General features: G+C 52.6%; 50 protein-coding genes (2 of these 50 running past the window's edge). 29 read left to right on the top strand and 21 right to left on the bottom strand.

The window, feature by feature from the left end:
• The 4 genes from V7028_RS02735 to V7028_RS02720 form a co-directional block, all read right to left on the bottom strand.
• On the bottom strand, window positions 1-80 hold the beginning of the coding sequence (locus tag V7028_RS02735) for a YegP family protein (protein WP_334118601.1). Its footprint begins 256 nt before the window's first position; the window shows 80 of its 336 coding nt (coding positions 1-80); its start codon is at window positions 78-80; its stop codon lies off the left edge, out of view.
• A 95-nt stretch (window positions 81-175) separates the two neighbouring features.
• Entirely contained in the window at window positions 176-1,621 is a 1,446-nt protein-coding gene (locus V7028_RS02730; RefSeq protein WP_334118571.1) for an efflux transporter outer membrane subunit, read from the bottom strand.
• A complete protein-coding gene (locus V7028_RS02725) occupies window positions 1,614-4,778 on the bottom strand; it encodes an efflux RND transporter permease subunit (RefSeq protein ID WP_334118570.1) in 3,165 nt (1,054 codons plus the stop codon). The genes V7028_RS02730 and V7028_RS02725 overlap by 8 nt, the downstream gene beginning before the upstream one ends.
• 13 nt (window positions 4,779-4,791) lie before the next feature.
• The gene (locus tag V7028_RS02720) at window positions 4,792-6,012 is read right to left on the bottom strand and encodes an efflux RND transporter periplasmic adaptor subunit (RefSeq protein ID WP_334118569.1); all 1,221 of its coding nucleotides are present in this window, start codon (window positions 6,010-6,012) and stop codon (window positions 4,792-4,794) included.
• Between the two features lie 123 nt (window positions 6,013-6,135).
• Between V7028_RS02720 and V7028_RS02715 the strand changes: the two genes are divergently transcribed.
• Window positions 6,136-6,753, top strand: coding sequence for a TetR family transcriptional regulator (locus V7028_RS02715; protein WP_334118568.1), 618 nt, complete (start codon window positions 6,136-6,138; stop codon window positions 6,751-6,753).
• Window positions 6,754-6,757: 4 nt separating this feature from the next.
• Here the strand turns inward: V7028_RS02715 and V7028_RS02710 are convergent, their stop codons facing one another.
• Window positions 6,758-7,444 (bottom strand): SDR family NAD(P)-dependent oxidoreductase, encoded by a 687-nt coding sequence (locus V7028_RS02710; RefSeq protein ID WP_334118567.1) that lies wholly within the window; start codon window positions 7,442-7,444, stop codon window positions 6,758-6,760.
• Window positions 7,445-7,618: 174 nt separating this feature from the next.
• Here V7028_RS02710 and V7028_RS02705 point away from each other — a divergent pair, with 174 nt between their 5' ends.
• From V7028_RS02705 to V7028_RS02590, 24 genes are all read left to right on the top strand, one after another.
• Window positions 7,619-8,248, top strand: a complete 630-nt coding sequence (locus V7028_RS02705) for a hypothetical protein (protein ID WP_334118566.1) — start codon at window positions 7,619-7,621, stop codon at window positions 8,246-8,248.
• 110 nt (window positions 8,249-8,358) lie between these two features.
• Complete coding sequence (locus V7028_RS02700) at window positions 8,359-9,522, top strand: acyl-CoA dehydrogenase family protein (RefSeq protein WP_334118565.1); 1,164 nt, start codon at window positions 8,359-8,361, stop codon at window positions 9,520-9,522.
• The gene (locus V7028_RS02695; protein ID WP_334118564.1) at window positions 9,515-11,515 is read left to right on the top strand and encodes an acetyl/propionyl/methylcrotonyl-CoA carboxylase subunit alpha; all 2,001 of its coding nucleotides are present in this window, start codon (window positions 9,515-9,517) and stop codon (window positions 11,513-11,515) included. Before V7028_RS02700 ends, V7028_RS02695 begins: the two co-directional genes overlap by 8 nt.
• Window positions 11,516-11,549: 34 nt before the next feature.
• Complete coding sequence (locus tag V7028_RS02690; protein WP_334118563.1) at window positions 11,550-12,680, top strand: acyl-CoA dehydrogenase family protein; 1,131 nt, start codon at window positions 11,550-11,552, stop codon at window positions 12,678-12,680.
• A gap of 268 nt (window positions 12,681-12,948) precedes the next feature.
• Complete coding sequence (locus V7028_RS02685) at window positions 12,949-14,412, top strand: hypothetical protein (RefSeq protein WP_334118562.1); 1,464 nt, start codon at window positions 12,949-12,951, stop codon at window positions 14,410-14,412.
• A gap of 193 nt (window positions 14,413-14,605) precedes the next feature.
• Window positions 14,606-15,631: a hypothetical protein gene (locus V7028_RS02680; RefSeq protein WP_334118561.1), complete on the top strand. Its 1,026-nt coding sequence runs from the start codon at window positions 14,606-14,608 to the stop codon at window positions 15,629-15,631.
• Window positions 15,632-15,636: 5 nt separating this feature from the next.
• Window positions 15,637-16,425: a flagellar motor protein MotB gene (locus tag V7028_RS02675; RefSeq protein WP_334118560.1), complete on the top strand. Its 789-nt coding sequence runs from the start codon at window positions 15,637-15,639 to the stop codon at window positions 16,423-16,425.
• Window positions 16,426-16,511: 86 nt separating this feature from the next.
• Entirely contained in the window at window positions 16,512-16,937 is a 426-nt protein-coding gene (locus tag V7028_RS02670) for a hypothetical protein (RefSeq protein WP_334118559.1), read from the top strand.
• Between the two features lies 1 nt (window position 16,938).
• Window positions 16,939-17,736 (top strand): type III secretion system inner membrane ring lipoprotein SctJ, encoded by a 798-nt coding sequence (gene sctJ / locus V7028_RS02665; RefSeq protein ID WP_334118558.1) that lies wholly within the window; start codon window positions 16,939-16,941, stop codon window positions 17,734-17,736.
• Entirely contained in the window at window positions 17,733-18,485 is a 753-nt protein-coding gene (locus V7028_RS02660; RefSeq protein WP_334118557.1) for a hypothetical protein, read from the top strand. Before sctJ ends, V7028_RS02660 begins: the two co-directional genes overlap by 4 nt.
• Window positions 18,478-19,146, top strand: coding sequence for an HrpE/YscL family type III secretion apparatus protein (locus V7028_RS02655; RefSeq protein WP_334118556.1), 669 nt, complete (start codon window positions 18,478-18,480; stop codon window positions 19,144-19,146). Before V7028_RS02660 ends, V7028_RS02655 begins: the two co-directional genes overlap by 8 nt.
• A complete protein-coding gene (sctC, locus tag V7028_RS02650) occupies window positions 19,130-20,869 on the top strand; it encodes a type III secretion system outer membrane ring subunit SctC (RefSeq protein WP_334118555.1) in 1,740 nt (579 codons plus the stop codon). Before V7028_RS02655 ends, sctC begins: the two co-directional genes overlap by 17 nt.
• A 2-nt stretch (window positions 20,870-20,871) precedes the next feature.
• Window positions 20,872-22,086: a hypothetical protein gene (locus V7028_RS02645; RefSeq protein WP_334118554.1), complete on the top strand. Its 1,215-nt coding sequence runs from the start codon at window positions 20,872-20,874 to the stop codon at window positions 22,084-22,086.
• Complete coding sequence (locus tag V7028_RS02640; RefSeq protein ID WP_334118553.1) at window positions 22,083-22,436, top strand: hypothetical protein; 354 nt, start codon at window positions 22,083-22,085, stop codon at window positions 22,434-22,436. Before V7028_RS02645 ends, V7028_RS02640 begins: the two co-directional genes overlap by 4 nt.
• A 41-nt stretch (window positions 22,437-22,477) precedes the next feature.
• A complete protein-coding gene (locus tag V7028_RS02635; protein WP_334118552.1) occupies window positions 22,478-23,005 on the top strand; it encodes a hypothetical protein in 528 nt (175 codons plus the stop codon).
• Window positions 22,998-23,336 carry a hypothetical protein gene (locus V7028_RS02630; protein ID WP_334118551.1) on the top strand — a complete coding sequence of 113 codons (339 nt, stop codon included), beginning with the start codon at window positions 22,998-23,000 and terminating at the stop codon, window positions 23,334-23,336. The genes V7028_RS02635 and V7028_RS02630 overlap by 8 nt, the downstream gene beginning before the upstream one ends.
• Before the next feature lie 19 nt (window positions 23,337-23,355).
• On the top strand, window positions 23,356-23,571 hold the full coding sequence (locus tag V7028_RS02625) for a hypothetical protein (RefSeq protein ID WP_334118550.1): 216 nt from the start codon (window positions 23,356-23,358) through the stop codon (window positions 23,569-23,571).
• 10 nt (window positions 23,572-23,581) lie between these two features.
• On the top strand, window positions 23,582-23,746 hold the full coding sequence (locus V7028_RS02620; RefSeq protein ID WP_334118549.1) for a hypothetical protein: 165 nt from the start codon (window positions 23,582-23,584) through the stop codon (window positions 23,744-23,746).
• Between the two features lie 53 nt (window positions 23,747-23,799).
• Window positions 23,800-24,057 (top strand): hypothetical protein, encoded by a 258-nt coding sequence (locus V7028_RS02615; protein ID WP_334118548.1) that lies wholly within the window; start codon window positions 23,800-23,802, stop codon window positions 24,055-24,057.
• A 32-nt stretch (window positions 24,058-24,089) separates the two neighbouring features.
• Window positions 24,090-24,653, top strand: a complete 564-nt coding sequence (locus V7028_RS02610; RefSeq protein ID WP_334118547.1) for a hypothetical protein — start codon at window positions 24,090-24,092, stop codon at window positions 24,651-24,653.
• Window positions 24,654-24,702: 49 nt separating this feature from the next.
• A complete protein-coding gene (locus V7028_RS02605; RefSeq protein ID WP_334118546.1) occupies window positions 24,703-25,875 on the top strand; it encodes a hypothetical protein in 1,173 nt (390 codons plus the stop codon).
• Between the two features lie 21 nt (window positions 25,876-25,896).
• Window positions 25,897-26,799 (top strand): type III secretion system translocon subunit SctE, encoded by a 903-nt coding sequence (sctE, locus tag V7028_RS02600; RefSeq protein ID WP_334118545.1) that lies wholly within the window; start codon window positions 25,897-25,899, stop codon window positions 26,797-26,799.
• A 31-nt stretch (window positions 26,800-26,830) separates the two neighbouring features.
• Window positions 26,831-27,586 (top strand): hypothetical protein, encoded by a 756-nt coding sequence (locus V7028_RS02595; RefSeq protein WP_334118544.1) that lies wholly within the window; start codon window positions 26,831-26,833, stop codon window positions 27,584-27,586.
• Window positions 27,587-27,631: 45 nt separating this feature from the next.
• Window positions 27,632-29,620, top strand: a complete 1,989-nt coding sequence (locus tag V7028_RS02590; RefSeq protein ID WP_334118543.1) for a hypothetical protein — start codon at window positions 27,632-27,634, stop codon at window positions 29,618-29,620.
• Window positions 29,621-29,756: 136 nt separating this feature from the next.
• Here the strand turns inward: V7028_RS02590 and V7028_RS02585 are convergent, their stop codons facing one another.
• The 12 genes from V7028_RS02585 to V7028_RS02530 form a co-directional block, all read right to left on the bottom strand.
• A complete protein-coding gene (locus V7028_RS02585; protein ID WP_334118542.1) occupies window positions 29,757-30,848 on the bottom strand; it encodes an EscU/YscU/HrcU family type III secretion system export apparatus switch protein in 1,092 nt (363 codons plus the stop codon).
• Window positions 30,845-31,645 (bottom strand): EscT/YscT/HrcT family type III secretion system export apparatus protein, encoded by an 801-nt coding sequence (locus tag V7028_RS02580; protein ID WP_334118541.1) that lies wholly within the window; start codon window positions 31,643-31,645, stop codon window positions 30,845-30,847. Before V7028_RS02580 ends, V7028_RS02585 begins: the two co-directional genes overlap by 4 nt.
• 1 nt (window position 31,646) lies before the next feature.
• Window positions 31,647-31,904, bottom strand: coding sequence for a type III secretion system export apparatus subunit SctS (gene sctS, locus V7028_RS02575; protein WP_334118540.1), 258 nt, complete (start codon window positions 31,902-31,904; stop codon window positions 31,647-31,649).
• 2 nt (window positions 31,905-31,906) lie between these two features.
• Window positions 31,907-32,560, bottom strand: coding sequence for a type III secretion system export apparatus subunit SctR (gene sctR / locus V7028_RS02570; RefSeq protein ID WP_334118539.1), 654 nt, complete (start codon window positions 32,558-32,560; stop codon window positions 31,907-31,909).
• Window positions 32,561-32,566: 6 nt separating this feature from the next.
• Window positions 32,567-33,649: a FliM/FliN family flagellar motor switch protein gene (locus V7028_RS02565; protein ID WP_334118538.1), complete on the bottom strand. Its 1,083-nt coding sequence runs from the start codon at window positions 33,647-33,649 to the stop codon at window positions 32,567-32,569.
• Window positions 33,646-34,062, bottom strand: a complete 417-nt coding sequence (locus V7028_RS02560; RefSeq protein WP_334118537.1) for a hypothetical protein — start codon at window positions 34,060-34,062, stop codon at window positions 33,646-33,648. The genes V7028_RS02565 and V7028_RS02560 overlap by 4 nt, the downstream gene beginning before the upstream one ends.
• Window positions 34,062-35,447 (bottom strand): FliI/YscN family ATPase, encoded by a 1,386-nt coding sequence (locus V7028_RS02555; RefSeq protein WP_334118536.1) that lies wholly within the window; start codon window positions 35,445-35,447, stop codon window positions 34,062-34,064. Before V7028_RS02555 ends, V7028_RS02560 begins: the two co-directional genes overlap by 1 nt.
• Window positions 35,447-36,379, bottom strand: coding sequence for a hypothetical protein (locus V7028_RS02550; RefSeq protein ID WP_334118535.1), 933 nt, complete (start codon window positions 36,377-36,379; stop codon window positions 35,447-35,449). Before V7028_RS02550 ends, V7028_RS02555 begins: the two co-directional genes overlap by 1 nt.
• A gap of 18 nt (window positions 36,380-36,397) precedes the next feature.
• Window positions 36,398-38,491 carry a flagellar biosynthesis protein FlhA gene (locus tag V7028_RS02545; protein ID WP_334118534.1) on the bottom strand — a complete coding sequence of 698 codons (2,094 nt, stop codon included), beginning with the start codon at window positions 38,489-38,491 and terminating at the stop codon, window positions 36,398-36,400.
• 112 nt (window positions 38,492-38,603) lie between these two features.
• The gene (locus tag V7028_RS02540) at window positions 38,604-39,098 is read right to left on the bottom strand and encodes a GNAT family N-acetyltransferase (protein ID WP_334118533.1); all 495 of its coding nucleotides are present in this window, start codon (window positions 39,096-39,098) and stop codon (window positions 38,604-38,606) included.
• A 101-nt stretch (window positions 39,099-39,199) separates the two neighbouring features.
• Window positions 39,200-42,997, bottom strand: coding sequence for a methionine synthase (gene metH / locus V7028_RS02535; RefSeq protein ID WP_334118532.1), 3,798 nt, complete (start codon window positions 42,995-42,997; stop codon window positions 39,200-39,202).
• Window positions 42,998-43,106: 109 nt separating this feature from the next.
• The gene (locus V7028_RS02530; protein WP_334118531.1) at window positions 43,107-43,631 is read right to left on the bottom strand and encodes a YgjV family protein; all 525 of its coding nucleotides are present in this window, start codon (window positions 43,629-43,631) and stop codon (window positions 43,107-43,109) included.
• Window positions 43,632-43,854: 223 nt separating this feature from the next.
• On the opposite strand from V7028_RS02530, the gene V7028_RS02525 reads away from it, so the two are divergent.
• Together V7028_RS02525 and V7028_RS02520 are read left to right on the top strand one after the other, a co-directional pair.
• Window positions 43,855-46,917, top strand: a complete 3,063-nt coding sequence (locus tag V7028_RS02525) for an ATP-binding protein (protein WP_334118530.1) — start codon at window positions 43,855-43,857, stop codon at window positions 46,915-46,917.
• A gap of 98 nt (window positions 46,918-47,015) precedes the next feature.
• Complete coding sequence (locus V7028_RS02520; RefSeq protein ID WP_334118529.1) at window positions 47,016-47,762, top strand: TerC family protein; 747 nt, start codon at window positions 47,016-47,018, stop codon at window positions 47,760-47,762.
• A gap of 90 nt (window positions 47,763-47,852) precedes the next feature.
• Here V7028_RS02520 and V7028_RS02515 read toward each other — a convergent pair whose 3' ends face one another.
• Entirely contained in the window at window positions 47,853-48,728 is an 876-nt protein-coding gene (locus V7028_RS02515) for a DMT family transporter (protein WP_334118528.1), read from the bottom strand.
• Window positions 48,729-48,802: 74 nt separating this feature from the next.
• On the opposite strand from V7028_RS02515, the gene V7028_RS02510 reads away from it, so the two are divergent.
• A complete protein-coding gene (locus V7028_RS02510) occupies window positions 48,803-52,573 on the top strand; it encodes an ATP-binding protein (RefSeq protein WP_334118527.1) in 3,771 nt (1,256 codons plus the stop codon).
• Window positions 52,574-52,595: 22 nt separating this feature from the next.
• Here V7028_RS02510 and V7028_RS02505 read toward each other — a convergent pair whose 3' ends face one another.
• The gene (locus V7028_RS02505) at window positions 52,596-53,111 is read right to left on the bottom strand and encodes a hypothetical protein (RefSeq protein ID WP_334118526.1); all 516 of its coding nucleotides are present in this window, start codon (window positions 53,109-53,111) and stop codon (window positions 52,596-52,598) included.
• An 84-nt stretch (window positions 53,112-53,195) separates the two neighbouring features.
• On the opposite strand from V7028_RS02505, the gene V7028_RS02500 reads away from it, so the two are divergent.
• Window positions 53,196-53,381: a hypothetical protein gene (locus V7028_RS02500; RefSeq protein ID WP_334118525.1), complete on the top strand. Its 186-nt coding sequence runs from the start codon at window positions 53,196-53,198 to the stop codon at window positions 53,379-53,381.
• Here the strand turns inward: V7028_RS02500 and V7028_RS02495 are convergent.
• Both V7028_RS02495 and V7028_RS02490 read right to left on the bottom strand, forming a co-directional pair.
• Window positions 53,378-56,512, bottom strand: a complete 3,135-nt coding sequence (locus V7028_RS02495) for an efflux RND transporter permease subunit (protein ID WP_334118524.1) — start codon at window positions 56,510-56,512, stop codon at window positions 53,378-53,380. The two genes, V7028_RS02500 and V7028_RS02495, sit on opposite strands and share 4 nt — an antisense overlap.
• A protein-coding gene (locus tag V7028_RS02490) for an efflux RND transporter periplasmic adaptor subunit (RefSeq protein ID WP_334118523.1) crosses the window boundary here: on the bottom strand, window positions 56,509-57,671 show its 3' portion. 496 nt of this gene lie beyond the right edge of the window; 1,163 of the gene's 1,659 nt are visible here — the last part of the coding sequence; its start codon lies off the right edge, out of view; it ends in the stop codon at window positions 56,509-56,511. Before V7028_RS02490 ends, V7028_RS02495 begins: the two co-directional genes overlap by 4 nt.

Genomic DNA, 57,671 nt, shown 5'->3' with positions numbered 1-57,671 from the left:
ATGGTTTCATGGTTACCGGCTTTCAATGCAAACCGGAACTGACCATCGCTGCTTTTCATCAACTCGAAATAACCTGCCATTTCCAGCTCCTTCGTCATGAATATGAATGCATGCTGTGGGCTAACCCGTCTTGGTTATATCGCACAGCACTTCAACAGGTCAATCAATTCGCAGCTTACTCTTTCAGTGCCACTTCCTCGGCATCGAAGCCGCCGCCCAAAGCGCGCACCATCGCCAGCGTGGCGCCCTGCTGGGTTTGCCAAGCCGAGGCCCAACTAAGCTGTGCATTCAACAAATTGCGCTGGGCATCCAGCAATTCAAGCTGGTTGGCCACGCCATTGTCCACACGAAGTTGTGCAAGGCGAACCACCTGGGTCAGGGTTTGAACCTGCTCCTGGCGGGCCTGCAAACGTTCGCGCGCTTCACGCTGGGCCACTATGGCATCGTAAACTTCTTGAAAGGCGGTGCGAATGCTGGCCTCGTACTGCAACACGGCCTGATTGCGCCTTGCCACGGCGGCATCGCGTTCGTCAAACAAACGGCCTGCCTGAAAAATGGGCTGGGTAATTTGCGTCTGAAAGCTCCAGATGCGGGCTGGCCCAGTGAACAAATCGCTTAAATCGGCACTTTCCCGACCACCAAAGGCACTCAAACCAATCGACGGGAAAAATGCTTTGCGGGCGGCTTCAAGGTTGGCCTCACCAGCCAGCAACTGCTGCTCGGCCGCAGCCAGGTCGGGGCGGCGCAACAGCAATTCTGAAGGCGTGTCTTCCGGCAAAATGAACAAACGGGTCAGTTCAAGATTTTCCACTGCCAAATCCGGCAACGCCGGGGTATTGCCACCCACAATCACCGCCAATGCGTTTTGTGCACGGGCCAGTTGTTCGCGGGTGTCGGGCAACTGGGCGCGCACGGCCAGCAATTCGGCCTCGGTTTGGCGCAATTGAAGTTCATTGCTCAAGCCCACGTCATAACGCTGTTTGCCCAGCTTGTACGCAGCATCACGGCTTTCAAGGGTTTGTTCCAGCACTTTCACTTGCAGGCCCAACACGCGCACCTGCGTGTACAGCGATGCTGCGGTTGCAGCCACGCTCAAGCGCACACCACGCACGTTGTAACCCTGTTGCATGAAGCCCGCACGGGCTGCGTCTTCCAGCGCACCAATTCGACCCCACAAGTCGAGCTCCCAGGTGGCACCAATCCCAAGCCTGTTGTTCTCATACACATTTCGGCCGCCAAACACCGGCACGTTTCCGGCCTGGGAAGGGCGGTTGCGCCCGTTGGTGAACTGGCCAAAAACCGAGGGCCATTTCTGCGACTTCGCAATGCCCAGCACAGCGCCGGCTTCGTTCAGGCGTTCATTGGCCAAACGCACATCTGTGTTGTTGTTCAAGGCCTGTAAAACCACCGCGGTCAAGGTGGGGTCGCCCAACAGCAACCACCAGGCCTCGTTCTGAACATCCTTCATGCCCATGCCCCTGGCGTTCTCGGGCACCACAACCTCAGTGGGCTGCTCTGGCTTGCCACTGAACCTTTCCAGCAGGGGAATGTTGGAAGCACAACCTGTCATGGCCAAAACAAGGCCCAATGCAATTGCAGTTTTTGGAAGGGCTTTAAACATGATCACCCCCTTTGTTCGTTGTTTGTTGATTGGATGAATCATTTGCTTCCTCTTCATCACCATGGTGTCGTCCACCTTTTTCACCTCTGTCGATCAGGCGGTAAAACAGGGGCACAAAGAAAATAGCCAGCAGGGTGGCGGCAGTCATGCCACCCATCACACCGGTTCCTACCGCAGTTCGCGCGCCGGCACCGGCACCGCTGGAAAACGCCAGCGGAACAACCCCCAGAATAAACGCAAACGAGGTCATCAAGATCGGCCGAAACCGCAAACGAGCCGCTTCCAGCGACGCTTGCAGGGCGCTCATGCCTTCCTCACGCTTTAACACAGCGAATTCAACAATCAAAATTGCGTTCTTCGCAGCCAGGCCCAGCAAGGTCACCAAGCCAATCTGGAAATACACGTCGTTGGTCATATCGCGCATCCACACAGCCAGCAAGGCACCAAACAAGCCAAACGGCATGGCCAGCAGTACAGAAAACGGCAGCGTCCACTTTTCATACTGTGCAGCCAGAATCAGGAACACCATCAATGCCCCCAAAATCAGTGCAAAGCTGGATGAGCCTTCGGACCGCTTTTCCTGAAAAGACGCACCAGAGAAGTCGTAACTGAAATCATCGGGCAACACATCGGCTGCAATGTCTTCAATCGCCTGAATGGCTTCACCAGAACTGACACCTGGCGCACCGCTGCCCAACAGTTTCACTGCAGGTAGATTGTTAAAACGCTCCAAAGTTTCCGGACCCTGCGAAAACTCCACTTTTGCAAAGGCTGAAATGGGAATCATCTCGCCCTTGTTGGAACGCACATACATGTTGCCAATGTCAGTCGGGCTTTTGCGGTACTGCGCATCGGCCGACATCAACACCTGCCAGGTACGGCCAAACTTATTGAAGTCGTTCACATAGTAAGTACCCAGGCTTGCGGACAAGGTGTCAAACACCTCGTTCACATTCACGCCCATCGCACGGGCGCGTTCGCGGTCTACATCCACATACAACTGCGGCGTGCCGGGGCGCCACAAGGTTTGCACACCCGCCAGGCGCGGGTCTGCATTGGCCTTGGCCATGAAGTCGTTCATCACTTTGGCCAGTTCAGCCGGGCCGCCTTCGCCACGGTTTTGAATGTAAAACTCAAAGCCTCCAGCATTGCCCAAACCAAAGATGGGGGGCGGCGCAAAGGCCAGCACCAAACCTTCCTGAATGCCTGCCGTGCGGCCAAACAATTCACCCACCAGGTCTTTGGTCACAGCCTCGCGTTCATCCCAGTGGCGCTGGGTTACAAACATGGTGGCAGCATTGTTTTTAAAGCTGCCACCCAGAAAGTCAAAGCCCGTGAATGCGACGGAATACTCGTTGGCCGGGTTGGCAGCAACAGCATCCACCACTTTAGCCACCACCTTGTCGGTGCGTTGTAATGTGGCGCCATCGGGCAGGAATACTGCGGCAATGAAATATCCCTGGTCTTCATCAGGAACCAGTGAACCCGGTGTGGCATTGAACAAACCGGCAGTTACCAACAGCATCACCAGGAACAGGCCAATACCAATGGCCGGGCGCATGCTGATGAACTTCACCCCACCCACATAACGGGTGGTTACGCGTGCAAACCAGTTGTTGAATGCCGTAAAAAACCGACCTGGTTTTTTGTGTTCGTGCTTCAACATCAACACACACAATGCCGGGGTCAGTGTCAACGCGACCACACCGGAAACAATCACCGCAATGGAAATCGTGATGGCAAACTGACGGTACAGCTCGCCGGTCAAACCACCCAGAAAACCAATCGGAATGAACACGGCCGACAGCACCAACACAATTGCAATCACAGGCCCGGTTACTTCCTGCATGGCCTTGATCGCAGCTTTGCGGGCACTTAAACCTTCTTCGTGCATAATGCGCTCGACGTTCTCAAGCACCACGATCGCATCGTCGACCACAATACCAATGGCCAGCACCATGCCAAACAATGTCAAGGTATTGATTGAATACCCCAGCACATACAAACCGGCAAACGCACCCAGCAGCGAAACCGGCACCGCCATAATGGGGATCAAGGTGGCACGCCAGTTTTGCAGAAACACATACACCACGATGAACACGAGGATCATCGCTTCAGCCAGCGTCTTCACCACCTCGCGAATCGACACTTCCACAAAACGTGTGGTGTCGTAGGGCACCGCATAATCAAGCCCCTCGGGGAAATCCGCTGCCAACTCGTCCACGGTGTTGGTCACGGTTTTTGCAACATCCAGGGCATTGGCGCCTGGTTGCAGGAACACACCCACCAGCGTGGCGGGCTTGCCGTTAATACGGCCGGTGAAGTCGTAGTCTTTAGAGCCCAGTTCAACTCGCGCAACGTCTTTCAAACGCAGTGAAGAACCATCTGCGTTCACGCGGATCAACACGTTCTCAAATTCTTCCACTTCTTGAAGTCGGCCTTGCGCCGTGATGGTGTACACCAATTCCTGACCATTGTTGTTCGGGGCCTGGCCCACCTTGCCCGCCGCAAACTGCGCGTTTTGTTCGTTCAATGCCGCTGCAATGTCGCCCGCCGTCAACTTCAACTGGGCCATGCGGTCAGGCTTGATCCAGATGCGCATTGCATAGTCTTTCGCACCAAAAATTTGAACGTTTGTGGTGCCGGGAATTCGCTTGATGCGGTCCAGCACGTTCAAGGTGACGTAGTTCGAGGTGTAGAAGTCGTCGAAACGTCCATCTTCGGAATAAAACGCCAACACCTGCAAGAAGGAGGATGAACCCTTGTTTACCGTCACGCCCTGTCTACGCACTTCCTGCGGCAAAATGTTTTCCACCTGCTTCACGCGGTTGTTCACGTTCAGCGCAGCCTGGTCCGGGTCAGTGCCAATTTCAAACGTCACCATGATTTCAACAACGCCACTGCTGGCCGAAGTCGAGCTCATGTACATCATGTTCTCAACACCATTGATGGCATTTTCAATCGGGGCAGCCACGGTGCTGGCGATTACCTCTGCCGACGCGCCGGGATACACAGCGCGAACCTGCACCACAGGCGGCGCAATTTCAGGGTACTGGGCAATGGGCAAGCCACGCATGGCGGCCAAACCCGCCAAAATGATGAAAATTGACAGAACGGCCGCAAACACAGGCCGGTCAATAAAGAATTTCGAAAACATGTGCGGGCCCCTTTTACTGCTTCGATTCAGTTTGTTCAGTTACAGCCGCTGCCTGGGCAGTTGCCATCACGGCTTGCACTGGCGTGCCGGGGGGCGCTTTCATAAAGCCATCGGTCATCACAAGGTCGCCGCTTTTCAAACCATTGGTCACCACCCACTGGTCGCCCTTCCACTGGGCTACCTGCACAGGGCGGGGGGCCACGGTGTTTTCCGGGCTCACTGTCATTACAATTTTTCCACCCGCCGGGTTTTCAAGCACAGCACGCTGGGGCAACAACACTGCATCCTTCTGTACTGCACCACTCACGCGAACGCGGACAAACTGTCCGGGGCTTAGTACCTCTTTCTCGTTGGCCAACACGGCACGCGCATCCACCGTGCCTGTTGCGGGGTTCACGCGCACATCCTGAAATCCCAACCTGGCTTTCAGGCCAATCGGTTCGCCATCGGCACCCAACACCTCAACCACCAGGTTTGCAATGCCTTTGCGAAGCTGGTCGTGGTCTTTTCCCGGTATACCGAAGTTCACATACACCTGGTCGATCTGGGTCACAGTTGTCAGCAACTCAGAAGGGCCAGACACAAAGCTGCCCTCGGAATACAGCGAACGGCTTGCAAAGCCATTCACCGGCGACTGAACCCGTGCGTATTCCAGGTTCAAACGCGCCGTGCGCACGGCGGCGCTGGCCACCAGCAAATCCGCTTTGGCGATCTCGAAAGCCGATTGCGCGCCATCCAGTTCTGATTGCGAAACCGCTTTGCTTTCCGCCAGCGGCATGACGCGCTTGTAATCGCGCTCAGCCTGCGCCGCACGAACCCTGGCTGCATTTTCATCGGCCAAGGCGCGGGCCAGCGCTGTTTGGTAAGGGGCATTGTCAAGGCTGTACAAAGACTGACCTTTTTTCACGCGTGCGCCTTCTTCAAACAAGCGGCGTTCGATAATACCGGCCACGCGGGCGCGAATTTCAACCTCACGCAGGCCTGCAATTTGGGCAGGGTATTCGTATGTCAATTCCAGTTGTTCAGGTTTTACTTCAACCACAGGTACAGACACGGCCTGTCCACCGCCGGGGGAACCACCGGGCGCTTGGGCATCGGCACCCTGGCCGCAGCCCAGCAACAAGGCGCTGGATAAAACAGTCACCAGCAGCGCGGGCAGAAGGGTCACCCCTGCGAATGCGCGGCTGTAGGAAGAAGCTTGAGTTTTCTGTGAATTCAACGAGTTACTGTGCATGATAATTGCCCTGTTATATCCCTGTAGGAATTTTTCGGGTTGATTTATTGACCGGAAAGTCAGATAATACATACATACATGAGTGTATGTAAATAACTTTTCAATTTGGCGACAACGATTGTGGTGAGAAAAACGAAGGAAGAAGCGCAGGAAACACGCAACCTGATTCTGGACACGGCCGAGGCCATATTTTCAGAAAAAGGGGTGTCGAGAACCACGCTGAATGACATTGCCAATGCGGCAGAACTGACGCGGGGAGCTATTTACTGGCACTTCAAGAACAAGGCAGACCTTTTCGATGCCATGTTGCAACGGGTTATCTTGCCCATGGATGAATTTGTCGCAACACCCGATCTGCATCCGGAACAGCAGCCTTTGGCTTATCTGCGCACCCGTTCAATGCATGTGGTGCGCACCTTGGCCGAAGACCCCCGCACACAACGGGTTTTCGACATCGTAATGCACAAAACCGAGATGGTGGACGACATGCTACCCATTCGCGACATGCACCTGGAAAGCATACAAGACTGCCTTCAAACCATTGAAGTCGCCTTCCGGGCCGCAATTGACAAAGGGGAATTGTCTGCCAACATCAACGCACGGCAAGCTGCCATCGGCTTGCATTCATTGATCGACGGGCTTTTTGCAAACTACGTGTTGAGCCCAGAATTGTTCGACCTGATGACCCAGGCCGAATTCACCATCGACAACTACCTGCACGGTTTGGCCAACAGAAAGTAAACCCTCAGACCCGCCCTGTCACCGGAATACCAGCGCCGTTAATGTCACGCGCAGCGTCTGACAACAAAAATGCAATGACGCCCGCCAAAGAGTCAGGCGACACCCAGTCGGATGGATCGGCATCCGGCATGGACTCCCGATTCGCCGGCGTGTCCAACACGCTGGGCAATACCGCATTGGCACGAATGCCCAAATGCTTATTCTCCACAGCCAAGGCCTCTGTCAAGCGAAGCACCGCCGATTTGGCAGCTGCATAAGCACCCATGCCTTCAGCAGCCTTTCCCGCAGCGGCAGCGCCAATGTTCACAATCGCGCCACCGCGCTGGTCTTGAAACTGCGGCAAAACTGCCTGGCACATGTTAACCGCAGTTTGCACATTCATGGCGTACTGGCTGTTCCAGGTATCCAGGCTGCTTTCAACCTGGCGCTCCCACACAAAGCCACCCGCAATGTTTACCACTGCGTCAATTTGACCAAAGTATTCCCACGCTTGGTTCACCACCTCCTGCGCATGCTCGGGCTGAGTCAAATCCACATTGCCAATTGACACCGCATCGCTTTCGCCCTCCCAGGGCGGCTGGTGCAAATCGATCAACAACAGGCGGTACCCCAAACCGCCCAAATGCGCGGCCACGGCCTGGCCCAAATTGCCTGCTGCACCCGTGATGATGGCCACCGGACTAATGCTCATGCGAATCGACTCCTTTGTTGAAATTTTTGACTCAGTTCATTTTGCCATGTCAGCGCCTGTTTCAAGCCCCCACCCCCTTTGAATACCCCCTTTAAGGGCAACGCATTGGTGCAATGTTGAAAACATTAAAACATGCCGTTCTCAACACATTAGTGAAATTGTTGGGAGCATGCCATGTGGAACGGTCTTTTTTTCGGCTTGGTCAGCCTGTTCACACCCCAAGCCAGCTTGCCAGACACGGCCACCATGCGAGATGAAATTCAGCAATTTGCCCAAGTGTATGAAATTGACACCGATCGTATCCACGTCCGCGAAAGCACCATGAACAATCCTTCCCCATTCCTGACCAACAGCGGCATCAAAGCATGCGTTGTGCATGTAAACCAACATGCAGACGCCAAACGGGTGTGGTCGCATTTCCTCGATTCAGGCCATGACGGCATGGAGCCTGCATTTCTGGCCTTCACATCGGCACACGAACTAACCCACTGCCTGATGTCGGAAAAAGGAAAACGGGTCGAATCCAGAAAGGCGCTGGAAGCCTATTTGGGCGTTCAATTCAAAAGCAACGTCCATTTTGAAGAGACCTTGGCCGATCTGGTGGGCCTGGCCTATGTTTCAAAGGTAGTACCAGAAGCCTTCGAAGTGGTTTACAAACGGGTAAAAGCCATTCGGACAGATTTTTCCAACCGCGATCCCGAGCACAACAGCACTCAAGCCTTGAATGAACAGGCCATCCATTTTGCAGGCCAAATGTTCAGCAAGACCGAAAGCATCAAAGTGGCAAACGCCAGCAAACATTAGAAGAAATCCTTGAGCCTGTCGATGAAAGACACGCTGCATTTAACAGTTCCGATTTTCATAAGCTGATGCTATTATTCAAACAAACGTTTGATTTGCATCAGGAGAACGGAGTGAGACTTACCCAAGAGCACAAAGAGCTGCAACGCACCATTGAGCGTTTTGTAGAAAACGAAATCAACCCACACGTGGCCACTTGGGAAAAGGAACAAATGTTTCCCGCCCACGCGCTGTTCAAAAAGATGGGTAATCTTGGCTTGCTGGGCCTGACCAAACCGGAAGAGTTTGGCGGCATGGGCTTGGACTACAGCTATTCCGTGGTGGCGGCGCAAACTTTAGGCAAAATCCATTGTGGCGGCGTGCCCATGGCAATCGGCGTTCAGACCGACATGGCCACACCCGCATTGGCGCGGTTCGGCAGTGACGAACTGCGCCGTGAGTTTTTAGCCCCTGCCATTGCTGGCGACATGGTGGCCTGTATTGGCGTGTCGGAACCCGGCGCCGGTTCAGATGTGGCCGGGGTTAAAACCAGCGCCAAAAAAGACGGCGGCGACTACGTGATCAACGGCAGCAAAATGTGGATCACCAACAGCCTGCAAGCCGACTGGATTTGCCTGTTGGCCAATACCAGCGAAGGCAAACCCCACCAGAACAAATCGCTGATTATTGTGCCGATGAAAACCCCCGGCATCACCATTGAAAAGAAGATTCACAAAATCGGCATGTGGGCCTCCGACACCGGTCTGATCCACTTTGACAATGTGCGCGTGCCCCAGCGTAACCTGATTGGCATGGAAGGCGCGGGCTTCATGTACCAGATGATCCAGTTTCAGGAAGAGCGCCTTTGGGGCGCGGCCAACAGCATCGAAGGCATGATGCATGTAGTCAATGAAACCATCAACTACACCCGTCAACGCAACTTGTTTGGCAGCACCGTGCTGGATCAACAAGTTGTGCACTTCACGCTGGCTGAATTGAAAACCGAAATTGAAGCCCTGCGTGCCTTGGTGTGGCAAGCCACCGAAGAATACGTGGCCGGTGGTGAAGTGACTGAGTTGGCCAGCATGTGCAAACTGAAAAGCGGCCGCCTGGTGCGCGAAGTGGCAGACAAGTGCTTGCAGTTCTGGGGCGGCATGGGCTTCACTTGGGAAAACCCCGCCTCGCAGCTGTACCGCGATGGTCGCCTGATTTCGATTGGAGGTGGCGCAGACGAAGTGATGCTAAGCATTATCTGCAAATTCATGGGCATTTTACCGGGCAAGAAAAAGAATGCCTAGAATCAAGAAACTGCTGGTTGCCAACCGCAATGAAATTGCGCGCAGAATTTTGCGTGCAGCCAAACCCTTAGGTCTGTCTACAGTGGCCGTGTATTCCGAGGCCGATGAAAAAGCAATGCATGTGCAAGAGGCGGATGAAGCTTACTGCATTGGTCCCGCACCTTCGCTTGAATCGTATTTGCGAATCGACAAGCTGATTGAAACTGCCCTGAAAGCCGGGGCGGATGCCATTCACCCCGGCTACGGTTTTGTGTCTGAAAGCCCGGCCTTTGCACAAGCCTGTGCGGAAGCAGGAATTACACTGGTGGGCCCCACACCGCAAGCGATTGCCGACATGGCAGACAAAGCGCGCGCAAAAGAAATTGCGCAGCAAGCGGGCTTGCCTTGTATTCCGGGGTTCAGTGGCAACCACACTGAGCCCAATTCAAGCGTTGCTGATCTCATGGCCGCAGCGCAACACATCGGCTACCCGGTCATGATCAAGGCACTGGCCGGTGGCGGCGGACGGGGCATGCGTTTGGTGGTGAATGAATCCGAATTCGCATCGCAACTGCACTCTGCACAACTGGAAGCGAAAAACGCGTTCAACGACGACCGGGTAATGCTTGAAAAAGCCATCATCAACCCACGCCACATTGAAATTCAGGTGTTGGCTGACACGCATGGCCACGCCGTGCACCTGGGCGAGCGCGATTGTTCCGTGCAACGCCGCCACCAAAAAATTGTGGAAGAAGCACCCAGCCCCGCTGTGAATCCGGAACTGCGTGCACGCATGGGTGAGGCGGCACTGAAACTGGTGCATGCGACTAACTATGTGGGGGCAGGCACAGTTGAATTTTTGCTCGATGCAAGCGGGGATTTTTACTTCATTGAAATGAACACACGCCTTCAAGTAGAACATGGTGTCACCGAAGCCATTACCGGAATCGATCTGGTGCAATGGCAACTGCGCATCGCATCGGGCGAACACCTCACCCTTCAACAAGAACACATCACCTTCACAGGCCATGCCATTCAAGGCCGCCTGTGTGCAGAAGACCCGGCACGCGACTTCATGCCACAAACAGGCCCGGTGCTGGCTTGGAAGCCAGATGAAAACAGCCGCTGCGACCATGCACTGCAAACGGGCGGCGAAGTCAGCCCCTGGTACGACAGCCTGCTGGCCAAAGTGATTGTGCATGGCGAGAACCGCCTTTCTGCCTGTGAAAAACTTGCCGACTCGCTCAATCGAACCGTTCTGATTGGGTTCGAGCACAACGCACTCTACCTGCAACGCATTGCCAGCCACCCCGTGTTTCAGAGTGGCGACTTTGGCACCGGCTTCTTGGCCCAACATGCGGATGAGTTGCTCAAACCCCAACACTTTCAGGCAGAGTGCGCAGTGGCCGCCGTGTTCTTGGCCTATGCACAACACCAAAACCACTCAGCCTGGCCAACAACACTCACCGGGTTTTCGAGCACGCGCGCACTGCCGCGACCACTGAAACTAAAAACCCAGGGCAATTCGCTCAATTTGAAAGTCAGCAACAACACCAACGGCTATGAAATCGAGGGGCTTGGTGAGGAAACCGTGGTGCTTCAACACTGGCACTGCACCGCAGCACCGCAAGGCAGTTACACCATCAAGTCGATGGTGAACGGGCAATCTGCGCAATACACCCTCACACCTTGTAACAACGGTGTTTGGGTTCAGCAATGGTTATACCCACAGGCTTTGTGTGTTGATGATGAAACCTTGCTAAGTGCCTCGGCCCTTGCAGAAGGCGTATTTCAACCTGTCGTCAGCAGCCCGATGAACGGCAAGGTGACACAGGTATTGGTTCAGCCCGGCCAGCAGGTTGAAGCCGGCACAGTGTTGGTGTGTTTGGAAGCCATGAAAATGGAACACCGCATCAGCGCCAAAACAGCCGCGATTGTTGAACAGGTGCATATCAAGGTGGGCGACCAAATGAAACAAAAACAAGCCATGGTCCAACTAAGCCAGATTCAATAAACAATACACAGCGCGGCTGGAGGAGACATCATTCATGGAAGACTTTTTCCGCTCGGTAGAGCGATTTGTCAACGCACAAATCAAACCCCACATCAATGATTGGGACGAAGCCGGAGAATTCCCGCGCGAACTCTACCGACAAGCCGGTGAACTCGGCTTGCTTGGCCTGGGCTACCCGGAAGAAGTCGGTGGTTTTGAATGCACGCTTGCCGATCGCCTGAAGCTTTCTAACCTCGTGTGCTCTGCAGGCAGTGGCGGTTTGCTGGCGGGCCTGTTCAGCCACAACATTGGTTTGCCGCCCTTGCTGAACCACGGCAGTGAAGAACTGGTTCAAATGATTGCGCCCGCGGTGCTCAAAGGCGATGCCATTAGCGCACTGGCCATTACCGAACCCTCGGGCGGGTCCGATGTGGCCAACCTGAAAACCAAAGCCGACCTGTTTCAAAAAGACGGAGTACCCCACTACCGAATCAACGGTGAAAAGGTATTCATCACCAGCGGTGTGCGTGCCGACTGGCTGACCGTGGCAGTGCGCACAGGCGAACCCGGTGCGCGCGGTATTTCTGTGATCATGGTGCCCGGCAACATCAAGGGCCTGACGCGAAGCCCGCTTAAAAAAACCGGCTGGTGGATGAGCGACACCGCCAGCATTTACTTCGACAACGTTGAAGTACCCGCCAGTTACCTGGTCGGCAAGGAAGGCAAAGGTTTTCGCATCATCATGGAAAACTTCAACACCGAACGCCTCATGTTGGCGGGTGCCTGTGTCGGGTTTTCAAGGGTATGTTTAAACGAGGCACTGGACTGGGCCCAAAACCGCCAAACCTTTGGCAAGCGATTGCTTGACCATCAGGTAATTGCACACAAACTGGCGGACATGCGCATGAAAATTCGGTCCACCGAAGCCTGGTTCGACGAAACCATTGCGCGCATCGACCAAGGTGACATCAACGAAGAACTGGTGGCCGACATTTGTTTGCTGAAAAACCAGTCCACTCAAACCTTGCAGCATTGCGCCAACGAGGCCGTACAAATTCTGGGCGGCATGGGCTTTATGCGTGGAAGCTCGACCGAGCGCATCTACCGCGAGGTCAAAGTAATGTGCATTGGTGGTGGCGCCGAGGAAATCATGAAAGAACTGGCGGTGCGTCAACTGGCGTGGTGAGAACCAATTTGGGGTGTGCTCAGGCACCCCCCAAAAGAGGTACACTATCCGGCCATACCAGAATAAATACAGTCTGCTTGTTTCGCCGGAAGTGTTCCCTGAATGATGAGTCGTTAACGACGTAAGCAGAAAACTTACAAATTTTGTTAAAGATTGAAAAATAATAAGCAATATTTGCATCCGATTTCCGACTCCGCCCGGTAAAACTCTCACAAGGCGAAACCTCGCTGCACTTTAAATTGAACACACCATCGTCGGAGAATGTATTGTGGCTAACATCACTGGAATAATCAAAAGCGTACTGGGCGAGGTTTCTGTAACCCGCGCAGACGGAGAACAGGTCCTTCTAAAAGAAGGCGATATCATTTCTGCCGGTGACACCGTCACCACCAGCGCAGAAGGTTCTGCTTACATCGAATTCCCCGGAGCAGAAGGACAAAAGGCGACTGAGGGTATTCTTCAGTCCAACGCGGTTGCAACCTTGAAAGAGGGCGAGACAGGCGCCGAATTCGAGTTGGCTCAAGGCGAGTTCGAATTGCTGACCGAGGGCGAAACAGTGGCCATTACTGGTTCTGGCGGCATGTTCGGTTTGTTCGGCGCTGGTTTGGCTGCGGGTGGCATGGCCGGCCCATTGGCTGCTGCTGCGGGTGCAGCATTCGTGCTGGGCAGCGATGACAGTAACGGCGGCACAGGCGATGGTTCTGGCGGCGGCGGTTCTGGTGAAGCAACTGCAGGAACGCTTGAGCCCGTCACTGACGCAGCAGGCCCCGCTTCCCCGGCTGTAGATCAAACTGTGGATACACTGGCCCCGGTAACCACCGTGGTGGATGCACCTGTGGGTGCCCTGGAGCCAGTGACTGAATCTTTGGACCCAGTGCTGGATGAAACCGCCCCGGTGACCGATGCACTGGAACCTGCGCTGACCCCGGTCAACGGCACGCTGACGGACACCCTGGTTGGCGTTAGCCCTGTGACCGATTCCCTGGACGAAAACGTCACCCCGGTGACAGAGGCAGTGGAAGAGGCCATTTCCCCCTTGGTGGACGTGATTGTCGGCAATGAAGATGGGCAGGTAACCGCTGCAGCGGACACATTGCCCGTGAACTTGCGTGTTGTTGCAGAACAGTTGGGTGATGGCCTGAGCATGGCAACGCCCCAGATCGCCGATGGTTTGTCGCAGGTGGTGAGCGGATTGGAGCCGGTTTTGACCCCGCTGAATGACGGTTTGATCCAGATTTTCGATGCTGCAGCCCCCTTGTTTGATGGCTTGGGCACCGCAACAGATGCATTGCCCATGGCCACCGAACCTTTGGCCGACGGCATGGACCAGGTGTTTGATGGCTTGACGCCGGTGACAGACCCCTTGATTGCGGCACTGGAAGGCGGATTGCCCATGCCAGGTGGTGATGACAGCGGTGGTGGTGATACTGAAGGCCCCACAGGCACACCTTTGGATGCAGTGCTTGGCCCGGTAAGCGATGCCTTGAGTGGTGGTGGTTCCGGTATTCCCGAGACGGGCACACCGCTGGACGAAGCGACTGCACTGCTTGACCCCAGTGTGTTGACGGACCTGTCTGCTGGTGGTGGCGGTGATGCTTCCATCCCGAGCACGGGTACGCCTCTTGACGATATCACCGCGATGCTTGATCCATCTGCCCTGCCGATTTCGTCAACTGGTACGCCGTTGGACACGGTAACAGGCATGCTGCCGACTGAAAGCCTACCCATCTAATCATTTTGTAGTATTGCGTGGGGCTCCGACCCCCATGCAAAGTGAAAAGGCACCCTCTGGGGTGCCTTTTTGCATTTCTGGCCTATCACTGTTCGTAGTCAATATTTCTGGAACCAAATCTCGCCTTAGGAAACTTAAAACCTGTAGTGAGAAATCTAGTTGACGTCTTTAATCCACCATCAAGGAGTCCACAGTGGGACCTTCAAGCACTAACCTGATCCAGCTCATCCCACCCGTCACGGTACTAATCCTGCTTTGTCTGGCCAGCTTTAACTTCTACAGACAATACGTTGTCAAGTCCAAAGAGCTTGCTGAAGTGGTTTCCAAAGTCGGCATCACCGTGCGCTCAATGACTGAAGGCGACGACTTCATGCGCAAAGACGGAGTTAGCAGGGTCTTCCAGGGCACCATGCTCGAAAAAGCCTGGAAAGACTTCGCCAAAACCCTGCACCCGCAAACCGGAACAATCAACGGGGTCAAACGCAACCGAAAGTTCAGGCTCACGGTACCGGTCACAACCCACTTCTCTGCAGCAACAGTCATTGACAGACCGCTAGGTGTTGATTACTTCAAACACTTGCCGGGCATCCTGACCGGTATTGGCATCATTGGTACCTTTGCCGGTCTGCTTTTCGGCTTGAGCAACTTTGACGCATCAAATGTCGAGAAAATGAACGAAAGTATTACCCTGCTAATCAGCGGTGTTCGCGACGCATTCTATGCCTCCGCAGCCGCTATTGGTGCTGCCATGGTCATCACGCACTGGGAAAAATCGCTCTACAGAAAAAACCTTGCCGCACTTGACGACCTTGTTGACGCAATGAACGGCCTGTTTGAACCTGGCGTAGGTGAGGAATACCTGGCCACATTGGTTCAACACTCATCCAGCGCAAACAATGTTACCCGAGACCTGAAAGACGATCTTCTTCAAGCCATGCTACCGGTCATCAAGCAACTCGAGTCCATTCAATCCCAGAACAACGACGGTTTGGCACAGGCCCTTGAACGCGCCCTGAACGAGTCCAACAAAAGGTTGAGCAACCAACTAGAGGTCATCCTTGGGAGACAGGTCAAAAACCCGATCGAAGAAATGGGTCAAAAGCTGGAAAACCGCCTCAGCCACATTCGCAGCAACCCACAAGATCTCGCGATGAAAGTCATTCGTGCCCGTCAGAACGACAGCTATGTCGAAGCAAGTTCATCTGCGGAGCCCCTATGAGCCTCATGCAATCATTCTCCCCGCCACACCGAAGTGATGAGGCTGAAAAACCATTCTGGATTTCATATGCCGACCTCATGACAGCGCTCATGATCCTTTTTCTGGTCATCATGGTTGCCGCACTTGCCGCCATCTCAAGGCAAACCGAAGAACTGGTCAAGCGCAGCCAGCGTGGTGAGTTGCAACAACCTGTTGTTGCACTTAAACCCAAGGATCCGGAAATCGCAAAAACAGAACTGCGATTCCAGGAGATCACTGAAATTTGCAATCTGCTCTCTGAAAAAGCATCCGCGGTTAACCCAAACTTGAACATTGATTGCAAACTGAATCGCATCAACTTCGGAGAAGTCGGTCGATTCCGAACCGATGAATACAGGATGAACGAACAAGGGACCGAAGCCTTGGGACAAATTGTTCCGATCATCCTTGAGACAGCGGGAACACCCATGGGTCAAAAATGGCTCAAGCAAATTGTCATTGAGGGCTACACCGACACCGATGGCTCTTACCTGTACAACTTGAACCTCAGTCTGAAGCGCTCGGAATGGGTCATGTGCACACTGCTTAGCCATGACTCAACAAACGCCATTCAGTTCAGCTCCGAACAACGCAAACAGATCAAAAAACTATTTCTCGCAGGGGGCGTGGCTTTCAACAACACTCGAGATTCAAAAGACGCAAGTCGACGAGTTGAGTTGCGTTTGCAGTTCTACGGGCAAAGCGATGAACGTCAATCGTCCGCAGACTATGAACTTAAATTCGATGACAACAGCAAAGAACGATGCATGTTGTAACTGGATTTCGACTCGAACAGCGCTCACAACGGAACTTTAGTACTGTCACAGGTACTCATTAAGCGCACAACAGGAAAGGTGCTCACATGCTAGAAATCTCTCCAACATCACCAGCCCCAATCAACTTGGACAAGCCAGGCAATATCAGTGCGCCTCAAGAAAACATTGAGCATTTTCAGCGTCTCATGTCAGGTCTGGGAAAAAGTTTGAACAAAGGCACGCCTGGGTTTGAATCCAGACCAGCCGGGGAAACAACCGAGCCCCCGCCTCCCTTGCTCGCAAAAACCGCCATCGAACTGCAAAAAGCCGAATTCAACATCAGCCGCTTGCAACGTCACCTCACAGGCGGAATTCAGCAACTCGAAGGAGGACACACCATGGACGGAAACTTCCCGCGGGCAGTGGTGCAACAGCAATTCTCATCAGCTTATTACTTCCTGGGTGTCAATCGCGTGGGCAACACCGCCAACGACATCAGCGAAGAAATTGCCTCTGTCACGAAAGGTCGCTAGCATGAAATCCTTGTTCAGTCGCCTCCCCATGTTTGCGCTAATACTGGCTGGGTCATTGTTTCTTCAGGCCTGCTCAGACCGAACAGTGCTGTTCACTGGCTTGTCTGAGCCCGAAGCCAATGAAATTTACGCGCATCTTCTTGCCGCAGGCATACCCGCGGAAAAGTCAAAAGCCAAAGACGGATCCAGCGTATCAGTTCCCAAAAACCTGTCGTCCACTGCTTTGAATCTTACCCAGGCACACGGACTGCCCCGCGACAAAAAAACCTCGCTTGGACAAGTGTTCAAAAAAGAAAACATGATTAGCTCACCCCTGGAAGAAAGGGCACGCTACCTGTATGCACTTTCACAAGAACTTGAAGACACCTTGATGCAAATTGATGGCGTACTCGCTGCAAAGGTTCACATTGTACTTCCCGAACGCGCAAACCCCGGAGAACCGCTTACCCCCTCATCCGCAGCCGTATTTGTCAAATACTCTGAAAACGCACAGTTCCCGGCTTACATTCCAAAAGTCCGGGACATGGTTTTCAGAAGTATCCCAGGCATTACAGGCGACGCACAGGGCAGCGTCACTGTTACAGCCGTCCCCTCCGAAATCAAAGTGGATGAATGTGTACCGCTGGTCTGGTACGGCCCCATCGCAATAAGCGCTGAAGACAAAGGCTATTTCCTGCTCATGACCTACCTGATTCTTTTTATGTGGATGCTGTCAGTGGGCATGACCTGGCTGCAAGCCAAGGGTGTTGATCAATGGCCGTCTGTGCTGAAATCCTTGCATGCAAGGTTTAAAAAATGAGTATTCCCGAGCCAATGCAAGTGGTGTGGTGGAAATGGTGGTCCAACCCGCTGATCAATATTCATGCGGACCAGCTTGAACGCCTCCCCTTTGAAACCAATCGTGAAACAAACAAAGCACTTGATTATTTTCAGCTGCTGCAAACACGTAGCATTCTGGAACTGGATGACATTCCCGAACCCAGCTTGCAAGACAAACCTGAACTGATCAGCATCAGCCTTGCCGATTCAGCCACCGTTGAAAGGCATCTTCTGAAACTGGCCACGTTGACGATGGACACAAGCATCATCCACGCGCGCCCTCAGGAATGGAACAGCAAATTCGGAATTTCCTCGCCAGAGGAAATCCGCCAAATCATTGAGCATTATCGAAGCATTCCATATCGACTCTCGAAATGGCAGTTCTCTGTGGCAAGTCTTGTCAACCATAACGACAACATGATGCTGCCCACGCACACAAGAACGCAACTGGGCTTGGGCTTGGTCATTAAAAGTTTTTTTCCGTCTTTCTTTCAGCGTTGGTCCATTACCAGCAGCCGAAGCGTTACCTCGCTAATCAAACAAATCGACCCGCTTGAGGAAGGCTTGTGGAATGAAACCATCGGATGGATTGACGCTGAACTTGCCGCCCTGTTTGAAGAAACTGCCAATCAGTATCGCGAGCCAGCGCTTGGGATAGAACACGACCTGCTGACCGACGAATTCAGCCCGCTCGACATTGAAGCAATCTACAGGGGCGCCAATGTTTAACCTACTCCGACGCATTCAATTTCCCGAAGGCTTGCAAATGCATGCTCCGATCATCAAAGGCAAAACACTGTTGTTTGCAAAAGATCATCGGGACATTCTTTCTTTTGCGCACGACGAAGCCCGTCAAATTATCGAGCAAGCCCGGCGTGACGCCGATGAAATCCGGCACAAGGCGCGCAAAGAACTTGCCGATTCACTGCAAACCGATGTGCGGGAAATCCACAGAACAGCGCGACAACGCGTACAGGAACTGGCCGACACCTCATCCAGAATTTGTATTGAAGTGTGCACCACGGCGCTTCACAAATTTCTGGATGAAGTGCCAGAGAAAGTCAAAGTTGAGAAACTGGTCAAATCACTTCTCGACCGATCACTGAGCAATCAAAACCTGATACTGGAATGTGCAAAAGAGCAAATCGATACGGTTCAGTCCTGCCTGGGCGAAGTGCTGTCTAGGCAACTCATGATTCGTAAATGGGAAGTCAAAACATCCGAAGACCTTAACCCCTTCGAGCTTCGCATTCGCGCCGCCAAAGGTTCAGAAATTCAGGTCTCCATCGACAACATCATGGCACTTTACAAAAGAGAAATTGAAAACCTTCAAAGCGAAGTCGCCGAGTCCATCAACCGCACAGGTGAAAAATATGAAGAAGTGGATTAATACAAATTGCCTGTGGCTTTTGCTGCTCTTGATCCCAGATTTGGCGTTCAGTGCACCGCAACCCAAAGCTGACATAAAAATATACATTGCCCAGGAAGAACCCTCTCGCCGCGCACTTGAAAACATGCTCGACATGCTTGGTTTGAACTTGAACGCCAGTGGCCTGTCAAGCCAACCAATCAATGGCAAATTCGAATTCAGCAATGTTGATGATGTCATGGCCTATTTCAAAAGCTCATTCCGCATCAACTGGTTTCAAAACGGCACGCAAGTTTTTGTGTACCGCTCCGATGACTGGAAAACCCAAAAGGTTTATGTCGGCGGGCAGCGCAGCAACGATGACTGGAAAGACCTTCTAACGTCATCTGGCCTGTACTACAAAGAGTTTCCGTTTGCCATCAATTCTGACACCAAAGAACTGATCGTTTCAGGTCCGCGAAGCTATGTAAGATTGGTCAAGGAAACCTTTGAGCAAAACCCTCCAGACCCCTCTGAAATTGCCAAGCATGGCATTGACCTGATGGTATTCCCGCTTCAGTATGCCTCAGTGGAAGATCGCCAAACAACGCTCAGGGGGTCCACAATCACCACGCCTGGTGCACTGTCGGTATTGCTGAATTTGCTGGGTCTGCCGAACCAGCGCATGACAGCCTCACCGGAAAACAAAAAGGCCGGCATGATTGCGGATGGCGCCGCCGCGGGCAACACCACACCCTCGCTTTCACAGACCAAAAACATGCAGGCCATGGCCATGTCTCCAACCACCATGCCTGGCGCCAACCAAGACGAACAAAACAAAGAAGAAAAGCCAATCAGCGTCACCGCTGATCCCCGCACAAACTCCCTCTTGATCCGTGATGCGAAAAGCAAGTTTGACTACTACAAACAGCTGATCGAAAAACTGGATCGCCCGCTCCCCATGATTGAAGTTGAAGCCATGCTGGTCGAAGTTGACCAGCGCGGCCTCAACGAATTGGGACTGGAATTTGGCTTCCAGTCCTCCCACCTTCTATATGACTTTCCCGGCAGTGCAGTCAATGCAGCCAGTTTGGTAATACCCGGCGCAAGCACGATTGTCGACCCAGTCCGTTTTCTGGCACGCCTGAAAGCACTTTCTGCAGACGAAAACGCCAAGGTGCTGGCCCGCCCAACCATCGTGACCCAAGACAACGTATCCGCCTACATCGATCTCAGTCAAACCCTCTACCTACAGGTGCTGGGTGAACGGGTAGCCGATGTTGTCCCAGTCACGGCAGGCAGCTTGCTTCAAGTCACACCACGGTTGGTCAAAGAAGGCGATGACGACAAGATCTTTCTGAGAATTGAAATTCAGGACGGCAGTATCGCACAAGGCATACAAGGCAGCCAGGGCATCAACGCTCCCAGTATTCAAAACACATCGCTGAGCACACAAGCTTTAATTCAACGAGAAAAAGCAATTCTGATTGGTGGTTACAACCGCGAATCCGCAGGCGATCAAGAATACAAAGTGCCAATACTTGGTTCACTGCCTTTCATAGGCAAGGCATTTTCAAGTACCCAAACACAGCGCCAAAATGTGGTTCGTCTATTCCTGATCACACCTCGCTTGATTGAAGACCCGCCCCACAACTCTGCATCCACACGCGATGCTGTGGATACCATACAAAGGTCTTTCAAGATCAACGGCGATTACCTTCAACCAACCCCCTCGCTGAGGCTCGACCGTTCAATTTCGAGGTAATCATGGGAACATCCATTCCAATCAAAGCGCCAACGGTACAAGAAGTCACTTCCACAGAAGCCCTGCAGGGCGGGCTTAATGCCAAACGCCCATTGGAAGGCGAGGCGAAAAAAAAGGTTGAGCGGTTTGTTACTGCACATGCACAAACCAGCCGCCCAGGTACAGAACAAGGCGCTGAACCGGCCAAAACCGGGGCACCGTCGAGCCTGCCTCAAGTTAGCGCAGAGGAACAACAACAGGCCACCTTACAGAAAGGCGCCATTCAGACACCAGAAAAACGCAACAGCAAAAGCCGAAAATTTGAGAATGTCTATAAAACCCTTTTTGTAAACAATGGCAGTTTTTTTGAAAAAGACATGATGTCTTTGTTGAACTCCTTCCGGTCAAAAAGCAAAAGCCTTGTGGACATGACCACTACGCTTAACCCTGGCGAGCGAGCCCTGCGAAAATTTCTCTTGCTGGAAACCCTGCAAGAACAAGGCGACTCCCTGCTAAGCAACAGCGACCGTGTTGAAATAAAACTAGCCAAAAACCAGTTGCTCTCAGAACATGGCGCCTTTATTTCCGGCACCTTGGGTGCCTACGAAGTGGGCAAGGCAAAATCGTTTTCAGGGCCGTCGCTGCGCGAGTTCATCGCCGCCTACCAAATTATCGAGATTCAACCAAGCACCACGTCAGCAACTGATCTTTTTGCGCTGTACAAAATGATCAAAAAAGATTTGCAAGCTGGCGCATCCACAGAAAAACTGGTGCGTATGCAAGAAGGGTTCATTCAAATTCTTGTTCGCGAGAAAACACAGGAACCAGCACGAATTACAAGCCCGCGACACCACTTAATTTTAAGCCGAATCAAACAGTTTGGCCTGTTGATCAATTTGCACGCCTTGCATTCAAAGTTTTTGGGCTGGGGGCAAAAAGCAAACATGCAAGGTTTGCCTACTTTAACCAGTCTCACAGAATCATGCCTGCAAGCCGTTCTTTCCAACGAAACCCTCGCAGGGGCCAATTCCTTGATCGCAATTGCTTCGGCGGTTCGATCAGATCGCATGCCTGCCAAGAACGCGTTCATTACCAACTATTGCCGCTGGGTGTTACTGCACGACCTGATCAGTGGCATGTACCGGAACTCGAATCAACGAAAAATCCTTGTTGAAAACATTGAGCGCAACACCCAACTGTCAGCAATTCTTGCGCCAATCATTCAGGCACCATCATGACCCTCCATCCAAGCGCCCCGGAGAAAGACACCATGGAACCGATTCACGCCCAGGGGGACTGGATTGTTATTCGCGGAGAAGCCGCCAAAGAAAAACCCAACATGGGCGAATACTTTTTTGTGTGGGTAGGCGACACGCCACTGGAGGAATCGTTTGTAAGCTCGGCCGGCCTGATCAACGATGAAAAAAACAAACCAGAATTTCCGGGCTACTCAGCCACATTCCATACCGATCCCTCTGCAGGGTTTGTGATTCAAACCCAACCCAACTGGGACTTCGAAACGCCGGCACAAATCCAGTCTGCACTTGACAGAGTGCTTTGGGAAGTCAATCGGCTTTCAAGACTTTGATTGCCAGGCCCCCTATTCAACCAAACTCTAGAGCGCACATCATGACGATTCAGTCTCAATACGATCCACTGGAAGTTTCAGAAATCACACGAGAGAAAATTGAAGCCCGCAGCAACAAGACCATCCCGACCCTGAACAGGGCTGGGGCACAGCATCAAGGCTCAAGAAACTCCCCCAAAGACACATTTCGTCCGAATGACGACACCTTGAAGAACGACTTCTTCAACATGTTAATGACTCCGGCCACGGCCAATTCACCGTCATCCACAAACAAAAATGAGCCGTCTGATTTTGATATGTCAACACATGGAACCAACGAATTTTTTTCGCCACAAAATACATGTGAGGAAAGAGAAAAAATTCTGCCCAATAGTGATTTCAACTTCTCAATTGTCAACTCAATGGCCGGGGAAGTGCACATTCGGGGTGAATTCATCAACGGCAAATGCCTTGTCCGTTTAACGATGAAATCAAACCTCAGTTTGAAAGAAAAATCGGTGCTTGCCCAAATGCTTCGGGCAAGTCTGGAAAGCAAGTTAAACACTGAACTGGAGTTGAAAATTGATTGATCCCGTAAGCGCCACACAAATTTCCAGTGCTTCGTCAGGGCAAGCACTCAAGCCATCCATGGCTGATGCTGCAGATTTCAGCAACATGCTTTCCCAACCCAACCCTGTCAACAGTTCAATTAAAACTTTTGTTGAAAAAGCACAGGACCAATTGAATCAAGACAAAGTCAACATGGATAAAAAGCTTCGCGAGTTCGATTCTCGCGACAGCGTGTTCAGCCTGATCGACGCCATGCATGTCAGTGCCATGAAATCAGTGTCAGTACAACTTACCGGAAAGATCGGCACCAAGGTGTCCGAGCATTTTGAACAGTTGATCAAACAGCAATAAGCTGAAACAAGGAGGTCCAATGGAAGTTCTCAACGTAGGCGCTCGAGTATTCGGATTCGCCGACACCCACGCAAAACGGGTTGATGGTTTTTTGAGCAAACCCGATTTTGGTTCATCGCCAACTGACGTTGTCGTCATGAGCTACGAAATGCAAATGATGGGTTCACTGTGGCAACTTGCAGCAAGCCTGGTGAAAGACATGACCGAACCACTGAAAAGTATCGTTAACAAATAAGGAGCATCACATGTCCGTACCTACCACAACAGTCCAGTACTACGACACTGACGTGACGCCGGATGAATACCTGGTTAATCGCTCAATTGAGGGCCTTGCTGTGACTCTGATGATCGATCACTCCATGGAACGAACACAGGAAATTTGGGAGGAGGAGAGAGAAAACGATTCTTAAAATTTTAAGTAGTCCGCAGTACTTTCATTCATTACCTAATCAAGGAGCCAATCATGGCAGGTCCAGCAGCATTTCCAACACACTCCAGCGTCACCCCTTTTATTGATGAATACGCCGCGTTCGGCGATGAAGTCCAGGCAGCAGCTTTCCAGACTTTTTACGATCTGTTGCAGGGAGATCCCACACCAGGTGAAGTAGCGGCAGCTGTAGCAAAGCTGGGTATTTCACTGGAAACCGCGGCAAAAATCATGTCCGCCTGTGGCAAAGCCAAAGACTTCATCGAGAAAGTTTACGACGCAGCTCGCATGTAATTTCATTAATATTCAAACAAAGAGGTTACACCATGTCATCCACCCCGCCTGTAGCAACATCCACTTGGACTCCGCCAGAACCCTACAAACCTGACGAAGACAAGCTGAACGCAATGTGGGCTGCAGCGGGCCGTGGGGACTGGATGACAGTTACGCTAATGATCGGCGACCTTGAATTGGGTTGGCTTGGCGAAGAAATGAAACGGCTTGCGGAACTTGGCGAGCATTACGGTGCGCTTGAGAAAGGCGCTGATTCACTGATGACTGTGCTGAACGCGCACACGAAAGACGGCACGCTGGAACTTAGCCAAAACATGCGAAGTTTCCTCGACACCGCCCTTGAAGTCATGGCGAAAAAGGGTCAGCCCGCATCCGACAAAATCAAGGGAATTATTGAAAAACTCAAAAACGGTGAAGAAATCAGCCAAGGGGAAGCGCAAGAACTATACGCGTGGTGTGCCGACGCAAAACTGGCTGTAATCCCCCCCCAGTTCTCTAGTGAGGCACTGGCTGCACAAGCGAAAAGCGCCCGCGAACGATACGACGGTTACGTTAACGCGGGAAAAACCCGAATTGGAATCTGGAGCGTTGGCTAAGGCAATTTGCAAGCCCCTCAGTTCACCCACTTTTACAAAGGATTACACCATGAGCGTTCCAGCCACTACACCCGTACCGTGGGTCGAATCTACCATTGACCCAGCTGCGCCCAGCAGTGTGGATACCCTTATTCGATCCTGGCTGAATCAAAACGGCTTTGACGATTTAACGGAATTGTCCCCACAACAATTACAACAGCTGATCACTTTCTTGAGCCAACACACCACCGTACCCGGCGTGAACGCCCTGTTGGCCCAACTCAAAGAGCTCCAAGCTGACTGGAAAGCGTCAGGCAACAGCGAAGACAAATTGTCCAACGCAATTGACAATCTGAAATTTCAACAACGCTTTCTGAATATTTTGGCAAATTCCACCACGGGTCAAGATGGACTGGACCAAGCCAAAGAAACCGTGAACAGCTCCCTGACGCAACTCGAAGACGTTAAGAGAGCCACCCTTGAAGGCTCGTTGCCCCTAGATCAAGACAGCGGCCCGGCAACAGAGGCCTCGATTGTGGGCCTGCTGGAGAAACTGGAAGCCTTGGGTATCGAAAACCTTGAAGCCCTGGGCCTTTTGGATCTTTTCAACAACCTGACCACCGCCCTAAATGACTACCGTTCAGCTTTGAGCGCAGCCGGGGGAGATCAAACCAAAATAAACATGGCTGGTTCTGAATTCAGACAAGACGTGGCCATGGCACGCAAGGCGCATTTGTTGTCCACCGGCCTGCCAGATTCACATGGCCTGGTTCAACGGGAACAAAACACCATTGAAAGCGAAGATGTTTACCAGGACTACCTGGCAACACCCATGGATGAAAACTGGAAGGCCGATTCACCTGGCATAACCGCAGAAGACATCGAGAGCGCCTACGACGAGGCACACCGCATGTACAAGGATGCAGAGGCCCGGGGTGACCAAGACACCATGAACTTCTTCCGCGAACGCATGACCATTCTGAGAACAGCAGTGGATGCCCTGAATTCAGGAGAGGAAAACCCCTTCATCGTGATTGTCAGCATGTACATCAGCTTGCTCAACCTGGACCTTACGCGCCTCCAAACTCTGAAAGTACGGGCACTTGATGTGGGAAATCAAGACTTGGCTTCCCGAATCCAGGAACGCATGGACACCATTGGCCAGCTGATTCAGGAAATCATAAAAGGGCAGGTGAAGCTGCTGCAAGGTGTTGAGAACAACATGGCCTCTATTCGTGCCTAATTTTTCACAAGGAACTTGATCATGGTTTCCACCGACTACAGTTTGCTCGGCCCAAGCGCAAATGGACCTGACAAACCCGAGGAAAGCGAAGATATTTTCTTTGAGAACCTGGCCATTTTCACGCTGGACAATCTGGAGAAAGCGCGCGACACACTCACCGAATTGATGAAAGGTCTGGAAGGCACCGAACGCAACAAAGTGTCGTACATCCGAGACCAGGTAGACAAGTTCATTGAACAGCTAAAAAAATCCAAGAAGGGTGGAATTCTTGGAAAAATATTCAAGGCTCTTGGCATTGTGGGGTTAATTCTTGCTGCGCTGGTGGCCTGCTTAGTGCCTACGCCCATGACCATCGCTGTTTTCGCAGTTGCACTGGTCATGGTCATGGAGCCATTGCTTGCAGAAGCCGCTGGTCATGATTCGCTTATACAAAAAGGTATGGGCGAAATGATGAAAGGGTTGTCTGAAGTATTCGGCCCCATCGGCGGTGCTATCGTAGGAGCAATCATTATTCTGGTGTTGGTGCTTGCAATTACCGCTGCGGCAGCAGGTGGTATTTCAGCAGCAGGATCCGCAATTGGTCAATCGACATCGGCAACAGCACAATTTCTGCGTCAATTGCCTGCCTTGCTTAAAAATTTCATCACAGGCGAGCTGACCGTTGCACAGCAGGGTGCCATTCTTCGGTTTCTGGAAGCCATGGAAGCCGCCATCACCATGGCACAGGGTGGCCTGCAGTTTGAAATGGGAAGACTTCAACTTGAAATTGCAAACCTGATGCACGCCTTCAACATTGACCAGGCATTCATTGACCTCATCAACAATTTGCTTCTATCGATTGGGCAAGACATTTCTGCCTACCAAGAACAAATTCAACGGTTGCTGGAATTCATGCCGCAATACTTCGCACCTTTGAATGCCTGAGTGTTCGAACCAACTATTCCCGGAGTAAAAAATGAGTGTTCCTGAAGTCACTACCCGCAATACGACGACCGTTCCGCCAACCGAAGCACCGTTGACCCAAGAAGAAAAAGCGAGATTCATCAGCGAGGCAATGGCCACCTTCGCCTTAACCCAAGAGCAAGCCGAGGCCATGCTTGAAAAACTGGAACCGGGGCAGGTTCGCACCTACCTGGACTTGGCCAGCGGCAAATCAAACATTACCCGGGAACAGGCCAAAGAAATGTGGGGACTGAGCGACGATGAGGTTCAAGCCATGTTTGGCGACAAGGAAGAAATCGGTATTTTCGACAACCCTTTTGGTGATCTTTTTCTTCGCTTCCTCATGTTGAGCTACTCCCTGGGTTTGGACATTAAAAAGCTGATGTCGCAGGTGTCGGGTCTCCGGTTTGAGCAAGCCATAGAAGCAGCCCAAAAACGCAAAGACGGCGCCATTCTTGAATTCGCATGCGCGATGGCCTCTGCGGCAATTTTTGTGGCATTCGCTGGTGGCAGCTTCTACAAAATCAATTCCATGAAGAATGAAAAAGCGAACCCGCACGACCCCACTTGGCAGTGGTTAAGCCCTATGACTGCAAACCTTTTGGTATCGCCCATCAATTCTGGCGGGCAATTTGGCAAAGCACTTGAAGAATTCAAGGCTTCGGTTCTGGATGGAAACAATCAATTGCTGGACAACGTATTCCAGCAATTAATGAACGCATGGCAAGGTCACAAAGACGCCCAGGACACATACCGTTCAGGCCTTTAATTCCAATCTTTAGTAAATCGACACACTGACGGAGACAACTTAATCATGAGCACCAGTAGCGTAAGCACCGAATTCATCCCAGAGATTCCGCCTGCGCCGAAAAATGGCTCAGAACCCGTCAGTGAAAACATGGGCACCGCGGAATTTGACGGTAAAACCTATTACTACTACAAAGTAGGTACTGGCAATTACGACAAATACTACTACTTTGAATCGAGTGAGTCTCGTGAGAAGTTTCTGGAATGGGTGAGCGCAAGGACCGGTGTAGAAATTGACGACCTTGGTTTGAGCGAACTGTTCGAGATCTCCAAGCTATATGAAATGACGACAGAGCGGACAACCACCCAAGGTCGGGTAATGATCAATGGGCGGCTGGAAACTGTCACGATGGTGTTCATGAAACCAGCGCTGGACACCAAACTGAATGCACAAGCCAATGTAGAGTTTTTTGGTGGCGATATTCCTTACTTTCCAGACGGCTCGGCGGCCTACCTCAACAACCGGGAATTCAGGTTCTCAGAAGACCCAGCCAACAACGGTGCTCGACTGGCAGGCTTGGCAGGCAGTGCCAGGTTTTTGTTTGATTCCAATTATGGTGAAAAGGAATTAACCCCGGTGACCGGCCCCCTGGATCCCGATGTGGAGGCACTGTGCAAATCATTGTTCGGCGAGGTCCCCATAACACAAGAACACCTGAATATCCTGAAATTGATGGGGCTGGTCAGTGGTGATGCTACCCAAGGTGCCAGCACCTGGATGCTGACCATCGAAGGACAGGAAGCGCAGGGTCATTTTGAAAACCCAGACTACTTTGATTTTCTGGCGTCGATGGCAATCAATAATTTGACGCCTGAAGATTTGATGAAGGCTGCAGGCGCTTCAACTTACTTCTCCGAGAGCGGATACGCACAAAAGCCCAATACGGAACCACCTGAGTACTACACGGCGGCCGACGTAGAAAGACTGGCCAAGGAAGCCTACGGCAAAATGAAGGGTGTTGAAGAACCCTTGCCAGCGGGTGTTACAGCAGGAGCCAATCAACAACAGGCTTTGCTGAAATTGATCATCAACTTGTTGGGCTTGCCATCCAATACCACTTGGGAACAACTGACACCGGCCCAGATCAACACGGCGATTGCTGTGGGCCTGATCGGCTACGACAAAGAAACGAATACCCTGTTCATGACGGCCAACGGCGCAACTTACACAAGCAGCAAAGTGGAGACACCGGCAACCAACCCATCCGAAAGCACGCCGCCAGCAGATGCAAACCTGAAAGCCTTCTGGGATGCAATGTACATTTTCTACACTTTGGGTGGACCACTGGGTGCCGATGGTGCAGAGACCAATACAAAAGGGGAAGGTGTTAGAAACGACCGCTTCGGTACATCCGGCATTAGTTCGCTGGCCGGCGCAGACCCAGCCGATAACGATTACTGGAACAAAATTGGCTTGGGTCACCTAAGTCATGAGGACAGGACAAAGTTGATACAAGCATCAAAAGATATATTGGCGCTGGGTGGCGCGGGAAATGGTGGATACCTGGATCAAATTTCCAACATGAATGGTGGCAGCGGGCTAGGGTTGGGTGTGTTCCGCGAAGGCCAAATACGCGATTGGCTTGCAAGTACACACGGTGACTGGCAAGGCGATGACGGGGTGGGAAGCGACGAGCGTGCCAGAAACAACTTCAACGACCCGGCTTTTGCGGTTCCTGAGTCTTTTGTCTTCGACCCGGCCCAACTCAAGATGAGTGATGAAACACGGGGCAATCTTGACAAAATGTGTACGGCCCTGTTCGGCAAGTCATTCTCTGCCATGACACCCGGCGAACAGCGAAAAGCACTGTACATCTTGACCACGGGTTTCAATGCGTTCGCGTACGAGCCTCCGATATACGCCGATGTGTCCACGTCGCCCACAGGCAACGAAACCACCCGGCGAGTGATTACACCAGGCATGCTGTACACCCGACCTGGTTTTACGGTGCCTGGCGACGTCACGATTACGCCACACACACCCCCCAAAAAGTGAAGAAATCCTGTCCCGCCTCGTCGCGGGACTACACTGAACTGGAATCTAATCCCCGGACGCTTTGGTTGGGCGGAGAGCCCACCATACGCTATGGGTGAGCCACTGGCCATCAAAGACCACTGGGGTTGAATTTAAATCAAGGTGCAGGGCGCTTACCCGTTTCATCCTTTTCGGATTCAGGCCCTGAGGCGGTCTGGTTCAGTTGAAACAAGACCCTAAAAACCTCAGCAGCCAATTCAAGGTGCTCTTTTCGTATGTACTCCTCTTCTTCACACTCACTGTAAAGCATCCGGGCCAATTTCACATTCACAATGACTGGAATACCCAAACGCTTGGCCTTCTCGCGAATTTCCAGTGCATCGGCATCCACTCCCATTGCAACAATAAAGGGAATGTCGTGCACCCCCGGCTCATAGTCAAGCGCTACTGAAATATGAGTTGGATTGGCCACAATCAGCTTGGAGCGATCCAGTTGGCTGAGTGAGGAATTCAGCAAGCTGCGGTGCTCTTGTTTGCGTTTTTTGATGATTTCAGGATTACCAAAAGATTGCTTGTTTTCATCTTTGATGTCGCTGTGGCTCATTCTCAAGGTTTTAAGCAGATTGGCTTTTTCAATAACCCAGTCCACCAGAGCGATGACAATGAACGCGCTCAAAGTCATGAACACCACTTTCTTGAGTACCGCCCCCATGACCCCGAACAGCTCCAGCATGCCACCACGGTAGCTATACACCATGTCATTGGTCATGCCGGTAAACACCAGAAACACCACCCAGGCCACGATTAAGACCTTGCCCACGGACAAAAGAAGTTGAAAAAAAGACTTCTTGGAAAACATGTTTTTGATGTTTTGTACGGCGTCGAGTTTTTTGAATGAGGGCATTGCTGCTTCCGGGGCCACCAGAAAACCAATTTGTGCCCAGGTCAACACCGTTGCACAAATTGCGCTTGCTGCAATCACCGGAAAAACGATCAAAACAAAAACCTGAAATGCTGCAGAAACAACCTCGGATGACCAACTGAATTTTTCGGAGATCCCGGTGGAAGTAATAATGTCCACCAAGTTCGTCAGTTGCTCGACATAGCTGGGCATGAGTTCAAAAATCAAGGCGTAGCCGACCAAAAGATTGGCCACAATTTTGATGTCCTTGCTGACAGCCACCTGGCCTTTCTTGCGCGCGTCATCAATCTTTTTCTTGGTGGCTGGTAAATTCTTTTCTCCGCTCATTGAAGCCCCGACAACAAATTATTCAAGGTGTCGCTGTATTCAGAAAACATCAGAAATATGTCTTCCTCAGCGAAGTGAAGCAAACCCAGTAACGCCAAAATGCCGAAAAGACTTTTCAGGCTGTACTCAACACTGTAAACCTGCAGTTGTTGGGCAAAGGCTGCAATAATTTGTACCGCCAGCTCCACAGCCAGAATTGCAATAAGAACAGGCCCACTGAGCAATACTGCAAAAGTGATAAAGTCTGCGGTCAAACGCATAAGACTTTGCAACCACTCCCCCAGGCCCACGATGCTAAGCGAGCCTGGTGGCATCAACAAGTAACTTTTCAGCAAATGAACGGTGATTGCATGCAGCCCAGGGCCAGCAAGAATTAACGCGGCGAACAGGTAACCAAACAGCGTTTCAATTGGCAATTCTTCGCCCGAATCATTGCCGGTGACCTGACCCGCAAAAGTTGCGCCCCGGTAAACATCAATCAATGCACCAAAACCTTTGAATGCAAAATAGGGAAAAGCAATGGTTAAGCCAAGAAACCCGCCCAACAACACTTCACTGAGAAAGGTAATGACTGTGAAACTGGGCACATGCTGTGGCGAGGTATAAAATTCTGTGGCAGCAAGTGCAGGATATAAAACAAGGGCGCTACCCACCGACATTTTTATGATGTTGCTGCTGTACCCCTTGGACAGCAGCGGGAAAAAAAGCATGAAGCTGACGGTTCTCGGCAGGAAATAGGCAAGCACCGAGAGGTACTCCCGAAGAGGGTCGCCAGTGCCGATGAATAGCTGTTCCACGTCAAGACCGCGGCAGGGCGATCAGGTCCAGGATCGACTGGGTGAACTGCACCATCGTTCCTGCCATCCAAGACCCCAAAGTGACCAACACCACAGTGACAGCAAGTAATTTGATGCCGAAAGGCAAAGCCTGATCCTGCAGCTGGAAAACGGCTTGCATAAAACCAAGCAGCAGCCCCAGCACCATGGTCACGATCACCACGGGAGCTGCAATTAAAAATGAAAGCCAAAGCGCTTGATTAACGTAGTAAATTAGCATGCTTAACCCAAATAGGAATTGACCAAGCCCTGCAGAATTTTTGCCCACCCCTCAACGGCAACAAAGAGCACGATTTTAAGAGGCACTGTCAACGACATGGGCGACACCATCATCATGCCCAAGGCCATCAAACCACTTGAAACTGCGAGGTCGATAATCACGAAAGGCAGGTACAGGTACAAACCGATGCGAAACGCCTCGGACAGTTCTGAAGCCACAAACGCCGGCATCACGACGAACAAGTCTGTTTTGTCGACCGGTGGTGCATTGTATTTTTTTTGAAATTGCTGAGCTGTTTCATGAAATTTCTGAAGATAATCCGGATTCACATTGCTCAGCATGAACTGCTTGAATGGCGGCACTGCCTCGTTGATCGAGGTCAACACTTCCACGCCAGACACGGGCATTTGCCCATTTGGGGCAAAGCGCTGCCCAGCGTCGGTAAGAACAGGGCCCATGATCAGCAAGGTCATGACCATTGAAATACCGTAGAGCACCATATTGGAGGGCACCTGCTGCACTCCGATTGCATTTCTGAGGATCAGAAGCACAGCAGAGATTTTCAAAAATGAGGTTGAAGTGACTGCAATCAACGGCAACACTGACAACGATGCAATGGTGACAACGAGTCCGATGGGATTGATGGTTTCAACCATGGCGTTTCAGTCCAACCGCTTGGTGATTTGAATCATCACCTGGTCTTGGAATGTCACCAGCTCGCCTTCAAGAATTGGCGAGCCCATCACACACAATTTGACAAAAGGCAATGAATGGTCGCGCAGCTCGATTAGTGTTCCCGCTTGAACAGAGCAAAGATCATTGAACAGGATCGTTGTTTTACCCGCCTGTATTTCCAGTTCAATTTCATCAAGTGGTGCCAACGAGACAGGTTCGGTGGGAGCATCTTGCTCACTGCTGAGTTCATCAGAGCCAAAGTGAAGGTTTGTGTCTTCTTCGTTCATTTGTATGAATACCTCGAATTGCTTCTTGAGATTTTTGTGATTCTTGAAATAAATTCCACCCCGAAGTCGTATATCCCCTTGGGACGTACGAAAGTTCTGAACAGCAAGCAAATCCCCTTCTTCAAGTGAAGCAAGTTCATTGGCTGCCCACAAGCTCCGAGTGGGGTAGATTCGGATGTTCGCAGGGATACGAATGACTCGGCCCATGCGTTCGTAATCAGCCCAAAAACTGGTGCTGTATGACCGGAACTTGTTGTAAATACCAACAAGGATTTTGGTGTCGCCACCAAGAACGACTTTGCAGTCGCGCAGGTGGTCCAGCGCGAGATAATCAGTTGGTGGTTTGGCAGGAATTTCATGGTGCTCAAGAAAGCGCTCAAGGCTCAAGTTCAGCATCATGGTCAGTTCGCTCACCGCGGCTGACACAATGTTGAAAATGGACACCAAAGGCCCACCGCCCCACTGTGAAATCTTTGGCGAAATCAAACAACCCGTGCGCTCAAAAATGTAGGCGGAATCAATGGCCAGATCGATTTCGTCGCCCGACTCGGTGAACGCTTGAACCCACACATGGCCACCCAAACCAACCGTCAACGGGAAATTTTCTGTGTACCGGATCGAAAGGCCGCGCTCGGTTGGAGATTGAAACGGGGTACTCTGCTGCACACACCCACCAAGGCGGGCGTAAATGGAGGTGGTTGTTTGGTCGTAGTGGATTTTGCGCAAGTCCCCGACAGACCACGATTGCACCTCAATAGGTTCGTCCAGGTTTTCCAGTGTCATTTCCACAGTGTTTCCCGTATGGCTTCTTCGATTGCCATCAGTTTTTTCTCGCCCACCCGGGCTGCCTTTACACTTTCTTCCAGTGCATTTTTGCTTTGTTCGAAGTGGTGTTGAGCCAGTTCGATTTCCCGGTTCGCATCCATGATTTGTTTGATCCCTTTGAGCTGCAATTTGGAGAACGCTTCAATTCGGTCAATTTTTACAAACTGCCCATTGATCAATGAATTCAATCGATCGGCTTCGACTGCCCGAACCTGTATTTCCGTGTCTTCAAGATTTGATTGCCTGACTTCTACGTCTTGCCCTGCCTGAATTCGTTCCATTTCACGTTTTTTTTGAATGCGTCTCAGTGAATCAACCCGCATTTTGCGAATCTTCAAGATCACCTTCAAGTCACTGTCAAGCCCACGCATCAGGAACCGCCGTCGCTTATCGCGGAGAATCTGGACACAATGTTTTCCAGATCGGACAAGGCCTTTGAAGGTGATTCCGGACTTAATCGATCCTGCTTGCACCACTGGTCCAGCGCAGGCTTGATGGCAATGGCTTCGTCGATCAATGGGTCTGTGCCTTGTTTGTACTCATTCAAACGCACCAGCAGTTCTACCTCTTGGTACAGGGAGTAAACCTGGCGCAGCACGGCTGCGACTGATCTGGTTTTCTGGTTTGCCACGGATTGCATTACGCGGGACAAACTTCGCTGTGGATCTATGGCAGGGAAATGATTTTTCTCCACCAGTTTTGGACTTAGAACAATGTGGCCATCCAGCAAACTTTTGGCCTCGCTTGCGATGGGGTCATCTTCAATACGGTCGCCTTCCATCAGTACAGTGAACACGGCTGTGATCGAGCCCTGTTCTGTCAGGCCTGCGCGCTCCACCAACTCGGGAAGAATGGCGTACACAGACGGTGTGAACCCGGATTGAGTTGCTGGCTCCCCGGCCATCAAACCAATTTCGCGCTGAGCACGGGCCAAACGGGTAATTGAATCGATGAGCAGCAAAACCGATTTGCCTTGATCGCGCAAATGCTCGGCAATCGACATGGCCGTGAAAGCGGAACGAACCCTTTCGATGGGAGATTTGTCGGAGGTGGCACAGACGAAATAGCTTTTCTGGCGGATTGTGTGGTCTATTTCGCGCTCCATGAATTCTCGCAGTTCCCGACCCCGCTCGCCGACCAGCCCGAACACCACAGCATCCACTTTGGCACCGCGAACAATTTGAGCCATCAAGGTGCTTTTACCGCAACCGGGCGGTGCGAAAATACCCACGCGCTGCCCTACCCCCAGGGTTAAAACATTGTCGATAATTTTGACTTGCGTAAACAGCGGTTTGGACACCGGAGGCCTGCGTGTGGCCAGCGGCGCAGGGCGGATTACCGGGTTGGCATCCAGATCGGTGGAAAGCACGCCGGCATGGGTGTTATCTGGTTCATTGAGGCTACGCCCCATGCCATCCAGCACCGCCGCCATTTGCCGCCCTGTGGGCTTGACACAGTGGGGACGGCCCAAGGGGTAAACAGTTGCGCCAAGTGCAATGCCAACGACGGATTGAAGGCAGGAAATAGTGGCCAGGTGGTCACTGAATGCAATTACTTCGCCCAGCACCGTTCTGCCATCGGCGGCCTTGATTTCACATAATTCACCCAAAAGCACATCGGGCAAATTTGCTTTAACTGTTGAAACAATGATTTCAGTGACATAGCCAATGCGCTTGACTGGATTTAAGTTACCAAGCCTGTCGCCCAGCAGTTTAAGTAGTGCGGGGCTCAAGGTAGATCTTTCGTCGTAAACCATCACAGTGGCACCTCGTAACTGGTACTGCCATTGAGTACTACTTTGTCCATGCTGATTTTGGTGATGGTCAACCCGTTGTATTTGCCACCTTCAAACAGCATTGCGCCGTCGTGTAGAACAACAGCGGCGGACTTTCCCAACACAATTTGGGAAACGCGAATTTCATCCACCAGCTTTTGTTCGGGTGTAAAGCGCACATTGGCTTTGAGCTCCACGAATTGCCCGTAGTCCCGACCAAAGCGGATCAGTTCGCGTTCAAAATCCATGGCCTGCACACGAGACAATTCCGCATCAATCTCGACCTTGTCTTCCTCTTGCCTGACCGAAATTCCTTTGGTGCCCTGACGCTTTGCAAACGCAGTGAGATCCTGAACGATATTCGCGGCCATCGTGACGCCAATCGGCACCTGCACCTGTCGCTCGGCCAACTCTTTTTTGCGCTCAAGCATGCTGGCTTGTGTTTTGGCCACACCTGCTGTGCCAAAGAAAAGAATCATGGATGTCATTAACAGACCAATAACAAACAGGAAGGCCACAATGGCCCTTGCACCCAATCCCTGCAGGAATCGAAGACCGGTGTGAAAAAGACGGGAGTAACCTTCGCCGAACCGGGATGCAAGCCCCTGACCCGCGGTAACCAAGGTGAAGTCCAGCTGAATGTGTCGAAAATCGAGCGTTAAAGTTTGCGACGGGAACAGGGTGTTTTCGACTTTGCTGTTGTCAGCCGAGATCAGCTTGGCTGAGGGATCCATTCCCTCGATGACATAACGTCGTCCGTGACGACTCAATGTAATGAGGGAGTCTGGAATTTCGGGATCGCACAGAAAAATGTCTGCCCGCGCCGACCCACCCAGGGTTACGTAAGACTTGGACAGGTTCCAGACCGCCCCAGCGTGAAGACCTGATTTTGCTTTGACTTGTAATTGCATCATGATGTGTCAGTTCCAGAATCAGCTTTGAAATTGGTGGGATTCGTCAATGTTGATGTTGCCGAGCACCTGGATTTCGAGCGTTGACGAAACCTCTTGGTGCGACAGCACAGGAACGCAGAATAAAACTTGCTCAATCAGCTGCCTGAAAAACATGCGGCAGTCCATGGAGCAGACAATGGCTGGCGGATTTTCTTCATGCAGATAAGGTTTGCACTGTGCCTCGACAATCGCCACGAGATCATTGACGGAGCTTGCGTCGATGTCCAGATAGCTGTTGCTGCCCTGGCTTCGAATTGATTCCCGAATCAACTGCTCAAAATCGACGCCAAGGGTAAAGATCCGCATTTTTTTTGAATGGGAATGCTGGTGGCAAATTTGCTCGTAAAGGGCTCGGCGCACCTGTTCGGTGATGACATCCACGTCACGCTCCCGTTGCCCCCACTCGATGAGTGCGTTAAAAATGGTGCGCAGGTTTTTAATTGAAACCCGCTCGCTCATCAGTTTCTGCAACACCTCGACCACTTTGGTGGTGGGCAAAACGCGATCAAGTTCTTTGAGTTGCTCGGCAAAACGGTCGCCAAGTGAACCCAGATGGCGCTGATATTCATTCAAGTTAAACATTTGATGGATCTTCTTGACCAGCAAGGTTTCTACTTGTTCAAGCAACCGGGACTCGTATGTTTTGTAGTTAAGTTGCAATTGGTCCAAAAGCGGCTTTGCAGTGGGCTCGCAAAGGTAGTGGGCTTTGCCGGTGACTTTGTCTTTTTCTTCAACGAAATCAAGACCACTAACCGACTGGATTTTCTCCATGGGCTCAATAATGCTGATTCGCTTCTCAGAAATATCGAGACTCAGTACAGGCACGCCATAGATGTAAAGCTCAGCATAGCTTTCGGTGTGACGGGAAAGGTCAAACAGCGGCAATACAATGCCAAGGTGCTCGATCTGGCGATTTCGCGCGATTCTGCAGATGTTTTGAAGCTGATTGGCGGTTGTGGGCTCGACTGCCAGAGGTATCCGAATTTCAAGTGGTGCGTAGGTATCGGTCGTGGTGACATCTTCAAGTGGCCGGTGCTGATCAAGACTGAGAAGATCTTTGAATTGATCGGCTACATTGACAGCCTCGGGTTTGTCATCTTTTTTGGATACGAAAAACCAAGTCAGGAAAAGCCCGGCAGATGTGGCCACAAACACCGGTACAGGCATGCCTGGCACAAAGGCAAACAGCAAACAAAATACGCCGCTGATTTGAAGTGCGTTGGCATTGCGGGACAAGTCCTTGAACATGTCGGCGGCGGTGCTGGAACCGTCATTCTCACCCTTGGTGACCCGTGTCACGATTAGACCCGCGGCCACTGAAACAAGCAGCGAGGGAATAATTGCCACCAAGCCATCACCCACGGACAGGATGGTGTACAGGGAACCGGCCTCAGAAAAACTCATGTCCTTCTGCAACATGCCCACAGCAAGCCCGCCCAACAGGTTAACCACCGTGATCACCAAACCGGCAATGGCGTCGTTCTTCACAAACTTGATGGCGCCATCCATGGCACCGAACAATTGTGATTCTTTCTCAAGCGTGCTTCGCCGTTGTTTGGCGGTGGCCTGGTTGATCAAGCTGGCGCGTAAATCACTGTCGATCGACATTTGCTTGCCTGGCATGCCATCGAGGGAAAAGCGGGCTGCAACTTCAGCGATTCGCTCAGAGCCTTTGGTGACCACGAGGAAGTTCACCACGGAAATAATGATGAAAATTGTCAGACCCACTGCAATATTGCCACCCACAACAAACTCGCCAAATGTTTGCACGATGTGGCCAGCATCGGCCTCGAGAAGAATTTGACGCGTTGTTGAAATGGTGAGGGACAAACGGAACAACGTGGTCATCAACAAAATGGCAGGAAACGAAGAGAACGCGAGTGGCGTTTCAATGAGCACTGCACTGATTGCGAGGAGAATTGCTGCCGAGATATTGACGGCAAGCAAGATGTCGAGCAAGAACGGGGACAATGGAATAACCATCATCGCGACCATCAGGATAATCAGCGAAGCGCCCACCACTTCAGAGCGTGCGGAGGCAAGGCGGGCAAACTTGTTTAACGTAGCAATCACTGAAATACCCCCGTGATTTTAGAAATTTTCCTGGTGTACATTGAGTAACCAAACTTTGCTTTTAGTTCAGCCAAATGACTACCATGCACATTTGGGTGAGCGATCAGACTAGCTAGGCGGTTTGCAATGGCTGTTGGGTGGATGTCAGCGAAGACGAAATCAGGGACATTCGCTGCAGGCCTTGATCTGGATATTTTTCAAGCGCCTTGAAACCAAGGTTTTGATACAACTTAAATGCCGGACAATTGTCGAGAACACAAAAAAGAGAAACAACAAATTGGGTTTTGAACACCTGATCAATACAAGCCTGCATGATCTTTCGGGCGAAACCCCGATTGCGAAATTCTGGATGAACCAGCACCCGGGCAATCACCCAACCAAACCTGTTTTTATGCAACTCTGCGTAGGCGACCGGCACACCGTTCTCTCGCAGCAAAAATACTTCTTCGGGGTGACTTCCCTCAACAAACCGGGTGATCGGCTGTTGAAACTTGAATTCCTGGTCAGTCCAGTGGACAAATTCTGCCGGATCGTTAATCCACGAGGCTGACTGCCGAACAAGGTCAAGCATTTCAGTAGGGGTGGTGATGATGTCGATGGTATGCATATGCGATTCCTCCTCGGCTATCTGTGTGTCAGATAATCGAGGATGGTTCGCTTTTTTTGAATTACATTGCGCAAGCTCAACCGGATTGAGCCTGGGTGAACTCAGCTCGAGTAAATCGTGCTCAACGCCCTGCGCAGGTCTTCTTCACTTCGACCCGAGTATTCCACCAAAGCCCTGAACTGGTCTTGCCCAACTGTACCCACATTGAAGTAATCACTTTCAGGGTTGGCGAAGTAGAAACCTGAAACGCTGGCAGCAGGGTTCATCGCAAGACTTTCAGTCAAGGTCATGCCGATTTCTTCGCAGCGCATCGCTTCAAACATGTTTCGCTTGATGGTGTGTTCAGGGCAAGCGGGGTAACCCGGCGCCGGGCGAATGCCCTGGTACTTCTCGGCAATCAGCTCTTCATTGCTCAGCGTTTCATCGGTCACATAACCCCACAGATCTTTGCGAACACGCTGGTGCAGGCATTCGGCAAAGGCTTCGGCCAAGCGATCGGCAATGGCTTTGAACATGATGGAACTGTAGTCGTCGTGCGCAGCCTGGAATTCCTTCTCTTTCTTTTCCACGCCCAAGCCTGCGGTGACCGCAAACATGCCGATGTAGTCGGCACCCACGCCTTTCGGCGCAATGAAATCGGCCAGTGATTTGTTGGGTATGCCTTCACGCTTTTCGCCTTGCTGGCGAAGCGGGCTGTAGGTGAACAACACCTGGTTGCGGTTTTCATCAGCGTACACTTCGATGTGGTCGTCGCCCACCGTGTTGGCCGGGTAAAACGCCACCGCTGCATTGGCTTGCAACCAGCGGCCTTCGATGCACTTTTTCAGCATGGCCTGGCCATCGGCGAACACTTTGCGGGCGGCGTCGCCCACCAGCTCATCTTGCAGCACACGGGGGTAACCACCATGCAGATCCCAGGTTTGGAAGAAAGGTGTCCAGTCGATGTACTGGGCAATGTCGGCCAAATCGTAGTTTTTGAAGTAACGCTTGCCAATAAACTTTGGCTTGGGTGGCGTGTAATTGGCCCAGTCAATTTTCTGTTTGTTGGCGCGCGCAGCTTCAATGCTGATCAACGGCTGCGCCTTTTTGTTGGCGTGCTGCTCGCGAACACGTTCGTATTCGGTTTTCAAATCAGCTTTGAAGGTGTCGGCTGATTCATCGGACAACAAGTTGGACGCCACGCCCACCGAGCGGCTTGCGTCTGAAACGTACACGGTTGGCCCTTCGTAATGCGGCGCAATTTTCACGGCGGTGTGCACACGGCTGGTGGTGGCACCTCCAATCAGCAACGGAATACCGCGGTCGCGGAAATAGGGGTCGCGCTGCATTTCACTGGCCACGTAGGCCATTTCTTCCAGTGACGGAGTAATAAGGCCGGACAAGCCGATGATGTCGGCGTTGATTTCTTTGGCCTTGGCGAGAATTTGCTCGCAAGGCACCATGACGCCCATGTTCTCAACTTCAAAGTTGTTGCACTGAAGAACAACCGTGACGATGTTTTTGCCGATGTCGTGCACGTCGCCTTTCACGGTGGCAATCAGAATTTTTCCCTTGGCTTTGGCGTCGCCGCCCGCGGCAACCAGCTGCTTTTTCTCTTCTTCAATATAGGGAATCAGGTGGGCCACGGCCTGCTTCATGACGCGGGCGCTTTTCACCACCTGGGGCAGGAACATTTTGCCCGCACCGAACAGGTCGCCGACCACGTTCATGCCGTCCATCAGCGGGCCTTCAATCACATTGATTGGGCGGCCACCCTTGGCTGCAATCTCGGCGCGGCATTCTTCGGTGTCTTCAACAATGAAGTTGGTGATGCCATGCACCAGCGCATGGGCCAAGCGCTTATCAACCGGCTGGTTGCGCCACTCCAGGTTTTCTTCCAGCTTTTTGCCGCCGGCTTTCAGGGTGCCTGCGAATTCGATCATTCGCTCGGTGGCGGTTTTGCCAAGGTCTGGGTGGTCTGCGGGCAGGGTGGGCTGACGGTTCAGCACAATGTCTTCCACGCGGGCTTTCAGTTCGGGTTCAAGGTCGTCGTACACGCCCATCATGCCGGCGTTCACAATGCCCATGGTCATGCCGTTTTTGATGGCGTGGTACAGGAACACGGTGTGAATGGCTTCGCGCGCTGGTTCGTTGCCGCGGAAACTGAACGACACGTTGGACACACCGCCGGAAATTTTGGCGTGCGGCAGGTTTTTCTTGATCCAGCCGGTGGCTTCAATGAAGTCGTTGCCGTAGTTGTCATGTTCTTCAATGCCGGTGGCAATGGCGAAAATGTTCGGGTCGAAAATAATGTCTTCGGCAGGGAAACCTACTTCGTTCACCAAGATGTTGTAGGCCCGTTCGCAAATTTCAGTTTTGCGGGCGTAGGTGTCGGCCTGACCTTTTTCATCAAAGGCCATGACGATCACTGCGGCGCCATAACGCTTGCACAACTTGGCCTGGCGCTTGAATTCCTCAACACCTTCCTTCATGGAAATGGAGTTGACCACCGGCTTGCCTTGCACGCACTTCAAGCCGGCTTCGATGACTTCCCACTTTGAGGAATCGATCATGATCGGCACGCGTGAAATATCAGGTTCCGAGGCCATGAGGTTCAGGAACTTCACCATCGCGGCTTTGGAGTCGAGCATGGCTTCGTCCATGTTCACGTCCACAATCTGCGCGCCATTTTCAACTTGCTGACGGGCCACGCTCAGGGCTTCGTCGTATTGCTCGTTCAAAATCATGCGGGCGAAAGCTTTGGAACCGGTGACGTTGGTTCGCTCGCCCACGTTGATGAACAGGCTGCTGTCGTCAATGTTCAGTGGCTCAAGCCCTGACAGGCGACACTTGGGTTCAATGGTGGGAATGGCACGCGGCTTCTGGTTTTCCAGTGCCTTGGCAATGGCGGCAATGTGATCGGGCGTGGTGCCGCAGCAACCACCCGCAATATTCAGGAAACCTGCTTGCGCAAATTCTTTCACCAGGCTGGAGGTGATTTCCGGTGTTTCATCAAAGCCGGTGTCGCTCATCGGGTTGGGCAAACCCGCATTGGGATACACGCAGATCGGCACGTCGCAAATTTTGGACAGTTCAGCCACATAAGGGCGCATCAGCGAGGCACCCAGGGCGCAGTTCAAACCAATGGTGACGGGTTTTGCGTGGCGAACCGAGTTCCAGAAGGCTTCCACGGTTTGGCCTGACAACACCCGCCCGGAGGCATCGGTCACCGTGCCGGAAATCATGATGGGCAACTTGTTGCCAGAATCTTCGAAATACTGGTCGATCGCGAACAGCGCGGCTTTGGCGTTTAGCGTGTCGAAAATGGTTTCCACCAGCAGCAGGTCGACGCCGCCTTCCACCAGGCCTTTGGTTTGCTGGTAGTACGTGGCAACCAGTTCATCGAAGGTGATGTTGCGTGCGCCGGGGTCGTTCACATCGGGGCTGATGGACGCAGTTTTGGGTGTAGGGCCCAGGGCACCGGCAGCAAATCGGGGTTTGTCGGGCGTGGAATATTTGACGCAGGCTGCCTTGCACAGGCGGGCGGCTTCGCGGTTCATCTCGTCGACGAGGTGTTCCATCTCGTAGTCGGCCTGCGCTACGGTGGTGGCACCGAAAGTGTTGGTTTCCAGAATGTCGGCGCCGGCCGCCAGATACTGCTCATGAATCTCGGTCATGATGGCGGGCTGGGTCAGCACCAACAGTTCGTTGTTGCCCTTGATGTCGCGGTGAAAATCAGCGAAACGCTCGCCCCGGTATTGGGCTTCCGTGAGCTTGTACTGCTGGATCATGGTGCCGGTTGCACCGTCCAGAATCAGGATGCGTTTTTGAAGGAGTTCACGGAGTTGGGCTTCGACTGCGGCGCCGTTGACAACAAGGCTGTTGTGCTCGGCAGGCGAAGAAGCGGGGCGCGTGTTCATCGCGGGGCCTCTGTATGATGCAAGGGTTTGAAAACAGGCTGCATTTTAGCAGGGAAATGCCGCAAAGCGCGGCAACTGGGCTGACAACTTGTAGTGCGTGGTTGGCTTTTCACGGCACCGCAGCTGCCCCACGCAAGCGGTACAAGCCATACAGGTTTGCCACCGTGATCACGATCATGGTCAGGCAAAGCTCCCAGGAATTGAACAGGTAGCCATGCACCGCCCACAGCATGTTGGTGGCCAAGGTGGCTTTGCGCATGCCCACATTGCCCATCATGAACAGGGCCCATGTTCCCAGCAACGTGGCGAACAGGGGCAATGAACTGGCCAGCCAGCCCTGCCAGGTCAGCAGGGCAAGCGCCACAGCCACACCACCAAAACCCGACACCAAAGCCATGCGCAGACAATGGCTCATGACGTTTGAATAAATTGTGACCGCCTGCCGTACACCGGTCAGCAACATGATCAGGAAACCCGTATGAACACCGAGCAGGTAGTACTGCGCGCCCCATGCCAGCGAAGAAAGGGCGAACAAAAGCTTGGTGCCACGCTCGGAGATGACGCAAAACCCGGCAATGCTCAACCCAAAGGCAACGGCACCGATGGTACGAATCAGGATGTCTTCAATGTCCAAAGCTGGGCGATCCGATGGTGTTTGTGATGAAGGGGTTCTCGGTGTTTGAGACGATACCTGAAAATGGTGACGCCCTGCAGGTGCAACTATTACGCAAGGCCGGCCCCATGTATTTCATTCAATTCAATGATCTGGATGTCGTTCTCACCCTGTTTTGCAATTGAGTTCGCTCCCTCAACTGGGTTACAGTGACTAACCAACAATCCCACCCTTTGTGCGTTTCATGCTTAATTTTAATATTCGGGCCAGCTTCACAACTCGCCTGATAGTCGGCAGTTTGATTGCACTGTTTGTGTTGTCCCTCCCCGTTGCATTGACCGCGCATTCAATCTTGCGCAACAGCACCATCAAGCAAGCGGGCATCAACGCACAGGCGCAGTCTGAACAAATAGCACAATCGGTCGATCGACACCTGAAAGCACACCTGCGAAATTTGGTCTATACGATCAAAATTGAGCAGTCACTTGGTGACTATTCTCCTGAACAGCAGCGCAACTTGCTGCAGGTGATGCGGGAAAACACGCCTGGGTATTTGTGGATCGGTGTGGCGGCCCCTGACGGAACGGTGCTGGCTGCATTGGATGACCTGCTGGTCGGTAAAAGTGTGGCCGCGCGCCCATGGTTTAAGCAAGGCCTGATTGAGCCTGCGATCATGGACGTACACGAAGCAGCCCTACTGGCCGCTTTATTACCCTCTCGATCTGAAGAAAAATACCAGTTCATCGATTTCACAACACCGTTGAAAGGGCAGGACAATCAGGTCATCGGTGTTATTGGCATTCATCTGGACTGGAAATACTTCATCAACGAGATAGAACAAGACGTGTTCAACACCGTCAGCCCTTCCACGCCAACCTTGATATTGGCCAAAGACGGCAGTTTGAGAATGGGCAATCGCCTGGATTTGGCGGATATTCAAGACAACAGTGCTTGGAGCAAGATGGCAGGGTTTCAGCAGGCTGCAGAGGGGTACAGCAGTTGGTCGATTGAAACGCTCGGCGACGGGAAGGACTATCTGATCGCATTTGCCCCGAACAACAGCCCTGAAACCAAAAGCCTGGGTTGGATTTCGGCCTCCATTTTGCCACTTGATATGGTGGCATCGCCCACGTCCACAGCGCTGATCGGCGCCATTCTGGCGCTGATCATTGGCACAACTACCACGCTGCTTCTGGTACTTGCCTTGGGGCGAAGCCTTTCCAACAAGGCAACTGCTTACCTGGAACTGGTACGCAAGAACGATCCCGAAGCACTTGAATCGTCGATGAAGGAGTTGCCTGCCGAGCTGCAGCCCATCTCAAGGGACATTCTGAACCTGACCCGAGGACTGTCAGAAAAAAGCCTGTCACTTGAAAAAGCATTGAAGTCTGCCAAGGAAAGCTACTGGGTGGTCGAAGCACTGATTGTTCAGGCCCCTGCCCCCATTGCCATGTTCGACACTGAAATGAATTACGTGGCCGCGTCGTCGCGTTGGGTAAGCACATTTACCCGCGTAACGGGCAGCCTGGTGGGCAAAAACCATTATGACGTGGTGCCCAATTTGCCGGAACGTTGGCGCCAGGCACACCGCGCCGGGCTGGCTGGTCAGAGCATTTCGGCAGCATCCGACCCATGGACGAACCCGGATGGCCACACAATCTGGCTGGATTGGGCGATTGAGCCCTGGCTTCGCCCGGACGGAAACCGTGGCGGCATCATCATCATGTGCAAGGACGTGTCCGCTGAACGGCAGATGCGTGACAGTTTGGCCGAAAGCGAAGAACGCTTCAAACTGGCCATGGACGGTTCCCATGAAGGCCTGTGGGACTGGAAACTGGGTGAAAGCAAGGTGTATTACTCGCCGGGATGGAAACGTTTGCTGGGCTATGAAGACCATGAACTGGAAAATGAACTGGCAACATGGGAGCGTTTAACGGCCCCCGTTGATCTGGAAGTTGCCAACACTCGTTTACAAAAGGCTTTGGCCGACCCTGCCGTGCATTCGTTTGACGCCGAGTTTTCCATGGCACACAAGAATGGTCAATGGGTTCAGATTCTGTCCAGGGCCCAGATTATTCGGGACGAAAACGGCAATGCCACGCGCGTGGTCGGGACACATGCCGACCGCACCCATCAACTTGAACTGGAGAGCCGCCTTCGAGCTGTGTCTATTGCCGCGAAAGCTGAAAAAGAATCGAATGCGGAGAAAAGTCGTTTTCTGGCCACAATCAGCCACGAAATACGAACACCCCTGAACGGCATTCTTGGTTTTGCACGCTTGCTGGAAATGGATTTGCCTACTGGTCCACTGAAGGAACAAGCGGGTTACCTGGTGCGCTCTTCTGAGTCGCTGTCTTCCATCCTGAATGACATTCTGGACTTTTCCAAGCTGGAATCTGGCATGGTGAAACTGGATGATGCACCGTTTTTGATGGATCAATTGCTGTTGGGCAGTGCCGAGTTGCCACGAATAACGTGCGAAACCAAAGGTGTGATATTTGAACTGATCAATTCAGTGGGCGAACAGAAGATTTATTCCGGCGATGTAGTTCGGCTTCGTCAAATACTACAAAATCTTCTAACCAACGCGATCAAGTTTACATTTCACGGCAAAGTGATCCTAAAATCCACACTCCAAGAGAAAGATCAAGACCACGATCTGGTGACATTCGAGGTAATAGACACGGGCCTTGGCATCCCGAAAGAAAAACAGAGCCAGCTATTCAGGCCCTTCACACAATTGCACACGGATAGGGAGAACCGCTTCGGTGGCACCGGGTTGGGTTTGTCGATCGTCAAAAACCTTGTGGATGCAATGGGCGGCAAAATTCACCTTGAATCGGAACCTGGCAAAGGTACGCGGGTGTCAGTCAACATTACCTTGCGCAAGCAAAGTACGCTGGGTAACACCAATACCAAGAAAATAAACCCCACGCGGTCACTTCGGGTTCTGGTGGCAGACGACATGCCCTTGAACATCAAGCTGATCCAGACCTTCCTGAAAAAGGACGGGCACGCAGTGGTGGTTGCTGCAGATGGACGGGAGGCCTTAGACCATGCAATGTCTGAACCATTTGATTTCATTTTGCTGGACATCGACATGCCCAAACTGTCGGGTTATGAGGTTGCGGAAAAAATCCGAAACGAGGAAGGTCCGAACCAAGACTGTGAAATCGCGGCACTTACCGGTTATGCTTTTGACAGTGATGTGCAAAAGGCACATGCCGTCGGGATCAACTACCATTTCGCAAAGCCAATTCAGTTTGATTTGTTGTTAAATCGCTTGGCAATCAGCAGCAATCAGTAGTCAGCGATGCGAAATGCTAACTCACCATGCGAAATTGAGTGCAAAATAGCGGGTTGTAATTTTTCTGATTAAAAAGTGGGGTTTGTATGGAATTACTAATGGATCCAAACGTCTGGGTCGCTTTCGCGATTTTGACAGCTTTGGAAATTGTGCTCGGTATCGACAACATTGTGTTCATTACCGTGTTGGTGTCAAAGTTGCCCGCGGACATTCGTGACCGTGTTCGCCAGTTCGGCCTGATGTTTGCCATGGCGACCCGTGTGGGGCTGCTGTTCTCGCTGTCCTGGATCATTGGTTTGACCGAACCGCTGGTTACAGTGATGGATAAAGCGATCACTGGACGAGATTTGGTGCTCTTCTTTGGTGGACTGTTCCTGTTGTGGAAAGCGTCCAAGGAAATTTATCTTGAAGTGGAAGCGCCACACCAGGTTGAAGAAGAATTGACAATGGGCGCCGCCGCCCAGAAAACCGGTGCGAAGCTGTTTTGGTACTCGATTATCCAGATCGGTATTCTGGACATCGTATTCAGTCTGGACTCCGTAATTACTGCGGTGGGCATGGCAGACCACATCGAGGTCATGATCGCCGCCGTGATGGCGGCGGTGGGTGTGATGATGCTGTTTGCCAAGGCAATCGGTGAGTTTGTTGAAGCACATACATCAATCAAGGTGTTGGCTTTGGCTTTCCTGATGATGGTGGGCATGTTGCTGATCGCAGAAAGCTTCGGCCAGCATGTACCGAAAGCCTACTTGTACAGCGCCATGGGCTTCTCTCTGCTGGTTGAACTGCTCAACCTGCGCTCGAAAGCCAAGCGCCAGAAGCTGGAAGCTGCAGGGCAGGCATAAACCCGGACTTTCCAGCGTGTTGTAAAGCAAAAAGCCAGTGAAAACTGGCTTTTTGCTTTTGCGTGACACATTGACCACCACACTGGTCACTTAACGGGACCGGGTCACCAGAACAATACCGATCACCACAGGAACAATCCCCAGAAAATCGGGCCAGTTCAACGGTTCGTCCAGAAGCCAGGCACCGGCCAACAGGCCCAAGGGCGGGGTGAGAAAGAACCATGCACTGGCCGCGCTGGCACTGCCTTGTTCCAGCAGGTTAAACCACAGTTGATAGCCGGTAATTGAGACCACGACCACCAGCCAAACAAGGGCTCCCGCGAAAGATGCGCTCAAATTCATGTCTGCCGGACGTTCAAGCCACAAGGCCACAGGCAGCAGCAACAGGCCGCTTAAAATGATCTGAAAACCAGTGCCGGTCACCACGTCGGTCCGGACAGGCCATTTTTTATAAAGCACAGTACCGAAGGCCAGGGTCAGCAAGGCGGCGAGCACCAACAGGAAGCCTTCCAGGGTGTCTGTGCTGGAACCAATGCGGTTGCGCACAATATAAGCCACCCCTAAAAAACCCAAAACAAGTCCAATAACTTTCTGGCGAGTGAGGGGTTCGCGCAACAAAAACGCCGACAACACGGCCACAACAATGGGGTTGGCGCTGATCAGGATCGTTGATAAACCTGAAGACAAGCCACCCATGCCCGTCCAGCTCAAGCCCAAATACAGGGCATGATTGAGAAGACCCAATATGCTCAAAACACCCAGCTCACGCAGGCTTAGCATGCGCAAACTGCCACGCCAGTGCGCCCAGGCCAGCATCAACGCACCAGCGACTAAAAACCGTATCGACAAAAACAACAGGGGCGGGCTGTCGAGCAGGCCAATTTTTGCAGCAGGAAAAGCACTGGTCCAGATCAGCACAAAAGGAAACGCCAATGAGGCGTTTCTCAAAAGAGGGGATTGATTCATTCGGGGAAATCCAGTAATGGTGAGTCATTGTAATCAACCAACCCTTTTACCGCAGTCGACGACCGGAGTTTTAGATGCACGAGCAATTCCGACTAATCGTCGTGGATGATGAAAAACCGCAGCTTGAGGCGCTTTGCACCTTGCTGGAGGACGCCGGTTTTGTGGTCAATGGCTTTGCCGACCCGGCCATCGCCCTGACGCAATTGCACACCGTGACCCACGATGTTTTGCTGACTGATTTGCGTCTGCCGGGCATGGACGGCATTGAACTGATCCAGAAAGCGAGGCAAATCGACCCAGACATCAGTGCTGTATTAATGACGGGGCATGGCAGTATTCAATCCGCCGTTAACGCAATGAAACTGGGGGTGCTGGATTACATTCTGAAACCGTTCAAGGTCAGCGATCTGATGCCCGTGGTGCACCGGGCCATTGAGGTTCGCAAACTGAAACTGCAAAACACGCAATTGATTCGGGACATTTCGAGCAGCAACGGCAAACTGCTTGAAATGAATCATGAACTGGACAACTTTGCAGGGCGTGTTGCGCACGATTTGAATTCCCTTTGCCACATCATTCAGGGCTTTGCCGGCAGCCTGACACGCCGGGCCAGCAGTAAACTTGACGAGCAGGAACGTCGCTACCTGCAACGCATCAATGAATCCAGCGCCCGTGGCGGGCAATTGGTTTCTGACCTGCTGGCCTTTGCAAGACTGGGTTCAGGTGATTTGCAGCATCAACAGGTTGTGCTCAATGAGGTGGTGGAAAAGGCAAGGGCGCAGGTAGAAGCAGGAGAAGGTTTGCGTGAAGTGGACTGGACGATTGCAATACTTCCGGACATTGAGGGAGATGAGTCGCTGCTGGAACAGGTCTTTGTGAACCTTCTCTCCAACGCCATGAAGTTCAGCCAGTTTCGGGAACAGCCTTGCATATCTGTTGAAGCCAACATTGAAAACGGCTGTGTTGAAATTCGGGTGATCGACAACGGCGCAGGCTTTGATCCGGATCAAGCCGACGGTCTGTTCAAGCCCTTCCACCGTTTGCACAACGCCCACGATTTTGAAGGTCACGGCATGGGGCTGGCCAATGTAAAACGCATTATTGAACGGCATGGCGGGCAGATCAGCGCCCAATCAGCCCCGGACAACGGCGCTACGTTTACCCTGCTGATTCCCTTGAGCCAACGCAACAGGGGATCCATAAAACAGGAAATTGTCGAGCTTGGCGACATGGCAGATCACGATTATCGGCATGCTGAAGACAAACTGAAACGCAGTGAGGCTTTGCAGCGCATTGGCGGCAGATTGGCCAAGCTGGGAGCGTGGGCAATTGAACTGGGCCAGCTGCCCAAACTGTATTGGTCCGAAGAAATTTTCAGCATTCTGGATATACCAAAAGGCCAGCTGCCACATTCGTACGATTCCGCACTGTCGTATTACCATGGCAAGTGGCGAAAAATCATTCAGGCTGCGCTGGAAAAATGTTCACAACAGGGCGTGCCATTCGAACTGGAACCCGAAATGCGATCTGCCACCGGACGTCGTTTCTGGGCCCGCGTGGTAGGTGAAGCCGTGCGGGATGGCAAGGGCAATATTATTCGGATCCAAGGTGCATTCCAGGACATCACCGAATCGAAGCTTGCTGTACTTACCCTGATGCACATGAACCGTTTGCTGGAAGCACAGCACCGGGTCAATGAAATTACTGCCACCCTGGACAAACCCGAACGTCTGCTGCAAGAGGTTTGCCGTGTGTTTTGTTCACTGGGTGGCTTGCCCCTGGCCTGGGCCTGCGAGTTCGGTAAAGACTTGAGCGACCTGAAGGTGACCGCCGCCGATGGGTCGCAGCAAGAATTTGTGTCACAAATCATGTCCACCACCACGCTGCCGCGCGACCATGAACTGGTGAACCGTTTGCGGGCCGGGCAAATGCACATTTGCCAGAATGTGGCCGAGGAACCCCAGGCCAAGATGTGGCACAAACAGGCCATTGAAGAAGGGCTGGAGTCTTTTGCGATACTGCCAGTTCATGCGCAAGGCAAGCTGCGCGCCAGTTTGGTCTTGTTCGGTGCAGGGGTTCATTTCTTCAACAAGGAAGTGCGGCAACTGCTGAAAACAGTGGCCAAAAACCTGTCGCTGGCCCTTGAAAACCTGATGTTTGCCGAAGAACGGTCGCACAATGCCGAACGCCTGAAGTTGCTTGAAACCTGCGTGGAACGGCTCAACGACATCGTGTTGATTACCGAGGCGGGACCCATCAGCGGAGAGGGTCCGAAAATTTTGTATGTCAACGAGGCCTTCGTGCGGCGAACCGGTTACACCCGGGAGGAAGCGATTGGGCAAACACCGCGCTTCCTGCAGGGGGAACTGACCCAGCGCGATGCACTGGACCGGATACGACATGCCCTGACGGACTGGAAACCAGTGCGGGAGGAGCTGATCAATTACACCAAATCTGGCGAGACCTTCTGGCTGGAACTGGACATTGTTCCTGTGGCCGATGAAACGGGTTGGTACACCCACTGGGTGGCCATTGAACGCGATATCACCGAGCGCAAGCAAGCGGAACAGCGCAGCGACGCGCAACTGACACGCATGAGCCTGCTCAATGAAATCACACGGGCAATTGGAAACAGGCACGATCTGGACAGCATTTACCAAGTGGTAACCAACAGTATCGAAAAAGAACTGCCCGCAGATTTCTGTCTGACCGCATCGTACTCGGAACAAGCGGGCACCATCACATTCAGGTCGATGGGCAAACAAACGGAAAGTGGGGCAAACAAAGTGGGGTTTTTCCTGCACGAATCAATCCCGGCACGGGGCGTTCACCTGGACCGGGCTTTGCTGGGCGAATTTGTATACCAACCCAATTTGGGCGACAGCATGTGCATGACCGGTGAGGGTATGCACAACCTGGTGGGCCTTGACAGCATGGTGATTGCCCCCTTGATGAACGAGAACAAGGTGTTGGGTATCATCACCACAGCGCGCAAAGGCCTGAATGCATTTTCGGCTGATGAACTTGAGTTCCTGAGACAGCTTGCCGAACACGTGGCGCTTGCACTGGCGCAGACGCTGTTGCTGCAAGAACTTCAAAACGCCTGCCACAACCTTCAGCGCACCCAGCAATTGGTTCTGCAACAAGAACGCTTGCGTGCGCTGGCCGAAATGGCTGGCGGTATCGCGCACGACATCAACAATGCAATTTCGCCCGTGGCACTGTACACGGACGCACTGCTGAGCACCGAAAAAGATTTGAGTGAACGGGGTCAAAAACAATTAAAGACCATTCAGCTTGCAATAGATGATGTGGCCAGAACCGTAGAACGCATGGGAAAGTTTTGTCGCCAGCAAGACGAGGGTACCAAGTTGACCCGCGTCAACCTGGCGAAAATTTGCGAACAATCCATGGAACTGACCACGGCGCGCTGGCATGACGTTCCACAACGTATTGGTATCCCGATTGAGTTCAGGCTGCACCATGCGCAGGATGTGCCAGAGATTGATGCCTCGGAATCAGAACTGCGTGAAGCCTTGACCAACCTGATACTGAATGCAGTGGATGCCATGCCCAATGGCGGTGTAATTACCCTGTCCACAGGTATAGACAAACGAGACGGTCTGGACCAGGTGCGCATCGATCTTCAAGACACGGGCATGGGCATGAATGAAGAAACCCGCAGGCGTTGCCTTGAGCCCTTCTACACCACCAAAGGCGAACGGGGCACCGGGCTGGGACTGGCCATGGTGTACGGCATTGTGAAACGCATGCATGGTCAGATCGAGATTGAAAGCGAAGAAAAGAGGGGATGCACGGTCACGATTTTGTTACCCGCACAATGACAGCCTGTTCTTTTACCCTGCGTCAGGATTTGCTGGGCATGCTGCTGGATTCCACAAGGTGGGGCTGCTCGTCGCGCGGCCATTCAAAGCTGTAAAAACCTTCCTTGCCGTTGATGGTGTAATCGAACTGCCCGCTGAATGAACGCGAATTCATTTCAAGGTTGAATTGACATTGATTAGGTGCATCGCAACCATGTTTTTGAACAAGCGCACTGACTTCCGGGTCGATTAAAGGTGCCGTGTGCAGGCCTTGTGGTGTCATGAAGTACATACCCGCATCTTTGCCACAGTGATTCTCGATCAGAGTCAGGCCAACGCCCTCAAAACGAAGCTCGCATGCATTTTTTGAGGTGTATGCCAACACCTGCTGTGAAGCAGCTTTTTCCTGGCAGGACGACACACCAAACAGGGTCAGTGCTGTGGTAACCATTAATGCAAACACAATAAACAGAAACTTGCCGGCCTTGCCCAAAAAAGATCTGTTGCTTCGATTCGAGTCAAACGACAGGGGTCGCGACCTGCTGCGCTGGTTGAACATGACGGATACCTTTCAAAGTAAGGTTAGAATAGTGGTTGTTGGGTTGCACCTTGTTCAACGTCAAAGTTCGGTCTGCGTTTACACATGAAGAAATCAAAAGATGAATTTCTCAAAGAACTCGAATTGACGGGCTTCTCAGAGGTGGTAACAGTGACCCGGGAGGGCAGCACTGGATTGGGTGATCACCATCACCCTTTCGAGGCAAAAGCGTTGATCAGTGAAAGTTACGGCCCACAAGGTGTGGTGTACCTGGTGGGCCGAAAAGGCTAAACGGGCTTTTGGGTTTGGCTGCGCCGAATTAGCAAAAACACGGCCGGAATAACAAACATCGACAACAAGGGTGCACTGATCATGCCGCCCACCATGGGTGCAGCAATGCGTTGCATCACCTCGCTGCCGGTGCCACTGCCCCACATGATCGGAATCAGGCCCGCCAGAATAGTGAGCACGGTCATGGCTTTGGGCCGAACACGCAACACGGCGCCTTCGCGAATTGCATCCAGTAAATCATCCTCTTGAACCGTTCCCCTGTTCACCCGGCTTGCCCAGGATTGGTTCAGGTACAACAGCATGATGACGCCGAACTCGGCGGCCACACCCGCCAGTGCGATAAAACCCACAGCCCCGGCCACCGACAGGTTATAGTCGAGAAGCCACAACAGCCACGCACCACCAATCAAGGCAAAGGGCAAGGTCGCCATGATGAGCACTGCCTCGTCAATCTGCTTGAAGGTCATGTAAAGCAACACGAAAATAATCAACAACGTGAAAGGCACCACCAGCTTCAGCTTCGCCGTGGCGCGTTGCAGAAACTCAAACTGCCCCGACCATGAAATGGAATACCCCGCAGGCAAGTCCACCTGTTGTGCAACGGCCTGCTGCATGTCCAGCACGGCCGATTGAAGGTCGCGCCCGCGAATGTCGATGTACACGTAACCTGCCAAACGGGAATTCTCGCTGCGCAACATGGGCGGGCCGTCGGTGATGTTGATGCGGGCCACTTCATCAAGCACGATCCGCTGCCCGGAACTGGTGTAAATCGGCAAGGCCCGCAAGCGGGTCAAGGAATCGCGCACCTCGCGGGGGTAGCGCACATTGATCGGAAAACGCTGCAAGCCTTCCACCGTTTCACCAATATTCATGCCACCCACTGCACTGGAAATGACCGACTGAATGTCGGACACATTCATGCCGTATCGCGCGGCCTTGTTTCGATCAATGTCCACGTCAATGTAACGCCCGCCGGTCAGGCGTTCAGCAAAGGCACTGCTGACCCCTTCAATGTTTTTCACCGCCTTTTCAATGTTCACGGCCACCTGGTTGATGGTGTTCAGATCAGGCCCGGTCACTTTCACGCCCACCGGGCTTTTGATGCCCGTGGCCAGCATGTCGATCCGGTTGCGAATGGGCGGCACCCAAATATTGGTCAAACCGGGCACGCGCACGATCTGGTCCAGTTCATCGACCAGTTTGTCGGCGGTCATGCCATCGCGCCATTCGTCTTTGGGCTTGAACTGGATGGTGGTTTCAAACATTTCCATGGGTGCCGGGTCTGTTGCAGATTCAGCACGCCCCGCTTTGCCGTACACACTTTCTACTTCGGGCAGGGTTTTAATTAGTCGATCGGTTTGCTGAAGCAACTCAGCGGCCTTGCCCGCAGACAAACCGGGCAAAGCGGTGGGCATGTACAACAGGTCACCTTCGTCCAATGGCGGCATGAATTCCGTGCCCAAACGGCTTAGCGGGTACAGGCTTACCACCAGCAACACCATGGCCACCAGCACGGTGAGTTTTGGAAACTTCAACACTGCATCCAAAGCTGGCCGGTAAGCTGCGATGAGGGCGCGGTTGATCGGGTTGGATTGCTCGTGCGGAATTTTTCCGCGAATGAGGTAGCCCATCAGCACCGGAATCAGGGTAATAGCCAGCCCCGCCGAAGCGGCCATGGCGTAGGTTTTTGTGTAGGCCAGTGGCGAGAACAAACGCCCTTCCTGTGCTTCAAGCGTAAACACGGGAATGAAGCTGAGCGTGATCACCAGCAGGGATGAAAACAGTGCTGGCCCCACCTCCACGGCGGCATCGCCAATGACACGCCAACGGTCCGTGCCTTCCAGTGTTCCGCCCGGGTTGTCGTGTGCCCATTGTTCAAGGTGTTTGTGCGCGTTCTCGATCATGACCAGCGCCGCGTCCACCATGGCACCCACGGCAATTGCAATACCGCCCAACGACATCACGTTGGCATTGACTCCTTGCTGTTCCATCACGATGAACGACACCAGCACACCCAAAGGCAGGGAAACAATGGCCACGAAGGCTGACCGGAAGTGCAGCAGAAACACAAAACACACCAGCGCCACCACAATGAATTCTTCAAGCAACTTGAAGCTGAGGTTGTCAATGGCATTGTTGATCAGGGTGGACCTGTCATACACCGGCACGATTTCAACACCCTTGGGAAGACCGGCCTTCAGACTTTCCAGCTTGGCCTTGACCGCGTCGATGGTTTGCAGGGCATTTTTGCCAGACCGCATCACAATAACACCGCCCACCGACTCACCATTGCCATTCAGTTCGCCAATGCCACGGCGCATTTCCGGCCCGATCTGTATGCGTGCCACATCGCCCAGTTGCACTGGAATTCCCGATGCACTGTTTTTCAAGGGCACTGCGCGAAAGTCATCCAGACTTTCCAGATAGCCCGTGGCGCGCACCATGTACTCTGCCTCGCCCAGTTCAATGACTGAACCACCCGCTTCCTGATTGGCATTGTTGATGGCCGTAACCACGTGATCCAGCGTAATGCCATAGCCCGCCAGTTTTTGCGGGTCCAGCACCACTTGGTATTGCTTCACGAAACCACCCACAGACGCCACCTCGGCCACGTCTTGCACGGTTTTTAGTTCATAGCGCAAAAACCAGTCTTGCAGGGCGCGCAACTGCGACACATCCAGATTGCCCGTTGTGTCGCGAAGGGCATACTGGTAGACCCAGCCCACGCCGGTTGCGTCAGGCCCCAAGGCACTTTTCGCACCAGCGGGTAGACTGTTCTGAGCCTGGTTCAAATACTCGAGAACCCGCGAACGCGCCCAGTACAGGTCCACGCCATCATCAAAGATAATGTAGACAAAGCTGTCGCCAAAAAATGAAAAACCCCGCACATCTTTCGCACCGGGCACCGACAGCATGGTGGTGGTCAAGGGGTAGGTCACCTGGTTCTCGACAATTTGCGGTGCCTGCCCCGGGTAACTGGTACGCACAATCACTTGTACATCGGACAAATCGGGCAGGGCATCGAGCGGTGTTTTGTACAGCGACACCACGCCCCACCCGCTGATCAACACCGTGGCGATCAACACCAGCAAACGGTTGGCGATCGACCAGCGAATAATGTAGCCAATCATTGTTCACCCCCGCCTTTTTTTGCATCGGACTTGATCGGCTGAATGTTGACGATCTGAGGAATGTCCCCTTCCTGCATCCGGAATTCCATGTTGATCTGATCCCCGGCCCGCAGGTTTTGGCGCGGCATTTTCGAGGGTTCGGGCAACCTGAATTCCATGGTCATTTCAGGCCAGCCCAAGCTGGGCACTGGCGGGTGTGTCACGGTGACGGCATTCTCGCTCAACGATTCCACCACCGCCGGTGTGCTGTGGGTGGTCGACGTACTGCTGGATTCACCGCTGGTCTCACTGCCGGGCTCCTGCTGGTTCAAGCGGATTTCGAGACCACGTAAACTGGCTTCGGAATCAATGAGGAACTGCCCGGACAACACCACTTTCTGGCCTTCTTCCAGCCCCTCCAGCACTTCGGTTTTGCCGTCGAATTCAATGCCGGTTTTGATTTCCATCGGCGTGAAACGCCCTTCACCCCCGCTCAGCATGACCACGACACGTCGGCCTGTTTGAATCACTGCTTCTGAAGGAATCATCAGGCTGGTCTTGCGATTTGTGTCGAGAAACCGGGTTTGTACAAACATGCCAGGCAACAGTTTCTGCGCCGGGTTCTTCAACTCAATCCGTGCCAAAACCGTGCGGGTGTTGCTGTTGACCTGCGGCAATACCGCCTGAACCGTGCCCTCAAAAGTTTGGCCCGGCACGGCCTGCGCATTGGCCACCACACCAACCCCGGGGCGCACGTACACCGCCTGCCCTTCCGGCACTTCGGCCTGCACCCACACGGTAGACAGCCCATTGATTTCCATCAGGGTCATGCCGGGCTGCACGGTCATGCCTTCGCGTACCATCAACTCGGTCACCACGCCGCTACGGGGCGCAACAATGGCCACTCGGGGTTGTGTACGTCCGCTTTGCTCCACCTGCCGAATTTGCCCTGCACTCATACCCACTTGCAACATGCGCTGCCGCGCGGCATCAATCAACGGCTGCAAATTCTCGCCCTTCATTTTTTGCAGCGAAAGATATTCTTCCTGCGCGGCAACCCAGTCGGGCACGTACACGGTTAACAAGGTTTGCCCCTGTTTCACGGCATCCAGTGTGGCGGTCACGTTCAAGCGTTCCACGTAACCCATCGCCCGGGATTGAATCACCACCCGCTCGCGCT

The organism is Limnobacter sp. (assembly GCF_036846585.1).
Classification (GTDB): Bacteria; Pseudomonadota; Gammaproteobacteria; order Burkholderiales; family Burkholderiaceae_B; genus Limnobacter.
Note: the sequence above shows the minus strand (reverse complement) of the source record. Positions and strands in the feature narration are given on the sequence as shown.

Excerpts from the sequence above, each read along its gene's own strand:
- V7028_RS02515 (WP_334118528.1), bottom strand. The coding sequence starts at position 48,728 with ATGAATCAATCCCCTCTTTTGAGAAACGCCTCATTGGCGTTTCCTTTT.
- V7028_RS02635 (WP_334118552.1), top strand. The coding sequence starts at position 22,478 with ATGACGATTCAGTCTCAATACGATCCACTGGAAGTTTCAGAAATCACA.
- V7028_RS02540 (WP_334118533.1), bottom strand. The coding sequence starts at position 39,098 with ATGCATACCATCGACATCATCACCACCCCTACTGAAATGCTTGACCTT.
- V7028_RS02605 (WP_334118546.1), top strand. The coding sequence starts at position 24,703 with ATGAGCGTTCCAGCCACTACACCCGTACCGTGGGTCGAATCTACCATT.
- V7028_RS02705 (WP_334118566.1), top strand. The coding sequence starts at position 7,619 with ATGTGGAACGGTCTTTTTTTCGGCTTGGTCAGCCTGTTCACACCCCAA.
- V7028_RS02645 (WP_334118554.1), top strand. The coding sequence starts at position 20,872 with ATGGGAACATCCATTCCAATCAAAGCGCCAACGGTACAAGAAGTCACT.
- V7028_RS02510 (WP_334118527.1), top strand. The coding sequence starts at position 48,803 with ATGCACGAGCAATTCCGACTAATCGTCGTGGATGATGAAAAACCGCAG.
- V7028_RS02670 (WP_334118559.1), top strand. The coding sequence starts at position 16,512 with ATGCTAGAAATCTCTCCAACATCACCAGCCCCAATCAACTTGGACAAG.
- sctC (WP_334118555.1), top strand. The coding sequence starts at position 19,130 with ATGAAGAAGTGGATTAATACAAATTGCCTGTGGCTTTTGCTGCTCTTG.
- V7028_RS02505 (WP_334118526.1), bottom strand. The coding sequence starts at position 53,111 with ATGTTCAACCAGCGCAGCAGGTCGCGACCCCTGTCGTTTGACTCGAAT.
- sctE (WP_334118545.1), top strand. The coding sequence starts at position 25,897 with ATGGTTTCCACCGACTACAGTTTGCTCGGCCCAAGCGCAAATGGACCT.
- V7028_RS02495 (WP_334118524.1), bottom strand. The coding sequence starts at position 56,512 with ATGATTGGCTACATTATTCGCTGGTCGATCGCCAACCGTTTGCTGGTG.
- V7028_RS02565 (WP_334118538.1), bottom strand. The coding sequence starts at position 33,649 with ATGACACTGGAAAACCTGGACGAACCTATTGAGGTGCAATCGTGGTCT.
- V7028_RS02690 (WP_334118563.1), top strand. The coding sequence starts at position 11,550 with ATGGAAGACTTTTTCCGCTCGGTAGAGCGATTTGTCAACGCACAAATC.
- V7028_RS02725 (WP_334118570.1), bottom strand. The coding sequence starts at position 4,778 with ATGTTTTCGAAATTCTTTATTGACCGGCCTGTGTTTGCGGCCGTTCTG.
- V7028_RS02660 (WP_334118557.1), top strand. The coding sequence starts at position 17,733 with ATGAGTATTCCCGAGCCAATGCAAGTGGTGTGGTGGAAATGGTGGTCC.
- V7028_RS02710 (WP_334118567.1), bottom strand. The coding sequence starts at position 7,444 with ATGAGCATTAGTCCGGTGGCCATCATCACGGGTGCAGCAGGCAATTTG.
- V7028_RS02590 (WP_334118543.1), top strand. The coding sequence starts at position 27,632 with ATGAGCACCAGTAGCGTAAGCACCGAATTCATCCCAGAGATTCCGCCT.
- V7028_RS02695 (WP_334118564.1), top strand. The coding sequence starts at position 9,515 with ATGCCTAGAATCAAGAAACTGCTGGTTGCCAACCGCAATGAAATTGCG.
- V7028_RS02730 (WP_334118571.1), bottom strand. The coding sequence starts at position 1,621 with ATGTTTAAAGCCCTTCCAAAAACTGCAATTGCATTGGGCCTTGTTTTG.
- V7028_RS02655 (WP_334118556.1), top strand. The coding sequence starts at position 18,478 with ATGTTTAACCTACTCCGACGCATTCAATTTCCCGAAGGCTTGCAAATG.
- V7028_RS02555 (WP_334118536.1), bottom strand. The coding sequence starts at position 35,447 with ATGGTTTACGACGAAAGATCTACCTTGAGCCCCGCACTACTTAAACTG.
- sctJ (WP_334118558.1), top strand. The coding sequence starts at position 16,939 with ATGAAATCCTTGTTCAGTCGCCTCCCCATGTTTGCGCTAATACTGGCT.
- V7028_RS02720 (WP_334118569.1), bottom strand. The coding sequence starts at position 6,012 with ATGCACAGTAACTCGTTGAATTCACAGAAAACTCAAGCTTCTTCCTAC.
- V7028_RS02615 (WP_334118548.1), top strand. The coding sequence starts at position 23,800 with ATGGCAGGTCCAGCAGCATTTCCAACACACTCCAGCGTCACCCCTTTT.
- V7028_RS02625 (WP_334118550.1), top strand. The coding sequence starts at position 23,356 with ATGGAAGTTCTCAACGTAGGCGCTCGAGTATTCGGATTCGCCGACACC.
- V7028_RS02525 (WP_334118530.1), top strand. The coding sequence starts at position 43,855 with ATGCTTAATTTTAATATTCGGGCCAGCTTCACAACTCGCCTGATAGTC.
- sctR (WP_334118539.1), bottom strand. The coding sequence starts at position 32,560 with ATGGTTGAAACCATCAATCCCATCGGACTCGTTGTCACCATTGCATCG.
- sctS (WP_334118540.1), bottom strand. The coding sequence starts at position 31,904 with ATGCTAATTTACTACGTTAATCAAGCGCTTTGGCTTTCATTTTTAATT.
- V7028_RS02560 (WP_334118537.1), bottom strand. The coding sequence starts at position 34,062 with ATGCGTGGGCTTGACAGTGACTTGAAGGTGATCTTGAAGATTCGCAAA.
- V7028_RS02550 (WP_334118535.1), bottom strand. The coding sequence starts at position 36,379 with ATGATGCAATTACAAGTCAAAGCAAAATCAGGTCTTCACGCTGGGGCG.
- metH (WP_334118532.1), bottom strand. The coding sequence starts at position 42,997 with ATGAACACGCGCCCCGCTTCTTCGCCTGCCGAGCACAACAGCCTTGTT.
- V7028_RS02500 (WP_334118525.1), top strand. The coding sequence starts at position 53,196 with ATGAAGAAATCAAAAGATGAATTTCTCAAAGAACTCGAATTGACGGGC.
- V7028_RS02620 (WP_334118549.1), top strand. The coding sequence starts at position 23,582 with ATGTCCGTACCTACCACAACAGTCCAGTACTACGACACTGACGTGACG.
- V7028_RS02520 (WP_334118529.1), top strand. The coding sequence starts at position 47,016 with ATGGATCCAAACGTCTGGGTCGCTTTCGCGATTTTGACAGCTTTGGAA.
- V7028_RS02585 (WP_334118542.1), bottom strand. The coding sequence starts at position 30,848 with ATGAGCGGAGAAAAGAATTTACCAGCCACCAAGAAAAAGATTGATGAC.
- V7028_RS02675 (WP_334118560.1), top strand. The coding sequence starts at position 15,637 with ATGCAATCATTCTCCCCGCCACACCGAAGTGATGAGGCTGAAAAACCA.
- V7028_RS02610 (WP_334118547.1), top strand. The coding sequence starts at position 24,090 with ATGTCATCCACCCCGCCTGTAGCAACATCCACTTGGACTCCGCCAGAA.
- V7028_RS02595 (WP_334118544.1), top strand. The coding sequence starts at position 26,831 with ATGAGTGTTCCTGAAGTCACTACCCGCAATACGACGACCGTTCCGCCA.
- V7028_RS02640 (WP_334118553.1), top strand. The coding sequence starts at position 22,083 with ATGACCCTCCATCCAAGCGCCCCGGAGAAAGACACCATGGAACCGATT.